This is a genomic window from Cupriavidus sp. SS-3 (assembly GCF_035818815.1).
GTDB lineage: Bacteria > Pseudomonadota > Gammaproteobacteria > Burkholderiales > Burkholderiaceae > Cupriavidus > Cupriavidus taiwanensis_C.
On sequence record NZ_JAYLVT010000007.1, the window covers coordinates 168,920 to 225,885 of the forward strand.

At 68.2% G+C, this 56,966-nt stretch carries 48 protein-coding genes (2 of these 48 running past the window's edge); 28 read left to right on the forward strand and 20 right to left on the reverse strand.

Annotated features, from left to right (window positions below):
- A protein-coding gene (locus U9J39_RS13395) for an efflux RND transporter permease subunit (protein ID WP_115712970.1) crosses the window boundary here: on the forward strand, window positions 1-2,931 show its 3' portion. The gene continues 186 nt to the left of window position 1, outside the view; the window shows 2,931 of its 3,117 coding nt (coding positions 187-3,117); the start codon falls outside the window, past its left edge; the stop codon is at window positions 2,929-2,931.
- Window positions 2,932-3,112: 181 nt separating this feature from the next.
- On the opposite strand, the gene U9J39_RS13400 is transcribed toward U9J39_RS13395, so the two are convergent.
- The 5 genes from U9J39_RS13400 to U9J39_RS13420 all read right to left on the reverse strand — a co-directional run bounded on the left by U9J39_RS13400 (window position 3,113) and on the right by U9J39_RS13420 (window position 9,000).
- Window positions 3,113-3,697 (reverse strand): class I SAM-dependent methyltransferase, encoded by a 585-nt coding sequence (locus tag U9J39_RS13400; RefSeq protein ID WP_326347270.1) that lies wholly within the window; start codon window positions 3,695-3,697, stop codon window positions 3,113-3,115.
- 11 nt (window positions 3,698-3,708) lie between these two features.
- A complete protein-coding gene (locus tag U9J39_RS13405; RefSeq protein WP_115682759.1) occupies window positions 3,709-4,059 on the reverse strand; it encodes a mechanosensitive ion channel protein MscS in 351 nt (116 codons plus the stop codon).
- Window positions 4,060-4,228: 169 nt separating this feature from the next.
- Window positions 4,229-5,347, reverse strand: a complete 1,119-nt coding sequence (locus U9J39_RS13410; protein WP_115712972.1) for an NAD(P)H-dependent flavin oxidoreductase — start codon at window positions 5,345-5,347, stop codon at window positions 4,229-4,231.
- A gap of 56 nt (window positions 5,348-5,403) precedes the next feature.
- Window positions 5,404-6,291 (reverse strand): LysR family transcriptional regulator, encoded by an 888-nt coding sequence (locus U9J39_RS13415; protein ID WP_115712973.1) that lies wholly within the window; start codon window positions 6,289-6,291, stop codon window positions 5,404-5,406.
- A gap of 243 nt (window positions 6,292-6,534) precedes the next feature.
- The gene (locus tag U9J39_RS13420) at window positions 6,535-9,000 is read right to left on the reverse strand and encodes a DUF3772 domain-containing protein (RefSeq protein WP_115712974.1); all 2,466 of its coding nucleotides are present in this window, start codon (window positions 8,998-9,000) and stop codon (window positions 6,535-6,537) included.
- A gap of 459 nt (window positions 9,001-9,459) precedes the next feature.
- On the opposite strand from U9J39_RS13420, the gene U9J39_RS13425 reads away from it, so the two are divergent.
- Window positions 9,460-10,128 (forward strand): alpha/beta hydrolase, encoded by a 669-nt coding sequence (locus U9J39_RS13425; protein ID WP_326347271.1) that lies wholly within the window; start codon window positions 9,460-9,462, stop codon window positions 10,126-10,128.
- A 156-nt stretch (window positions 10,129-10,284) separates the two neighbouring features.
- Window positions 10,285-11,013, forward strand: a complete 729-nt coding sequence (locus U9J39_RS13430; RefSeq protein ID WP_115712976.1) for a BON domain-containing protein — start codon at window positions 10,285-10,287, stop codon at window positions 11,011-11,013.
- Between the two features lie 12 nt (window positions 11,014-11,025).
- Here the strand turns inward: U9J39_RS13430 and U9J39_RS13435 are convergent, their stop codons facing one another.
- The 3 genes from U9J39_RS13435 to U9J39_RS13445 all read right to left on the reverse strand — a co-directional run bounded on the left by U9J39_RS13435 (window position 11,026) and on the right by U9J39_RS13445 (window position 14,933).
- Complete coding sequence (locus U9J39_RS13435; protein WP_018008539.1) at window positions 11,026-11,760, reverse strand: GntR family transcriptional regulator; 735 nt, start codon at window positions 11,758-11,760, stop codon at window positions 11,026-11,028.
- Window positions 11,761-11,837: 77 nt separating this feature from the next.
- Complete coding sequence (locus U9J39_RS13440) at window positions 11,838-13,166, reverse strand: MFS transporter (protein ID WP_115712978.1); 1,329 nt, start codon at window positions 13,164-13,166, stop codon at window positions 11,838-11,840.
- Between the two features lie 111 nt (window positions 13,167-13,277).
- The gene (locus tag U9J39_RS13445) at window positions 13,278-14,933 is read right to left on the reverse strand and encodes a GMC family oxidoreductase (RefSeq protein ID WP_326347272.1); all 1,656 of its coding nucleotides are present in this window, start codon (window positions 14,931-14,933) and stop codon (window positions 13,278-13,280) included.
- A 128-nt stretch (window positions 14,934-15,061) separates the two neighbouring features.
- Between U9J39_RS13445 and U9J39_RS13450 the strand changes: the two genes are divergently transcribed.
- Window positions 15,062-15,886 carry an IclR family transcriptional regulator gene (locus U9J39_RS13450; protein WP_115712980.1) on the forward strand — a complete coding sequence of 275 codons (825 nt, stop codon included), beginning with the start codon at window positions 15,062-15,064 and terminating at the stop codon, window positions 15,884-15,886.
- A 21-nt stretch (window positions 15,887-15,907) separates the two neighbouring features.
- Here the strand turns inward: U9J39_RS13450 and U9J39_RS13455 are convergent, their stop codons facing one another.
- Window positions 15,908-16,915 (reverse strand): LysR family transcriptional regulator, encoded by a 1,008-nt coding sequence (locus U9J39_RS13455; protein WP_115712981.1) that lies wholly within the window; start codon window positions 16,913-16,915, stop codon window positions 15,908-15,910.
- 165 nt (window positions 16,916-17,080) lie between these two features.
- Between U9J39_RS13455 and U9J39_RS13460 the strand changes: the two genes are divergently transcribed.
- The 3 genes from U9J39_RS13460 to U9J39_RS13470 are packed head-to-tail and all read left to right on the forward strand — an operon-like array spanning window position 17,081 to window position 20,629.
- Window positions 17,081-18,070, forward strand: coding sequence for a Bug family tripartite tricarboxylate transporter substrate binding protein (locus U9J39_RS13460; protein WP_326347274.1), 990 nt, complete (start codon window positions 17,081-17,083; stop codon window positions 18,068-18,070).
- Between the two features lie 26 nt (window positions 18,071-18,096).
- Window positions 18,097-19,596 carry a M81 family metallopeptidase gene (locus U9J39_RS13465; protein WP_326347275.1) on the forward strand — a complete coding sequence of 500 codons (1,500 nt, stop codon included), beginning with the start codon at window positions 18,097-18,099 and terminating at the stop codon, window positions 19,594-19,596.
- A 34-nt stretch (window positions 19,597-19,630) separates the two neighbouring features.
- On the forward strand, window positions 19,631-20,629 hold the full coding sequence (locus U9J39_RS13470) for a tripartite tricarboxylate transporter substrate-binding protein (RefSeq protein WP_115712983.1): 999 nt from the start codon (window positions 19,631-19,633) through the stop codon (window positions 20,627-20,629).
- 42 nt (window positions 20,630-20,671) lie between these two features.
- On the opposite strand, the gene U9J39_RS13475 is transcribed toward U9J39_RS13470, so the two are convergent.
- The 3 genes from U9J39_RS13475 to U9J39_RS13485 are packed head-to-tail and all read right to left on the reverse strand — an operon-like array spanning window position 20,672 to window position 22,741.
- Window positions 20,672-21,307: a uracil-DNA glycosylase family protein gene (locus U9J39_RS13475; RefSeq protein WP_326347276.1), complete on the reverse strand. Its 636-nt coding sequence runs from the start codon at window positions 21,305-21,307 to the stop codon at window positions 20,672-20,674.
- Window positions 21,308-21,359: 52 nt separating this feature from the next.
- The gene (locus tag U9J39_RS13480; protein WP_326347277.1) at window positions 21,360-22,061 is read right to left on the reverse strand and encodes a hypothetical protein; all 702 of its coding nucleotides are present in this window, start codon (window positions 22,059-22,061) and stop codon (window positions 21,360-21,362) included.
- 2 nt (window positions 22,062-22,063) lie between these two features.
- Window positions 22,064-22,741, reverse strand: a complete 678-nt coding sequence (locus tag U9J39_RS13485) for a hypothetical protein (protein WP_116314598.1) — start codon at window positions 22,739-22,741, stop codon at window positions 22,064-22,066.
- Between the two features lie 396 nt (window positions 22,742-23,137).
- Between U9J39_RS13485 and U9J39_RS13490 the strand changes: the two genes are divergently transcribed.
- Window positions 23,138-24,655, forward strand: coding sequence for a PQQ-dependent sugar dehydrogenase (locus U9J39_RS13490; RefSeq protein ID WP_326347278.1), 1,518 nt, complete (start codon window positions 23,138-23,140; stop codon window positions 24,653-24,655).
- Between the two features lie 27 nt (window positions 24,656-24,682).
- Here U9J39_RS13490 and U9J39_RS13495 read toward each other — a convergent pair whose 3' ends face one another.
- On the reverse strand, window positions 24,683-25,693 hold the full coding sequence (locus U9J39_RS13495) for a tripartite tricarboxylate transporter substrate binding protein (RefSeq protein ID WP_326347279.1): 1,011 nt from the start codon (window positions 25,691-25,693) through the stop codon (window positions 24,683-24,685).
- 25 nt (window positions 25,694-25,718) lie between these two features.
- On the reverse strand, window positions 25,719-26,900 hold the full coding sequence (locus tag U9J39_RS13500; RefSeq protein WP_116314596.1) for a M20 aminoacylase family protein: 1,182 nt from the start codon (window positions 26,898-26,900) through the stop codon (window positions 25,719-25,721).
- A 161-nt stretch (window positions 26,901-27,061) separates the two neighbouring features.
- Here U9J39_RS13500 and U9J39_RS13505 point away from each other — a divergent pair, with 161 nt between their 5' ends.
- The 3 genes from U9J39_RS13505 (at window position 27,062) to U9J39_RS13515 (ending at window position 29,655) form a co-directional block, all read left to right on the forward strand.
- On the forward strand, window positions 27,062-27,970 hold the full coding sequence (locus U9J39_RS13505) for a LysR family transcriptional regulator (protein ID WP_115712989.1): 909 nt from the start codon (window positions 27,062-27,064) through the stop codon (window positions 27,968-27,970).
- 135 nt (window positions 27,971-28,105) lie between these two features.
- Window positions 28,106-28,678 carry an AraC family transcriptional regulator gene (locus U9J39_RS13510; RefSeq protein ID WP_326347280.1) on the forward strand — a complete coding sequence of 191 codons (573 nt, stop codon included), beginning with the start codon at window positions 28,106-28,108 and terminating at the stop codon, window positions 28,676-28,678.
- A 74-nt stretch (window positions 28,679-28,752) separates the two neighbouring features.
- A complete protein-coding gene (locus tag U9J39_RS13515) occupies window positions 28,753-29,655 on the forward strand; it encodes a LysR family transcriptional regulator (protein ID WP_326347281.1) in 903 nt (300 codons plus the stop codon).
- A 25-nt stretch (window positions 29,656-29,680) separates the two neighbouring features.
- Here the strand turns inward: U9J39_RS13515 and U9J39_RS13520 are convergent, their stop codons facing one another.
- The 3 genes from U9J39_RS13520 to U9J39_RS13530 all read right to left on the reverse strand — a co-directional run bounded on the left by U9J39_RS13520 (window position 29,681) and on the right by U9J39_RS13530 (window position 33,845).
- The gene (locus U9J39_RS13520; protein WP_326347282.1) at window positions 29,681-31,213 is read right to left on the reverse strand and encodes a class I adenylate-forming enzyme family protein; all 1,533 of its coding nucleotides are present in this window, start codon (window positions 31,211-31,213) and stop codon (window positions 29,681-29,683) included.
- Window positions 31,214-31,291: 78 nt separating this feature from the next.
- A complete protein-coding gene (locus U9J39_RS13525; protein WP_115712991.1) occupies window positions 31,292-32,500 on the reverse strand; it encodes an acetyl-CoA C-acetyltransferase in 1,209 nt (402 codons plus the stop codon).
- A 40-nt stretch (window positions 32,501-32,540) separates the two neighbouring features.
- A complete protein-coding gene (locus U9J39_RS13530) occupies window positions 32,541-33,845 on the reverse strand; it encodes an acetyl-CoA hydrolase/transferase family protein (RefSeq protein WP_116314594.1) in 1,305 nt (434 codons plus the stop codon).
- Between the two features lie 326 nt (window positions 33,846-34,171).
- On the opposite strand from U9J39_RS13530, the gene U9J39_RS13535 reads away from it, so the two are divergent.
- The 10 genes from U9J39_RS13535 (at window position 34,172) to U9J39_RS13580 (ending at window position 44,878) form a co-directional block, all read left to right on the forward strand.
- Complete coding sequence (locus U9J39_RS13535; RefSeq protein WP_092310014.1) at window positions 34,172-35,338, forward strand: acyl-CoA dehydrogenase family protein; 1,167 nt, start codon at window positions 34,172-34,174, stop codon at window positions 35,336-35,338.
- A 172-nt stretch (window positions 35,339-35,510) separates the two neighbouring features.
- A complete protein-coding gene (locus tag U9J39_RS13540; RefSeq protein WP_240070881.1) occupies window positions 35,511-35,855 on the forward strand; it encodes a hypothetical protein in 345 nt (114 codons plus the stop codon).
- A gap of 98 nt (window positions 35,856-35,953) precedes the next feature.
- The gene (locus U9J39_RS13545; RefSeq protein ID WP_326347284.1) at window positions 35,954-37,171 is read left to right on the forward strand and encodes a TolC family protein; all 1,218 of its coding nucleotides are present in this window, start codon (window positions 35,954-35,956) and stop codon (window positions 37,169-37,171) included.
- Window positions 37,168-37,740: a hypothetical protein gene (locus U9J39_RS13550; protein WP_326347285.1), complete on the forward strand. Its 573-nt coding sequence runs from the start codon at window positions 37,168-37,170 to the stop codon at window positions 37,738-37,740. Before U9J39_RS13545 ends, U9J39_RS13550 begins: the two co-directional genes overlap by 4 nt.
- Window positions 37,740-38,897 carry an efflux RND transporter periplasmic adaptor subunit gene (locus tag U9J39_RS13555; RefSeq protein WP_326347317.1) on the forward strand — a complete coding sequence of 386 codons (1,158 nt, stop codon included), beginning with the start codon at window positions 37,740-37,742 and terminating at the stop codon, window positions 38,895-38,897. Before U9J39_RS13550 ends, U9J39_RS13555 begins: the two co-directional genes overlap by 1 nt.
- A 9-nt stretch (window positions 38,898-38,906) precedes the next feature.
- Entirely contained in the window at window positions 38,907-42,011 is a 3,105-nt protein-coding gene (locus tag U9J39_RS13560) for an efflux RND transporter permease subunit (RefSeq protein WP_326347286.1), read from the forward strand.
- 53 nt (window positions 42,012-42,064) lie between these two features.
- A complete protein-coding gene (locus U9J39_RS13565) occupies window positions 42,065-42,451 on the forward strand; it encodes a hypothetical protein (protein WP_326347287.1) in 387 nt (128 codons plus the stop codon).
- An 88-nt stretch (window positions 42,452-42,539) separates the two neighbouring features.
- Window positions 42,540-43,424, forward strand: coding sequence for an SDR family NAD(P)-dependent oxidoreductase (locus U9J39_RS13570; protein ID WP_326347288.1), 885 nt, complete (start codon window positions 42,540-42,542; stop codon window positions 43,422-43,424).
- A 179-nt stretch (window positions 43,425-43,603) separates the two neighbouring features.
- A complete protein-coding gene (locus tag U9J39_RS13575; protein ID WP_115713014.1) occupies window positions 43,604-43,789 on the forward strand; it encodes a hypothetical protein in 186 nt (61 codons plus the stop codon).
- A gap of 213 nt (window positions 43,790-44,002) precedes the next feature.
- Window positions 44,003-44,878 (forward strand): EamA family transporter, encoded by an 876-nt coding sequence (locus U9J39_RS13580; protein WP_326347290.1) that lies wholly within the window; start codon window positions 44,003-44,005, stop codon window positions 44,876-44,878.
- Window positions 44,879-44,915: 37 nt separating this feature from the next.
- Here U9J39_RS13580 and U9J39_RS13585 read toward each other — a convergent pair whose 3' ends face one another.
- The 3 genes from U9J39_RS13585 to U9J39_RS13595 form a co-directional block, all read right to left on the reverse strand.
- Complete coding sequence (locus U9J39_RS13585) at window positions 44,916-45,608, reverse strand: GntR family transcriptional regulator (protein WP_115682711.1); 693 nt, start codon at window positions 45,606-45,608, stop codon at window positions 44,916-44,918.
- Between the two features lie 128 nt (window positions 45,609-45,736).
- Window positions 45,737-47,350, reverse strand: a complete 1,614-nt coding sequence (locus U9J39_RS13590; protein ID WP_326347291.1) for a glucan biosynthesis protein — start codon at window positions 47,348-47,350, stop codon at window positions 45,737-45,739.
- Window positions 47,351-47,457: 107 nt separating this feature from the next.
- Window positions 47,458-48,222 carry a TerC family protein gene (locus tag U9J39_RS13595; RefSeq protein ID WP_115713017.1) on the reverse strand — a complete coding sequence of 255 codons (765 nt, stop codon included), beginning with the start codon at window positions 48,220-48,222 and terminating at the stop codon, window positions 47,458-47,460.
- A gap of 173 nt (window positions 48,223-48,395) precedes the next feature.
- On the opposite strand from U9J39_RS13595, the gene U9J39_RS13600 reads away from it, so the two are divergent.
- From U9J39_RS13600 to oxc, 7 genes are all read left to right on the forward strand, one after another.
- Window positions 48,396-49,373, forward strand: a complete 978-nt coding sequence (locus U9J39_RS13600) for a 2-dehydropantoate 2-reductase (RefSeq protein ID WP_116314584.1) — start codon at window positions 48,396-48,398, stop codon at window positions 49,371-49,373.
- 268 nt (window positions 49,374-49,641) lie between these two features.
- The gene (locus U9J39_RS13605; RefSeq protein WP_115713019.1) at window positions 49,642-50,361 is read left to right on the forward strand and encodes a GntR family transcriptional regulator; all 720 of its coding nucleotides are present in this window, start codon (window positions 49,642-49,644) and stop codon (window positions 50,359-50,361) included.
- Between the two features lie 314 nt (window positions 50,362-50,675).
- Window positions 50,676-51,908, forward strand: coding sequence for a formyl-CoA transferase (gene frc, locus U9J39_RS13610; protein ID WP_115682707.1), 1,233 nt, complete (start codon window positions 50,676-50,678; stop codon window positions 51,906-51,908).
- A gap of 156 nt (window positions 51,909-52,064) precedes the next feature.
- On the forward strand, window positions 52,065-52,847 hold the full coding sequence (locus tag U9J39_RS13615; protein WP_115713020.1) for a fumarylacetoacetate hydrolase family protein: 783 nt from the start codon (window positions 52,065-52,067) through the stop codon (window positions 52,845-52,847).
- Between the two features lie 36 nt (window positions 52,848-52,883).
- The gene (locus U9J39_RS13620) at window positions 52,884-54,443 is read left to right on the forward strand and encodes a Re/Si-specific NAD(P)(+) transhydrogenase subunit alpha (RefSeq protein WP_115713021.1); all 1,560 of its coding nucleotides are present in this window, start codon (window positions 52,884-52,886) and stop codon (window positions 54,441-54,443) included.
- A gap of 16 nt (window positions 54,444-54,459) precedes the next feature.
- A complete protein-coding gene (gene pntB / locus U9J39_RS13625) occupies window positions 54,460-55,857 on the forward strand; it encodes a Re/Si-specific NAD(P)(+) transhydrogenase subunit beta (protein ID WP_326347292.1) in 1,398 nt (465 codons plus the stop codon).
- Between the two features lie 438 nt (window positions 55,858-56,295).
- A protein-coding gene (gene oxc / locus U9J39_RS13630) for an oxalyl-CoA decarboxylase (protein ID WP_115713023.1) crosses the window boundary here: on the forward strand, window positions 56,296-56,966 show its start. 1,069 nt of this gene lie beyond the right edge of the window; only the first 671 of its 1,740 coding nucleotides appear in the window; its start codon is at window positions 56,296-56,298; its stop codon lies off the right edge, out of view.

The following is a 56,966-nucleotide window of genomic DNA, read 5'->3' on the forward strand; positions in this document are numbered from 1 at the left end:
CGCTTTGTCACCGTGCCGGTGGAAATGGCCATGACCGGCCTGCCCGGGCTGGAAGAAATGCGCTCGCTGAACAAGGCCGGCCTGTCGCTGATCACGCTGGTGTTCACCGATGCCACCGACGTGTACTTCGCGCGCCAGCTGGTGATGGAGCGCCTGATCGAAGTGGGCGGGCGCATGCCCGAGGGCGTCACGCCCGTGCTGGGGCCGGTCTCGACCGGCCTGGGCGAGGTCTACCAGTACACGCTGGACCGCGCCGACGACGGCAACCGCGAACTGACCCAGGAAGAGCTGGCCGAGCGCCGCATCGCCCAGGACTGGGTGGTGCGCCCGCTGCTGCGCTCGATTCCCGGCGTGGCCGAGATCAACTCGCAGGGCGGCTACGTGCGCCAGTACCAGGCGCTGGTCAACCCGGAGCGCATGCGCCACTACGGCGTGTCGATCCAGCAGGTCTACGAGGCGCTGGCGCGCAACAACGCCAACTCCGGCGGCGGCGTGCTGCCGCACTACGCCGAGCAGTACCTGATCCGCGGCGTCGGCCTGGCCAAGGGTGTCGAGGACCTCGGCAGCATCGTGCTGAAGGAAGTCAACGGTACGCCGGTCTACCTGCGCGACGTGGCCAACGTCACCATCGGCCATGAGGTGCGCCAGGGCGCGCTGGTCAAGAATGGCCAGACCGAGGCGGTCGGCGGCATCGTCATGATGATGCGCGGCGGCAATGCCAAGGAAGTGGTCAGCCGCGTCAAGGCCCGCGTGGCCGAGATCAACGAGCGCGGCATGCTGCCGGGCAAGCTGCAGATCGTGCCGTACTACGACCGCAGCGAGCTGGTCGACGCGGCGCTGTGGACCGTGACCAAGGTGCTGCTCGAAGGCGTGGTGCTGGTGGTGATCGTGCTGTTCCTGTTCCTGGGCGACGTGCGCTCGTCGGTGATCGTGCTGGCCACGCTGGTGCTGACGCCCTTGCTGACCTTCATGGTGATGAACGAGGCAGGGCTGTCGGCCAACCTGATGTCACTCGGGGGGCTGGCGATCGCCATCGGCCTGATGGTCGACGGCTCGGTGGTGGTGGTCGAGAACGCGTTCGAGCGGCTCGGCCACAAGGAGCCGGGGCTGTCCAAGACCGAGATCCTGGTCAAGGCGGTGCAGGAAGTGGCCACGCCGGTGATCGTCGGCGTCGGCATCATCATCCTGGTGTTCCTGCCGCTGATGACGCTGTCGGGCATGGAAGGCAAGATGTTCGCGCCGCTGGCGTTCACCATCTCGATCGCGCTGGCGATCTCGCTGTTCCTGTCGCTGACGCTGTCGCCGGTGCTGTCGTCGTACCTGCTCAAGGGCGGTGCCGAGCATGACACCTTCCTGATCGCCTTCATGAAGCGCCATTACCTGCGCCTGCTGCACTGGGCGCTGGGCAACAGCCGCAAGACCGTGCTCAGCGCGGTCGGCGCCTTTGTCGCCACGCTGCTGATCGTGCCGCTGCTTGGTACCTCGTTCATCCCCGAGATGAAGGAAGGCTCGATCGTGCCCGCGATCGACCGCGTGCCCAACATCTCGCTGGAAGAGTCGATCAAGCTGGAGAAGGAAGCCAACAAGCTGGTGCTGGGCGTGCCGGGCGTGAAATCGGTGGTGTCGGGCGTGGGCCGCGGCGAAAGCCCGGCGGACCCGCAGGGCCAGAACGAATCGACCCCGATCGCCAGCCTGAAGGACCGCGACGAGTGGCCCGACGGCTGGACCCAGGACGATATCGCCAACGCCATCCGCGAAAAGCTCAAGGCCATTCCGGGCGTGCAGATCGTGATGGCGCAGCCGATCTCGGACCGCGTCGACGAGATGGTCAGCGGCGTGCGCTCCGACGTGGCGGTGAAGGTGTTCGGCGATGACCTGGACAAGCTGCGCGAGCTGGCGGGCGAGATCGCCCGCGTCGCCGGCGGCATCCAGGGCTCGCAGGATATCCGCATCGAGCGCGTGTCGGGCCAGCAGTACCTGTCGATCGAGATCGACCGCCAGGCGATTGCGCGCTACGGGCTGAACGTCTCCGACATCCACGACGTGATCGAGATCGCCATCGGCGGCAAGCGCGCCACGGATATCTTCGAAGGCGAGCGCCGCTTTGCCGCGGCGGTGCGCCTGCCGGACGAGTTCCGCAACAACGTGCAGTCGATCCGCCAGCTGCTGGTGAACACGCCGGACGGCACGCAGGTGCCGCTGCAGAGCGTGGCCAGGATCGAAGTCAATGACGGCCCGGCGCAGATCAGCCGCGAAATGGCCAAGCGCCGCGTCGTGGTGATGATCAACGTGAAGGACCGCGACCTCGGCGGCTTCGTCGCCGAGCTGCAGCAGGCCGCCGACGCCAAGGTCAAGCTGCCGGAAGGCTACTACCTGGAGTGGGGCGGCCAGTTCCAGAACATGGAACGCGCCATGGGCCACCTGAAGATCATCGTGCCGGTCACCATCGCCGCGATCTTCTTCCTGCTGTTCCTGCTGTTCAACTCGCTGCGCTTCGCCACGCTGATCATCACGGTGCTGCCGTTCGCATCGATCGGCGGCATCATCGGGCTGTTCGTCACCGGCGAATACCTGTCGGTGCCGGCGTCGGTGGGCTTTATCGCGCTGTGGGGCATGGCGGTGCTGAACGGGGTGGTGCTGGTGTCGTACATCCGCACGCTGCGCGATTCGGGCCTGTCGCTCGACGAGGCGGTGGTGCAGGGCGCGACCCAGCGTTTCCGTCCGGTGATGATGACCGCGACCATCGCCATGCTGGGCCTGGTGCCGTTCCTGTTCTCGACCGGCCCCGGCTCCGAAGTGCAGCGCCCGCTGGCGGTGGTGGTGATCGGCGGGCTGATCACGTCGACGCTGCTGACGCTGGTGATGGTGCCGACGCTGTACCGCTGGTTCGATGATCGCAAGCCGGATCCGACGCGGGATGTGCCGGTGTAAGGCTAGTCGGTTGCCTTGACGGGCCTGCAGGTTTGCTCCCCTCTCCCGCTTGCGGGAGAGGGAGTACCCCGGCGGTAATTCATGAACCGGTGGACTGGGCCGGCCGATTCGTCTAAAGACAACGCCCCATGCAAGTGGCAACTTGCATGGGGCGTTATTCTTTGCCGATCAACACAGGCACCTACGCCAGCCGCATCTCCAGCTGCCGCGTCCACAGTTCCAGCACGAAATCCGGTTCCTCGTGGCGGATATGCCGGTACAGCCCCCGCTGCGCGCCGATCGCGTCATGCACCGCCTGCGCGGTGATCTGCTGCTCGGCGAACGGATGCCGGAAATGGCAGGCGACGATGACGCCGTCGTCGGCCAGCGCGCGCGCGGCCATGGCCGCGACTTCGTGCCAGTCCGGCTTGGGAAAGTAGTAACCCAGTTCGGAAAACACCATCAGGTCAAAGCTGCCGTCGGGCCACTGCTGCGGCAATTCGCCGGTCAGCACGCGTGCCTGCGGGAACGGCGCCAGCCGTTGCCGCGCCTGCTCGGCAGCGCTTTCGGCCAGTTCCATCGCTATCAGCGCGTCGCAGCGCGGCGCCAGCGCCACGCTCAGGTGGCCGCCGCCGCAGCCGGGCTCGAAGGCGCGGGCGAAGCGCTCGCGCGGCAGCGTGGCCAGCAGCAGGGCGCGCTTGCGCGCTTCGTACCAGCGCGTGCCGATGCCCCATGGGTCCTGGTTGCGGCCGTACAGGCCGGCGAAATAGTCGCGGTCGACCGGCATGGCGGCAGGCCTCAGTAGCCGTAGTACGGCGCTTCGCGGTAGTAGCCCGAAGGCTGCGGGGCGCACGGCACGTAGGCGCGGTCGTAGTCGCGGTAGCAATAGCCCGGCGGCACCGCCGGCGCCGCGTATGAGACCGGCGCGGGGGCGTAGGTGACGGGTGGCGGCGCCACCGGTGCCGCCACCACCGGCCCCGAGGCCAGCATGGCGCCCAGGGCCAGGCCGGCCAGCGCGCCGACCGCCAGCACCGCGCCGGCATTGGAGCCGCCATGGTGGTGGTGCCGGCCGCGCGCCGAGGCGGAACCGGCGGCTACCAGGGTCGCGGCCAGGACCGCCGCGGCGACGATGCGGGTGGAGGGGCGCATTTCGGACTCCTTGTCATGCACAGCTTGTGTTCCTGAATGATGGACGCAAAGCGGCGATCAAGGTGTTTCGGGCCCCGGGTCGACTTGTTAGCTTTGTAACCGCGGCTTTTAGGACCTGGCTTTTTTAATGCGGTGTAAGACGCGGTAAAACGGCCGTGTCCGAAAGCGCCTATCCGAGCGTTTCGGCCAGCGCCCCCAGCCCGCGCGCGCTGGCGGCAAGCTCCCCGGCCAGCGCCGAGACCAGCTCCGCCGCCGGCAGTGCCCGGGCCAGCGGCACCGCCTGGCCGGCCCACTGCGCGGCAAAGTCGGCGCTGCTCTGCGCCTTGGCGGCGGCGTGCAGGGCCTTGCCGGCATCGTAGGCGGTGGGGTAGTCGGGCGCGGCGGGCGCGCCGGCTGCCGCACCCAGCTCGGTGAAGCGGTTGGCCAGGCCACGGGCATGGCGGCCGGAAATGGCCCGCGTCAGCACGGTCGGACGCTTGTGCGGCTGCAGCAGCGCCTCGCGGTAAGGGCCGTCGGCCACGGTCTCGGGGCAGGCGATAAACGCGGTGCCAAGCTGCGCGGCCTGCGCGCCGAGCGCCAGCGCCGCGGCAATGCCGGCACCGTCCATGATGCCGCCCGCGGCGATCACCGGCAGGCGGGTCTGCGTCGCCAGCACGCGTACCAGCGCGAAAGTGCCCAGGCCTTCGTCGACGGCGGCCGGGTCGAACACGCCGCGATGGCCGCCGGCCTCGATGCCCTGCGCGACGATCGCGTCGAGGCCGGCCGCCTCGATGGCGCGCGCCTCATCGAGCGAGGTGGCGCTGGCCAGCAGCACGATGCCGGCGTCGCGCAGCGCGCGGATGCGGCCCGCATCGGGCAGCCCGAAATGGAAGCTGACCACGGCCGGGCGTTCTTCCAGCAGCATCGCGTGCATGGCTTCGTCGGTGACGTAGCTGCGATAGATCTCGCGCAGCGCCGCCGGCGGAGTCGCGCCGAATTCGGCGAAGCGCGGTGCAAGATAGGCCAGCCAGGCCTGCTCGCGCGCGGCATCGGCGACGGCCGGCGCATGGCAGAACACATTGATGTTGAACGGTCCGCTGGTCAGCGCGCGGGTCTCGCGGATGGCCTTGCGCGCGGCCTCGGCATCCATCGCGCCCACGCCGAGCGAACCGAGCCCGCCGGCATTGGTGACGGCCGCGGCGAGCGCGGGCGTGCTGACACCGGCCATGGGTGCCTGGATGATCGGGGTGCGTATGCCGAGCCGGCGCAACAGCGGCAGCCGGTCAGCGATTGGGGTTGTCTGGGTCAATTTGCGCTCCTGGTAAGGGTTCGATGGCGATGGTGCGGCGACGGGGAACGGCAGGGTCAGCCGTCGCGCAGTTCGCGCACGAAGGCGTCGCAGGCGTGCGTGGCATAGCCGGCACGCTTGACGATATAGGTGTGCACAGCGCGTACCGGCACGGTCTGCACGTCGACCGCGTCGCGGTGCAGCGCCAGCAGCGAGCGGGGCAGGATCGCCATTGCCGTGCCGGCGCTGACGCAGGCCAGCATGGCGTGGTAAGAGGGCATCTCGGTGATGGCCAGGCGCTGGCGCATGTCGTCGCTGCCCTGCGCCAGCCAGGCTTCTGCGCACTGGCGGTAGGTGCAGCCCTTCGGGAAGGCGGCCAGGCGGCGCAATGCCACGTCGCCGGGGCCGCGCACCTTGGGATGGCTGCCCGGCAGCACCAGCTGCAGGTGTTCGGTGAACAGGTAGGTGCCTTCCAGGCCGGGGGCCAGTTCATCCAGATCGGCCGCGCGCGCCGGCCCTTCGCCTGGATGCGCGACCACGGCGCAATCGAGCCGGTGGTCGAGCACGGCATCGACCAGCGCGCGCGTGGTGCCGGTGCGGATCTCGATTTCCACGCCCGGCCAGGCCGCGTGGAAGCGCGCCAGCGGCATCGGCAGGCGGTTGGCGGCGGCGCTTTCCATGGTGCCGATGCGCAGGCGGCCCGACGGCGCGGCGCCCCGCACCGACTGCCGCGCTTCTTCGGCCAGCGCCAGCATCTGGTTGGCATAGGCGAGCAGCCGGTGACCCTCGGGCGTCAGCAGCATGCGCTTGCTGTCGCGCTGGAACAGCGCCACGCCAAGCGCCTCTTCCAGTTGCTTGACGCGCGTGGTGACGTTGGACTGCACCCGGTCCAGCAGGCGCGCGGCGCGGGTGATGCTCTGCTCGGTGGCTACCGCGCGGAAGATTTCGAGTTCAGCCAGTTCCATCGGCGGTCGGGCGCGGCAGGCGCAAGAGGGGTCGTCTGGATATTCTCTTTATGAGAATATAGCAAAACGAACAATCTTTCTATGAGAATATCCAACGCGGCAACGCCGTACCGTGTGCGCCTGGCGACGCACGACCAGCAGGTGATTCGCCGCTGGCTGGCGGCGCTGGCGGTGGAAAACGCCACCGCGAGGGTGGCCGCGTTCTTGCGCCGATGCGGGGCGGGCCGGCGCTGCCGCCGGCCATCAGCCGGTCGCCAGCGCGCGCTCCGGTTCCGGCCCGAACGGCGGCATGTTCTCCAGCCGCAGCGACTGCGGCACCGACAGCGAGATGCCGGCGCCGCGCAGCCGCTTGAGGATCTCGAACAGCAGGTCGCTGCGCGTGTTCGCGGCGATGCGCGGGCTGCCGACATAGCCGGTCACCGACAGCGTGATGCCGTTGGGCGCGAGCTGGCTGAACATGACCGACGGGGCGGGCACGTCGAGGATGCTCTCGTTCTCGCGGTAGACGTCGAGCAGCAGGTCGCGCAGCTGTTCGGGGTCGGTGTTCAGCGGGAAGGTGAGCTGCAGCGAGGCCACCCCCTGGGTGCTGTTGCTCATGGTGACGTTGCGCAGGTTCTGCGAGATCAGCTGCGAGTTGGGCACGATCACCGTGGAGCGGTCGCCGAGCTGGATCTCGGTGGCGCGCACGTTGATGCGGCGGATGTCGCCCTCGACGCCGGCGATGCTGACCATGTCGCCCACCTTGACCGGGCGCTCGGTCAGCAGGATCAGCCCCGAGACGAAGTTCTTCACGATCTCCTGCAGGCCGAAGCCGATGCCGACCGACAGCGCGCTGACGATCCACGCCAGGTTGTCCCAGCGCACGCCCAGCAGCGACAGCGTCAGCAGCACCAGCAGCACGTAGCCGACATTGCTGAACAGCGTGATCAGCGACGCGCGCAGCCCGGGCTCCATGCACAGCTTGGGCAGCAGTTCCGCATCGAGCCAGCGCCGCACCGTGCGCAGCAGCCAGATGCCCACGCCCAGCGCGACCAGCGCATTCAGGATGCGCTCGGGCATGATGTTCAGGCTGCGCAGCTTTTCTCCGCCCAGCACGGTGACCAGGCTGTTGACCAGGTCCGCGGGGGTGGTGCCGAAGCCGCCGGTCAGCAGCGCCACCACCGCCAGCAGCAGCAACAGGCTGGCGCCGATGCCGGACAGGATGGTGGCGGCCTGCTCCAGGCGCGCATCGTCGACGCCGAACAGCTGCTTGATCACCTGGCCGCTGGCGTGCTGGGTCGAGAACAGGCTTTCGAACAGGTCGCGCGTGACCTGGGTCAGCAGGTACAGGCTGCACAGCACGATGTCGAACCAGACCAGCTCATAGGTCAGGAAGCGCGCAAAGCTGATATAGCCCGCCAGCAGCGCCACCATCGACACGATCACGATCAGCGTGACGCCGGCGTGGATCATGCCCGCCAGCGTGGCGCGCGCCTCGGGCTGCTCGCCGGCGGCGGCCAGCTCGTTGCGCACGCGGTTGGCGCGCAGCAGCGCCGCGCCGATGGTCAGCACGACCACCAGCGAGACCAGCCCGCGCCCCAGCAGCGTGACCTGCACGCTGGTATCGGCAATGCGGTTGAGCTGTTCCAGCGTGCCGGCCAGCAGCAACAGCCCGGCCAGCGCCGCGGGGAACGGCTTCATCGCCCGCGCCACGGGATCGGCCAGCGCGGGCAGGCGCCAGGACGGGTGGCGCGTGCACAGCAGCGCGCGCCCGAGACCCGCGATCAGGGCGCTGGTCAGGGTCAGCTTGACCAGCCCGCCGTACAGCGTCATCAGGTCCGGCGGCAGTTCATAGTTGCGGGTGAAGGCGTTGTAGACGATCTGCACCGCAAGGCCGGTGGTGGCCACGGTGGCGAGCGTGGTGGCCAGCGCCAGCGCGCTGCGCCGCAGCCGCGTTGGCGGCAGCTTGTTCAGGCAGAACCAGGCCAGCGCGCGTTCGGCCAGGCGCTTGCCCAGCAGCCACACGCCCAGCGCAAGCAGTAGCAGGGCGATGGTGGCGGCGCGCTGCGACGGCTGCCACGCCAGCTGCACCATCGGCTCTACCTGGTCCATAAACGCGGCCATGCGCGCGCGGTCCTCGGCGGCGGGGCTGACCATCGGCTTCCAGAACTGCGGGTTCAGGATGCTGTCGGAGCGCAGCGCCAGCTGGTCTTTCAGCTGGCTGCGCTGCAGCCGGGCAATCTGGCCGCTCAGGTTGGCGATGTTCTCCTTGCTCTCGGCCGCCTGCTTGACCTGCGCATCGAGCTGCAGGCGCCGCGCGTTCAGTTCGGCGCGCTGCCGCACCACCGCCGGGGCTTCCTTGGTGATGCCGTCCGACGGCGGCGGGCCCAGCACGTCGAGCTGCGCCTGCAGCTGGGCGCGCTGCGGCGCCAGCGCGGCGGACAGCTTGTCGACATCGGCATCGAGCTTGTGCAGGTCATGGTCAAGCTCATCCAGCTTGGTGGTGCCGTCGGGATCGGAGGCCTGCTGCTTGATGCGGTCCTGCTCGGTCTGCAGGCGCTTGAGTTCGGTACTGGCTTCGGTGTGGGTGAGGGCGGGCGGCTGCTGTGCCTCGGTGGCGGAGGCGGCCTCGGACGCCGGCGCCGCGCTCGCGGCGGGCAGGGTGGCTGGCATCAGGTGGCATAGCGCAGCGAGCGCAAGGCCCAGTGCGAGCCGTGAAACGTTGCTCATGGCGGAATCTCGTCGGCAGGTGACGGCTTGCGGCAGTCCGGCATCGACCTAAGGGATCGCCTGTCGCGCCGGCATCAGGCAGGATGCGGCGCGGCGATCGATGCGGGAACGGCCGGGACACCGGCAATGAACAGGCGAGGGGACGCCGCTCGCTGGCGATCCTCTCGGCGCAGGGTTCGGCCAGGCCCCATGCGCCCAAACGAGGGCACCGGCAGCTGGCCGCGGAGGGCTGGGCCGGATGCAACCGGCCCCGCCGCGATTCGCGAAATTATAGAAAAGCGCATCCGCCACACCGCCGCATGCTGCGGCGGATCGGGCACACTGTGACAAATTGATACGCATCCATATGCGCGCCGCCGCGCGACCGCCATCGGCATGCTCGCCGTCATCGCAGTAACATCACGGGCTTCGGGCCATGCGCGGCCCGCACTCAGTCACTCAACATCTTCTGGAGAACGCATGGCGGTTGCGTCAGGCACCGAAAAGACCAGGCTCGACGGCGACGTCGGGCCGATTGAAATGCTGGTCGACCGACCGCAAGGCGATCCGCTCGGCATTGCCGTGGTGTGCCATCCGCATCCGTTGCTGGGCGGCGCGGCCACGCACAAGGTGCCGCACCAGCTGGCCAAGGCGCTGGTGGCGCGCGGCTACCTGACCGTGCGGCCGAATTTTCGCGGCGTGGAGGGTTCCGGCGGCGCCCATGACCAGGGCCGCGGCGAGGCGCAGGACATGCTGGCGGTGGTGGCCCACCTGCGCGACGCGCATCCCGGCTTGCCGCTGGCGCTGGCCGGGTTTTCCTTCGGTGCCTTCGTCATGACCCATGTTGCGGCGGCCCTGGCGGCGCAGTCCGTGCCGATCCGCCACCTGGTGCTGACAGGCACCCCCTACGGCGTGGTGAAAGGCCATCGCAGCTATGACACGCCGGCGGTGCCGGCCGATTGCCTGGTGGTCCATGGCGAGCGCGACGAGCGCGCGGCACTGGCCGCGCTGTTCGACTGGGCCAGGCCGCAGGCGTTGCCGGTGGTGGTGGTGCCGGGCGCGGATCACTTCTTCACCGGCAAGCTGCCGCTGCTGGTGCGTATCGTCGGGGGCTACCTCGACCGGCCCGCGCCCGGCGCCACCGTGTAAAAACTTCGATCGTTGCCGTGCTTGCGCGGTACACGCCGGCGGGGCCGTCCGGCGCGCGCGAGCCGCTGCGCGCTGCGGTGGGCGGTCGCGAGGCATGGATGATGCTACCGATAGCAGACACGGCGCACGAACACGCGTCCAGATCGGAGGCAATCCATGAAAGACTATCCCCCCTCGGAAATCAGGGAAACGTGGCGCAACCGGGGCTATGCCGAGCCCGGCGATACCCGCCAGGCACACCACTGGCGCAGCGGCAATCCGGGCGGCGCGGGCTTTGGCTACGGACAGGCGCGCTATGGCACGGAAGGCGGCGAGGGTCCGGAAGACCAGTACCGTCCCGGCATCCCGGCGCGGACCGCGTCGCGCCGGCTGCCCAAGAATTACCAGCGCACCGACACGCGCATCCGCGACGACCTGTGCGAAAGGCTGGCGCATGCCGACGACGACGTCTCTGACGTGACCGTCGACGTCGGCTCGGGCATCGTCACGCTGACCGGCACCGTGGCCGACCGCGGCATCAAGTACCGCATTGAAGAGCTGGCGGAAGACGTGCTGGGCGTCAGTGAGGTGCGCAACAACCTGCAAGTGGCGCGCCGCGCAGGCGGCACGGACGACGGGCAGCAGCAGGCCGGCGCCGGCAGCGTGCCCGGACAAAGGCGCCTGGGCCAGTCTGCCGGCTGGCGCCAGCCGGTGGGAGAGGTTGAGGCGGACGTGCTGTATATCGTCCAGTCGCGCGACGGGCGCTTCCTCGGCGCTGAATCCGGCGAGGCCGTGCTAGTGCCGGGAATTGCCCAGGCCGGCCTGTTCGACGATCCGGATGAAGCCCGCGCCGCGGCGCAGGAGCATTGCAGCCGCGGCTACCGCATCCTGGCGACGCGGCGCTGACGGCGCGCCGCGCTAGGCGTTGGGGACGGCAGGCGCGCTGGCCGGATCCGGGTGGATCTGCATCACCGCCGCGCGCTTCTCCAGCAGGTGCTGGCGCAGGATGGACGCCAGGCGCTTGCCGTCGCGGGCTTCCAGCGCGCGGATCATTTCCTCGTGGTCGTGCACCGCGCGGTCCCACTTGTCGGTCTGGTGGTTGGAGCGGAAGCGCATCGCCTTGAGCCGCCGGTTCAGCGTCAGGTAGGTCTGCAGCAGGGTCTGGTTGCGCGCCGCCGCGGCGATGCGGTCGTGGATTTCCTGGTTGCGGCTGTAGTAGCCAGGAAGGTCGTTGCGGGCATGGCAGGCCAGCATGGCGTAATGCAGCGCCTTGATCTCGGCCAGTTCCGGCGCGGTGATGCGCTCGCACGCCAGCTCGCCGGCAAAGGCTTCCAGCCCGCTCATCAGCTCGAACGCCTCCCACGCCTCGGCTTCGCTCATGCGCGAGACGCTGGCGCCGCGGTTGGGCGAGATCTCGATCAGCCCCTCGGCGGCTAGCACCTTGAGCGCCTCGCGCAGCGGCGTGCGCGAGATCCCCAGCGTTTCGCACAGTTCGCGCTCGTTCAGCTTCATGCCGGGCGCCAGCACCCCTTCGACGATGAAGTTGCGCAGGTGGTCGACCACGGTGTCGTGCAGCCGCTGGCGCACCACCTTGGGCAGAAGCGGGGCGGCGGTGGTGCCGGTTCCGGTGCCGGTGCCGTCCGAAGGTTGCATGCAATGTCCCTGTCATTAGCGTGGTGCCATTCTAAGACATTGCCGGCCTGCCGCAACGGCGGCCGCGACCCTTGCGCTCAGCGCGCGGGGCCGCGCAGCGGCACGCCGTTTTCGCGCGGCGCCCCGGCGCCCGCGCCCCGCCCGATCAGCGCCACCGACAGCGCCGACACCAGTCCCGCGAACGCCACGTAGGCGCAGATCTGCCAGGGCTGGCCGCCGCCCGACTTGAGCAGCGCCGTGGCGATGATGGGCGTGATGCCGGAAGCGAAGATGCCCGAGAACTGGTAGACGAACGAGATCCCGGTGTAGCGCACCCTTGCATCGAACAGCTCGCAGAACAGCGCCGCCTCCGGCCCGTACACCGCGGCGTAGAGGATGCCGAACGGCACCACGATCGCCAGCCACAGCAGCATGGTGTTGCCGCCGCTGTTCAGCATCAGCCAGAACGCCGGGAAGGCCGACAGCGCGGTGATCAGCGCACCCCAGAAATACACCCGCGTGCGGCCGATGCGGTCGGACAGGTGGCCGAAGAACGGGATGAAGAAGCACATCGCGATCGCCGCCGCCATCACCCCGACCAGCGCCTGCGTGCGGCTGATATTGACGGTCTGGGTCAGGTAGGTGATGGAGAACACGCCGAAGATGTTGAAGAAGACGCCGTCGATATAGCGCGCGCCCATGCCCTTGACGATATTGCCGGGGTAGCGCCGCATCATGTCGACAAATGGAATCTGCGTTTCGGCATTGCGCTGCTTGATCACGGCGAATTCCGGCGTTTCCTTGACGTTGAGCCGTATGTACATGCCGACGAACACCATCGCCGCCGAGATCAGGAACGCGACACGCCAGCCCCAGGCCAGGAACTGCGCATCCGACAGCGTCAGCGACAGCAGCGCCACCACGCCCGAGGCCAGGCACAGCCCGATCGCCAGCCCGATCTGCGGCAGCGACGCGTAGAAGCCCTTGCGGTGCGGCGGCGCGTACTCGTACGCCATCAGCACCGCGCCGCCCCATTCGCCGCCCAGGCCGATGCCCTGCAGCACGCGCAGCAGCAGCAACAGCACCGGCGCCAGGATGCCGATGCTGTCATAGGTCGGCACCAGCCCGATCAGGAAGGTGGAAACGCCCATGATCATCAGCGTCATCACCAGCATGCTCTTGCGCCCGACCTTGTCGCCGAAGTGCCCGAAAATCACGCCGCCGAGCGGGCGCGTGACAAAGCCCACCGCGAAGGTGGTGTAGGCCAGCATGGTGGCCACCAGCGGGTCGTCGCCGGGAAAGTACAGCTTGTTGAAGACCAGGCCGGCGACCACGCCGTACAAAAAGAAGTCATACCACTCGATGGTGGCGCCGATCACGGACGCCAGCGCGACCTTGCGGATCGCCTGTTCGTTGGGGCTAGTCATGCTTGTCTCCTCTGGTGGTGGGCGGCGTCCTCTGGAAGGATGGTTATGGACGCCGATGCGCTGCAGGGCTGGCCTGGTGGTTATGGATGCCCGGCCCGCCGGTTTGCCGCTTCAGGCCGCGGCGGCCATCGGCGCGACCACGTCGGCGTGGTGGATCTCGCGCCGCGCGTCTTCGCGGATCAGGTCTGCCGCGCGCTCGGCCATCATCACCACCGGCACGTTGGTGTTGCCCGAGACCAGCGTGGGCATCACCGAGCAGTCCACCACGCGCAGCCCGCCAATGCCGTGCACGCGCAGGCGCGCGTCGACCACCGCCAGCGGGTCGGCGGCCGGCCCCATTTTTGCGGTGCCCGACGGATGGAAGATGGTGGCGCCGTACTCGCGGCAGAAGTGCAGGATCTCGTCGTCGCTGCGCACATCGTCGCCTGGCCGGAACTCGCGCCGCATCAGGCCGCGCATCGGTTCGGTCTGCGCCACGCGCCGCGCGTAGCGCACCGCCGCGATGGTGCAGCGCCGGTCCAGTTCGGCCGACAGGTAGTTGGGCTGCATCGACGGCGGCTCGAACGGGTCGGTCGAACGGATCCTCACGGTGCCGCGCGACGCGGGCCGCAGCTGGCACACGGAATAAGTGCAGCCCGAGAACGGATGCACCGTGCCGCCGGCCATGTCGGCCGACAGTGTGGAGAAATGGAACTGCGTGTCCGGCGTCGCGCTTTCCTGCGGCAGGGCGCGGCAGAACATCGCGCCCTGGTTGATGCCGATCGCCAGCGGGCCCTTGCGCAGCAGCAGCCATTCCAGGCCCATGCGCGCCTTGCCGGCCAGCGTGCGCAGCTGGTCGTTGGTGGTGATGGGTTTGGCCACCTCGTAGATCAGCCGGATCTGCAGGTGGTCCTGCAGGTTTTCGCCGACGCCCGGCAGCGCATGCACCACCGGCACGCCCAGCTCCTGCAGCAGCGGCGCCGGGCCGATGCCGGACAGCTGCAGCAGCTGCGGCGACTGCAGCGCCCCGGCGCACAGGATCACCTCGCGCCGCGCCCGCAGGATATAGGGCTGGCCATGCTGGGTGTAGCGCACGCCCACGGCGCGCTTGCCTTCAAACAGGATGCCGGTGGTGTGCGCATCGGTCTCGACGCGCAGGTTGGCGCGCCCGCGCGCCGGGCGCAGGTAGGCCACCGCGGTGGAGCAGCGCCAGCCGTTGCGCGTGGTGAGCTGGTAATAGCCCACGCCTTCCTGGTCGCCGCTGTTGAAGTCGGTCTGGCGCGGCAGGCCCAGCGCCTGCCCGGCGGCGACGAAGGCATCGACCAGCGGATGGCGCCGGTCGATCGAGGTGGCATTGAGCGGGCCCCCGGTGCCACGCGTCGGCCCGGCGCCGAGGTCGTTGTTCTCGAGCTTGCGGAAGTAGGGCAGGCAGTCGTCCCAGCCCCAGCCCGGATTGCCCAGCGCGGCCCAGTGGTCGTAGTCCTCGCGCTGGCCGCGCACGTAGATCAGGCCGTTGATGGCGCTGCTGCCGCCCAGCGTGCGCCCGCGCGGCCAGTAGATGCGGCGGTTCAGCATGTTGGGATCGGGATCGGTATAGAAGCCCCAGTTCACCTGCTTGTGGAACATGGTCTTGCCGTAGCCGATCGGGATATGGATCCACGGGTAGCGGTCGGGCGGGCCCGCCTCGAGCAGGCAGACCGAATAGCGGCCGTCTTCGCTGAGCCGGTTGGCCAGCACGCACCCGGCCGAGCCCGCGCCCACCACGATGTAGTCAACGGTTTGCGACATCGTCGCTGTCTCCTGTTTCTGGCCTGGGCACGTAGCCCGCGGCCTGGATTTATAATCTGAAACGTTCTGTTCCGGATTTTATTTTTCAAGGCCGGAATGGAAAGCCCAATCGCGAGGAGACGCCGGTTGTGAAACAGAACATGACAATGCCGTTTCAGAATCGCACTGCAGCAGAGGACGCGGTGCCGGAGGAGGACGCCCGCAGCCTGCGCGTGCTGGCGGTGCTGTCCAGCCTGGCGCGGGCGCAGCAGCCCCAGACGCTGTCGCAGCTGTCGCAGCGGCTGCATGTGCCGAAGGCGACGCTAATGCGCCTGCTGGCGGCGATGGAGCGCAGCGGCTTCGTGGTGCGGATGCCGGCCGAGCGCGGCTATGTGCCCGGTCCGGCCGCGGCGGCGTTGTCGCTGCAGACGTTGCGCAGCCCGCCGCTGCTGCGCGAATGCCGCGGCATCCTGGCCCGGCTGGTGGCGCGGCTGGGCGAGACCTGCAACCTGACCGCGCTCGACGGCGACCGCGTGCTTTACGTCGAGCGCGTGGAAACGCACGAGCCGCTGCGCCTGCAGTTGTCGCCCGGCATCCATGTGCCGCTGCATTGCACCGCCAGCGGCAAGCTGTTCCTGTCAGCGATGAACCGGCTGGAACGCCAGCAGACACTGCGGCGCCTGGACCTCGCCGCGCACACGCCGCGCACGCTGTCCGACCTGCCGGCACTCAATGCCGAGCTGGACCGGCTGGCTGCGCGCGGCATCGGCGTCGATCACGAGGAATTCGTGCGCGGCATGTGCGCGGTGGCGGTGCCGGTGCGCGAACCGGACAGCGCCGGGCCTGGCCGGGTGGTCGCGGCGATTGCCTGTCATGCGCCGACCGCGCGGGCCTCGCTCGAAGCGTTGCTGCAGGCGGTGCCGACGCTGCAGGGTGCGGCGAAGGAGATGGCGGCGGTGTTGTGCACGCACTGAGCCTGGCCGCAAGCTTCCCGCTCAGCGCTTGCTAACGCCAGCTGCCGCCACCGCGCGCGCGGCCAGCAACGGTACCGGCTGGGCCATGAAGGATCCGCCGGCCCGGTGCATGACTAGCTCGCGAAACAGGCGAGCCGGCGTGCGCGGCGTGAGTTCGTCGTTCCACACCGCGACCACCGGCTCGACGCGGCTGCCGAGTTCGAAGCGAAGCACTCTTCCCACCTTGGCCAGGGTGAGCTGCGCGGCGATGCGCTCCGGGAACACCGCCAGGAAATGACCGGCCTGCAACAGGCTGGCGGTGGCGGCGACATCGCTGGTGCGGATACCAAGCGTGGGTGCTGGCGCGTCCAGCGCCTGGAACGCCGAGTGCAGCAAGTGAAGCATGCGCGAGCCGGCCACCGGAATACACCATTGCTGCCCGGACAATTCACGCGCCGTCAGCTTGCGGCGGGCGAGCAGCGGATGGTCGTGGCTGGCGACGATCACCACCTTCTGTGCCGGGACCACCGGCGCCGCGCGCAGCGCCGGTAGCGACAGGCGCGGATCGTCATAGGCGAACAGCAGATCCAGCGAGCCATCCACAAGCTGATCCGCCAGTTCGCCGATGCCGCCTTCGATCACGCTGATCTCCACGCGCGGATGATCCCGGTAGAAGTCGCTCATCGCCCGTGCCAGGAAGGGCTGCACCGACATCGTCCGGAACGCAATGCGCAACGCCCCCTGGCTGCCGGCGCGTACCGCCTCCAGCGATTCGGCGAGCCGTTCCAGCTGCGCTAGCAAGACCGCAGCATGCGCCGCCATTTCCCTGCCGGGATCGGTCAGCCGCAGGCCGCGGCGGCTGCGCTCGAATAGCGGCATGCCCACGATGTCTTCGATCTCGGCGAGTGTCTTGGACACTGCCGCGGGGCTGACATGGAAGCGCACGGCGACGGCGGCGGCGGTCTGCATCTCGCTCAGCGCCAGCATGATGCGCAGATGCCGCAGCTTGAGGCGGCCAAGCAGGGTATGGATGAAGGTTTCGGCAGGCATGGCAGGCGAGTGCAGGGCTGACTGGCTTCTTTTGTGGATTAACCATTTGCTCAATAAACAGCGAGTTTAATTCGCTTTTGGTATCGAGACCAATCCCATATAGTCGGCGCATCACCTGATTCATTCCAAGCCATCACGAGGCAATCAGACCTCAGGAGGAGACCAATGGAAGCAGTATGCCGATTGCGCTCGACCATGCGCTGCATGCTTGCCGGCGCAGCCTTGCTGGCGGCCACTTGCGCAAGTGCCGCGACCGCGTGGCCTGACCGGCCGCTGCGCCTGGTCGTGCCGTTCCCGGCCGGCGGTTCCTACGACATCATCGGCCGGACGCTCGCGCGCAAGCTGGAGCAGCGGCTGGGGCAGCCGGTGGTGGTGGAGAACATCGCCGGCGGCGCGACCGTGCCGGGCGTGTCGTCAGTGCTCAAGGAAAAGGCCGACGGCAACACGCTGCTGCTGGCTAGCGACGGCACGCTCAGTATCAATCCGTACACGATCAAGGGCCTGCGCTATCGGCCCGATACCGACCTGACGCCGGTGACCATCGTCAGCACCGTACCGCACTGGATCATCACGCGCGCCGACCGCAAGCAGATGACGCTGAGTGAACTGAAAGCGCATATCCAGCGCAATCCCGGCAAGGTGTCGATCAGCATCAACGTTGTGGCCGGGGCCGCTCACCTCGGCCTGGCCGACTGGAAGCGCCGCAATGGCCTGGACTTCACTATCGTTCCGTACCGCGGCTCGCCGCCGGCCATGGCGGATCTGATTGGTGGCCAGACCTATGCCCATGTCGATGTGATCGGCTCTTCGGTCAACTACGTCCAGGATGGCAAGGCCAAGCCGCTGGCCGTGCTGCAGGTGGAACCGGTTGCGCAGTTTCCTGCCCTCGAAACGCAGAGGCCGGGTGGTGCCGACGCACTGCAGGTGCGCGGCAACCTGGCGCTGATGGTCAAGGCGGGTACGCCGGCCCCGGTCATCGACCGGCTCTACCAGGAAGTGAAGGCCAGCGTGCATGAAGCGGACTTCGCCGCACGCCTGAAGACGCTTGCCTACGAGCCGGTCCTGTCCACCCCCGAGCAGGCCCGCCGCTTCCTGCAGACCGAATCGATCCGCTATGGCGCCATTGCGCGCGCGGTCGATCTCGAATCCAACTGAACCCTTGACGTTGTCGGAGCCAGTCCATGCGCTTTGTCATTGCCCTGATGCGGCATGAAACCAATACCTTTTCGCCGATCACCACGCCACTGAGCGCGTTCAACCGCGGCAGCACTGACGGCCCGCTTTACGGTGACGACGCGGTGCGGGCCTGCCAGGGCACCAACAGCGCCGCGGCCGCATTCATCGATATCGCCCGGCGCCAGGGCGACGAGTTCGTGATGCCGTTGATGGCGAACGCAGTGCCCAGCGGCATGGTCACTGCCGAAGCCTTTGAGTCGATGGCGGCCACCATCGTGGAGGCGGTACGCGCCGGCTGCGATGCCGTGATGCTGGACTTGCACGGCGCCATGGTGGCCGAGGGTTATCCGGATGCGGAAGGCGAGTTGCTGGCCCGCATCCGTGCCGTCGCACCGGAGACGCCGATCGCGGTTGCGCTCGATTTCCACGCCAACTTCAGCGCTGCACTGGTCGACAATGCGACCGTGATCGCCGGCTATTGCACCTATCCCCACGTGGATGTGTACGAGACCGGCGTGCGCGCCGCCCGTACCCTGATGGCGGCGCTGCAAGGGGAAGCCCGCCCGGTGTTGCTGTGGCGCACGCTGCCGATGCTGACTCACATGCTGCGCCAGACCCCGCGCGCGCAACCCATGAAGGACATCATGGAGCGTGCGATCACGGCCGAGCGCGATGGCGAGGTGCTCAACGCGTCAGTGTTCGGTGGCTTTCCGCTTGCCGATATCCCGCATACGGGCCTGGCAGTGGTGATCGTGGCTGAGACCACCAGAATCGAAGCGGGCCGGCGCTTGCTCGATGAGCTCTGCGGCATGGCGTGGGAACGCCGGGCTGATTTCGTCTTCCCGATCGAGCCGATGGCAGCATCCATCGCGCGCGCCAAGACGCTCGCGCAAGGTCCGGTGGTGCTGGTGGATCATGGCGACAACTGTGGTGCAGGCGGGCCAACAGACGAAATGACGGTGTTGGGCGAAGTCCTGCGCCAGGGGCTCGAAGGCGTGGTCGCCGGGCCGTTCTGGGATCCGGGCGCCGTGGTGGAATTGATTGCCGCCGGCGTAGGGCAGTCCGTCACGCTCGATGTGGGCGGCAAGACCGACATGCCGGCGCTGGACCTGAAGGGCCGCCCGCTGCGGCTGACCGGCCGGGTGCAGTGCATTACCGACGGCAACTATCAGGTCACCGGCCCGATGTTCACGGGCATGAAGCTGAGCCTGGGCCGCACCGTGGTGCTGGATGTCGCGGGCACGTTGGTGGTGATCTGCGAAAAGCCGCAGGAGCCGTTCGATACCGGCGTGTTCACGCACGCGGGCATCGACCTGTCGCGCCGCAAGTACATCCTGATCAAGTCGCGCCAGCATTTCCGCGCCGGGTTCGAGCCGATCGCCAGCGAGATCGTGCTGGTGGCCGGCCCCGGCGTCTGCAGCTCCGACTACAGCCAGTTTCCGTTCCGCAACCTGCGCCGCCCCATCTATCCGCTGGAAGCGCACACTGAGCTGGATGCTGCCTGACCGCAGCCGCCGCCCGTCAATCGGAGTGACCCGCATGCTATTTCTGAATTCCCTGCAACGGCTGGCCCCCGCGCTGGCATTGGCCCTGGCCCTGGGCATCAGTGCCGCTCCCGCCATGGCCCGCGCCGCCAGCGGCGAAGCGCCCGTGCGCATCGTCGTCGGCTTTGCGGCCGGTGGCGCGCTCGACATTTTCGCGCGAACGCTTGCTGAAAAATTGCGTGTTTCGCTCGACACGCCTGTGCTGGTGGAGAACCGCCCCGGCGCATCGGCGCGGCTGGCACTGGAAAACGTCAAACGCGCGCCACCGGACGGCAAGACGGTGCTGATTTCCCCCGCGCCGCCATTCACCATCTTTCCGCTGACCTACAAGCGCCTGGCCTATGACCCCGACAAGGACCTGGTTCCAGTCGCCTACCTGGCCGACGTGCCGCTGGTGGCATCTGCCAGCATCAACCAGCCCTATCGGACCATGCCGGAATACCTGGCATGGGTGAAGCGCCACCCGGACAAGGGCGGCGTTGGTCTGGTCACCCTCGGCGGCAGTATTCATTTCGGGGTGCTGTCGCTCGGCAAATCGATTGGCGTGCCATTGCTGCCCACTGCCTATCGCGGCGCCGTCATGATGCTGGCCGATGAGATCGGCGGCACGCTGCCGCTGGGGATCGATGCGGTGGGCGGGCAGATGGAACTGTACCGGGCTGGCAGGATACGTTTCCTCGGCGTCACCGGGACGCGCCGGTCGTCACTGCTGCCTGACGTGCCAACGCTGGCGGAGGCGGGCGCGCCGGGGTTCGAGACGGCATCCGGCTGGTACTCGGCCTTTGTGCCAGCGGGGACGCCGCCGGCTGCGGTGGCGAGGATTGAGAAGGCGCTGCTCGACGCCGTCAAGGACCCCGCGGTGCGCGACAAGATGGCGGCGCTGGGCATGGAAATGAACGGCAAGCCGGGAGATGCCTTGCGCAAGCTCATCCAGGCGCAGCGCGCGCAGTGGGAGCCGGTGGTCGCGGCCTCGGGCTTTACGGCCAGCGAATGAGGCGCCTCGACAGGCTACGGCGCGGCAGGTATCGCGTGCTGCCTAGCCTGGCGGCATATCGCCAGGCCGCAGCAGCAGCCTGACGCGCTCCCGCAGCATCGGCAGCACCTCCGCCTCGAACCACGGATGCTGCTTGAACCACGGCTGGTTGCGCGGCGACGGGTGCGGCAGCGGTATGAAGGCCGGCGCGTAGTCCTGCCATGCCCGGACGGTTTCGGTCAGCGTGGGCTTGCGGCGCGCCCCGAGGAAATGCCGTTGCGCGTACTGGCCGACCAGCAGGGTCAGGGCGATAGACGGCAATTGTGCCAGCAGGCGGTCCATCCACAAGGGCGCGCATTCGGGGCGCGGCGGGTTGTCGCCGCCCTTGCCACGGCCCGGATAGCACAAGCCCATCGGGATGATGGCGAATTGCGAGGCGTCGCAGAAGGTGGCGTCGTCGACCCCGAGCCACTGCCGCAGCCGCTCGCCGCTGGCGTCGTTCCATGGAATGCCGGTCTCGTGCACGCGCGTTCCCGGCGCCTGGCCGACGATCAGGATGCGCGCGCCGGCGCCGGCGCGCACCACCGGGCGCGGGCCGAGCGGCAAGTGCTGCGCGCAGGCGCGGCAGGCGCGGACCTCGGCCAGCAGGGCCTCGAGCGCGGCGGGTTGGTGAAGCTGGGTGTTGCGCTTCAGGTCCATTCCCGCACCCCGGAAAAACCGTCCCCGGTTTCGCGCATCGCCCCGGGCCGCGTCAGAAGCTCAGCGCGACCGAGACCACGGCGATCTGGTCGTGCGCGGCCGGGTTGAACCAGTAGACCGCACCGGAGACATGCTTGCCTTTCACTTGCGCAAACACGCCGCGCTGCAGATTGCGGCCATTGTCGGGCACACGCGTGCGCTGGGCTGCCAGGCCAAGCCGCAGCCAGTCCCGGGGGCGCCAGGCTAGCTCGCTCCATGCGTAGGCGTACCCGGACGGTTCGGCGTCCGGCACGTATTCGAACTCGATATAGGCATCGGCATAGCGGCCGGTCAGGGTGGCCTCGAACCCGCCCACGACGCTGTGCGTGCTGCCGGTGACCACGCCGAGGATCGGCGTGAAATCCAGCCGCAACGCATCGCCCCAGCCAAGGTTGTAGCCGACGAAGAACGAGTACGCATCCATGCCTTCGTAGTTGCTGCGTGCCTCCAGGTGCAAGACGCCGCGCTTGGCGATGGCGATGCCCGTGACATAGGCTTCGCTGCCGCGCGGCAGGTTGAGGTAAGCCGAGATCCCGCCGCTCCACGCCGGCGCCTCCGCGCTCGCGGGCGTGCCGCTGTCTTCGGCGGCATGCAAGGGCAGCGGCGCGATGGCCGCGGCCAGCACCAGACCGCGTGCGGCCAGTCGCGGAGCCAGTTGCGCGGCCCGCGTGGGCGGCCGTGCCGCCGGACGTGCAGCCCTGCCTCCGGCCTGCATGGTCAGCCTCCGAGAGCGATGATGGCCATGGTCAGTGCAACCCCGACCAGCGTCATCGCCGCACCGGCGATCCATCCGCCGAAGCCGGCATGCCGCCCAAGTGCGATGCCGGCGCCGAACAGCATCAGGATGGTCAGCACGCGCGATACCAGCAGCGCCGTGGAGACGTCAGTGAACACGATAAACGGCAGCGCCACCGGGAACGTCGCCAGCACCACCAGCAGGAAGATCCCGACCGCTGCCAGCAAATCCTGCGCGCTCAGCGCCGGGCGCGCGGGCAGGTCGGCGGTGCGGGCGAGGCGGCCTCGCAGTGCTTCCAGCTCGGCATCGTCGACCAGCGTGCGCAAGGCCGGCGAAAGCGCATCACGCAGGCGCGCGATGGCGTCGCCCGGGTCGCCGGCATTGCGAACCGCCTTGACCAGGGACAGCCTGCGTCCGCGCTCGGTCAGCGTGCGCACCAGGTACATCACGGCGTCGGCCAGCCCCCAGGCCAGGTTGCAGCCCAGCGCCGTGAAGAACATCGTGCGCGGGGCATCCGCCGGCGCGCCGACGGCCGACACCGCGCCCACGAAGGTCAGCGCCATGAACAGGCCGAAGCACGTCTCGCATACGCGGTCGACGGTATCGAGCAGTCGCGGCCGTGCTTCGGCCGCGTGGGGGTCTAGGGAAGTAGTCAGCACTGGCTTGCACCCGGCAGCAACTGCCCATGGCGAAGGTCTGCGACGAAGCCCTCGCACCCGTGCCGGGGGCGACAGCATCGGGCCTGCGGCGCCCGGGCGGGCAGTATTCCGGGGGCGCGACCAGACGGCGAAGGCGGCGCCGCCGGCACTCGCCAACCGCCGCCGCATTTACTGTAGGCAAAGATTCACACCGATGATAGCGGCGCTGGTGCGGGAAGCTACGCCTGTACGGAATGCGCGCGTTCAAGCGCATCTGCAGTGGTTGGCCGATGCCGCGCGCATGACATACTTTACAAGGGCAAGGCGCCCCTGCCGCCGGACACGCCGGCGCAAGTGCGCGGCCGCGCAGCGGCTGCTGCATGCAGGCGGTGCCCCGGCCGTCACAGGAGCCACGCCATGCCCGACGCACTACGCCACGCGCTTCGCCGATTCGCCATCGCCTGCTGCCTGGGCCTTGCAGCCTGCGGAGGTGGTGGCGGGGGCGACAGCGCCGGTGCGGGCGACGCTGGCGGTACAGGCGGTACAGGTGGGGGAGGTGGCGGTGGTGGCGGTGGTGGCGGCGCCGGCGGCAACGGCTCGCTGACGCTGGCCATCTCGGGCCTGCCGTCCGGGACCCCCGCGGCCATCACGGTAGTGGGGCCGGGCCAGTTCCGCCAAGCCGTGGCCCAGTCGACCACGCTGTCCAACCTCGCGCCCGGCAGTTACACCGTCACCGCAGACAGCGTGCTGACGGGCAGTGCGCTGCGCAAGCCGCAGCTGCCGTCGCAGGTGGTCGCAGTGGCCGCTGGCACGGGTGTGACCGCCAGCGTGGCCTACGGTGCGCCGGAATCGATGCAGTTGTCGCTGGCGCAGGTGCCCGGCGAGTACTCGGCGCCGATCTTCCTGACCGCGCCCGCCGGCGATTTGCGCCTGTTCGTGGTGGAACGCGCCGGCCGTATCCGTGTCGTGCGCGACGGCGCGCTGCTGGCCACGCCGTTTCTCGATATTGCCGCGCTGACCACTACCGATGGCGAGCGCGGGCTGCTGTCGATGGCGTTCGATCCTGACTATGCGGCCAACGGCCGCTTCTACGTCTATTACACCGACACCGCTGGCGCCATCACCATCGCCCGCTACCATGTCTCGGCCGCCAACCCGGACCTTGCCGACGCCGCCGGCACGGTGCTGCTGGCGATCCCGCACGGCACCTTCTCCAACCATAACGGCGGCCAGCTCGCGTTCGGCCCCGACCGCATGCTCTATATCGGCACGGGCGACGGCGGCGGTGGCGGCGATCCGGCGGGCAACGCGCAGAACGCGGCGACGCTGCTCGGCAAGATGCTGCGCATCGATGTCAGCGGCGCGGCGGGCTACGGCGTGCCTGCCGGCAACCCGCTGCTGGGCCAGTCCGGCAGCCGCGGCGAGATCTGGGCGCTCGGGCTGCGCAACCCGTGGCGGTTCTCGTTCGACGCCGGGTCGCTGTATATCGCCGATGTCGGCCAGAACCTCCTCGAGGAAGTCGACGTCGCGCCGTCCACCAGCGCGGGCCTGAACTACGGCTGGAACCGGACTGAAGGCAGCGTGTGCGTGGGCGCCGCCACTTGCGACAAGAGCGGACTGACCATGCCCGTGTTCGAGTACGGCCACGACGACGGCGGCTGTGCCATCGTCGGCGGCTACGTGTACCGCGGCAGCGCCAGCCCGGCGCTGCGGGGGCGCTACTTCTATTCCGATCTGTGCACCGGCAAGCTGCAGAGCTTCGTGTACCGCGATGGCGCCGCGACCGAACCGGTCGACTGGAATGTCACGGTGCCGGGCAGCGTGTTCTCGTTCGGCGTGGATGGCGCGCAGGCGCTCTATGTGATGGCCGATCCGGGCACGTCCGCAAACAGCGGGCGGGTCTACCGGATCGATGCCTCGGACGGCACGCCTTGATGCCTTGCCGCCGCAACTCGCCGCGCCTCAGGCCGCGTTGGTCTTGCGGCCGACGCCCTGGATCAGCTTGTTGACGCGGGCCAGGTACTGTTCGAACATCCGGTTCGCCTGCTCCTGGCTGTCGATTGGCTGCAGCACGGTGCGGCCCTCGGCTTCAAGCTTGACGCGGATCTCCGGCTTGGCCAGCGCTTCGCCGATGGCCTTGCGCAGCACCGCCACGCGGTCCGCCGGCGTGCCTTGCCTGACGAAATAGCCGCCGCCGATGGTGTATTCGAAATCCGGCACCAGCTTGCTCTGCGAAATCAGCGGGACCGACTTGAGCGCCGGTGGCAAGGCGCGCGAGAAGCTGGTCAGTATCTTCAGCCGGCCCTGCTGCTGCATGCTGTCGAAGCTGGACTGGTAGGGCAGGATGGCAAAGTCGACTTCGCCGCCGGCAAGGCCCTGCAGCGCCGGCGCGCCGCCCTTGTAGGGCACGTGCAGGAACGGCACGCCCAGCCGCGCGGCCAGCGCATCGCCCATCAGGTGATAGATCGAGTCGATGCCGACGCTGGCGTAGGTCAGCGACTTGCCCTTGCCCTGCCGCGCGAACTCGATGAACTTGTCCAGGCTGTCCACGGCGATGCCGTTGCGCACCATCAGCACGATATTGGCGTCGCTGATCGGCGCGGCCAGCACGAAGTCCTGCGGCTTGTAACGCGCCGCGGGGTTCAGCAGCGGCGCCAGGAACACCTCGTTGATCGAGCCATGGAAGAAGGTGTAGCCGTCGGCCGGCGCGGCCAGCACCTTGTTGGCGCCGATCAGTCCGGTGCCGCCGCCGTAGTTCTCCACCACCACCTGCTGGCGCACGCTCTTGCTGATCGATTCGCCGAAGATGCGCGCCGACGCATCGCTGGCGCCGCCGGCGGGGTAGGGCACCACCAGCGAGAGGGCCTTGGCGGGAAAGGCATCGGCCGCAAACGCCGGCAGGCCGGACAGTACGGAAGCTCCGGCAGCAAGGCCGGCGTGTTGCAGGAAGCGGCGGCGGTTCAGGGTAGCCATGGGGGTTGTCTCCTCAGATTCTTGTTCAGGCCAGATAGCTTTGCGCCAGGTGCGCCCAGAATGCGGCGCCGACCGGCAGGGCCCTGTCGTTGAAGTCGTACAGCGGGTTGTGCACCATGCAGCCGCCGTCTTCGCCCAGGCCGTTGCCCAGCCGGATATAGGCGCCGGGGCGATGCTCGAGCATGTAGGCGAAGTCTTCGCTGCCCATCACCGGCGGGCGCTCCACCACGTTGTCCGCGCCCACCAGCCGGATCGCCGCCTGGCGCGCGAATTCGGTCTGCGCGGCGTGGTTGACCAGCACCGGATACTTGCGCTCGTAGACCACCTCGGCCTGCAGGCGGAAGCTCTGCGCCTGCGCCGTGACGAAGGCCTGGATGCGCTCTTCGACCAGCGTGCGCACGCGCGGGTCCAGCGTGCGCACGCCGATCTTGATGGTGGCGGTGTCGGGGACCACGTTGTAGGTGCTGCCGGCCTGCAGCGCGCCCACCGTGATGACCGCCGACTTGAGCGCGTCGATCTCGCGGCTGACGATGGATTGCAGCCCCAGCACCATGCTGGCCGCGCCCTGCATCACGTCGATGCCATGGTGCGGCATGGCGCCGTGGGCACCGCGCCCGCGCAGCGTGACCGTGGCGCGGTCGAACGAGGCCATGGCGGGGCCGGCGATCACGCCGATCTGTCCCACCGGCATCCCCGGCGAGTTGTGCAGCGCGTAGACCTCGTCGCACGGGAAGCGCTCGAATAGCCCGTCCTCCAGCATGCGCAGCGCGCCGCCTTCGTTTTCTTCGGCCGGCTGGAAGATCAGGTTCAGCGTGCCGTTGAAGTCGGCGCACTCGGCCAGGTAGCGCGCGGCGCACAGCAGGATCGCGGTGTGGCCGTCATGGCCGCACGCATGCATCTTGCCCGCGATGGTGCTGGCATAGTCCAGTCCGGTCCGTTCCTGGATCGGCAGCGCGTCCATGTCGGCGCGGATCCCCAGCGCCTTGCTGCCGTGGCCCTTGCGCAGCGTGCCCACCACGCCGGTGGTGCCCAGGCCGCGATGCACCGTGTAGCCCCATGCCGCCAGCTGTTCGGCGACGAGGTTGCTGGTCTGGCGCTCTTCGAAGGCCAGTTCGGGATGCGCGTGGATCCTGCGCCGGATGGCAACGAATTCCGGCGCGAGGGTCTCGATCGATGACTGCAGGTCGGCGGGCAGGGCGAGGGTCATGGGACATCGGGATGGTGGTGGTTCATCGCATTCTCACCGCAGGGGCCCGCCGAAACCATGACAACGGTAGCGACAAATCGTTGTATAAAATGCAACGATAAGAAATCGCGCGGCGCGGCCAGGAACGACAACGTTGCGCCGGCGCCGGAGGAGGCCGAGACATGGAAGACGTGCTGGACCGCAAGCGGGCGCTGTGCCTGCTGCAGATCATCGAGACCGGCTCGGTGCGCGGCGCCGCCGAAGTGCTGGAGCTGGACCCCTCGGTGGTCAGCCGCGCCGTGGCCAAGCTGGAGCAGGACACCGGCCTGGCGCTGCTGGAGCGGCGCGGGCGCGGCGTGGTCGCCACCGACGCGGGACGGCTGCTGGCGCTGTTCGCGCGGCGCCAGCAGGACCTGAACGACACCTTCCTGGCCGAGGTGAACAACCTGAAGAACGCCCAGCGCGGCCATGTCGAACTGTCCTTCGGCGAAGGCTTTGTCGACCTGGTGCTGGAACCGGTGCTGCAGGGCTTCCTGCGCAAGCACCCCGACGTCACCTGCAGCATCCAGGTGGCGGGCACGGACGAGACCGTGCGGCTGCTGCTGGAAGACCTGGCCCATATCGGCTTCGTGTTCCAGCCGCCCGACGATGCGCGGCTGCACTCGCACTATTCGCGGCTGTCGCCGATCCGCGCGCACGTGCACAAGGACCATCCGCTGGCGCGGCGCCGCCGCGCGCTGACGCTGGCAGACCTGGCGCAGCACCAGGGCGCGTTCCTGGCCGGTTCGTTCGGCGTGCGCAAGCATGTGCAGGCAGCGGAGCTGGACGAGCACATCACGCTCAAGCCGATGCTGGTCACCAACTCATTCAAGGTGCTGTGGGAATACGCCGCGATGGGGCTGGGCTATATCCTGACGGCGCGCTCGGTGCCGCTGAAGGAGCCGCAACTGCGGCAGCTGGTATCGCTGCCGCTGGCCAATCCCATCCTGAACAACAGCCGCATCCACATCCTGACGCGCGCCGGCCGGCATTTGTCGCCGGTGGCGGACGGTTTGCTGCGGCACCTGGTGAAGGCGTTTCCGGCCGCCTGACACGGCGCGGCATGCGGCGGCGGCGAACGGAGTGTTCGGGAATGGCAGAGGCGCGCGCGCCGGATTGCGGCGATCATGCAGCTTGATCCTGTCCGCCATTCGCGCTCCGCCATGCATGTCCATCTGCAGTCTTCCATGCACGCCAGCCTGCAACAGTTGCTGCTGGCCTTTCCGCTGTCGGTCGGCGCCGAGCGCGGCAGGGTGGTGGTCCGGCGGCGCGGCTACGAACGGGTGCTGCTGGCCGGCCAGCAGGCCACCCTCGAGCCGTTCGAGGCGTTTGCGCTGCGCCTGGATGGCAGCAGTGCCCAGCCGGCCGCATGCACGCTGGAGCTGCTGGGGCTGACCCCGGCGCAACCCTCCGAATGCCTGCATCACCGCATTGCCAAGCGGGTGTTCCTGCAGCCGCAGTACGCCTGGAACGCAGCCTTTATCGCGGAACGGCTCGGCATGTCGGCGGCGCAGTTGCGCCGCGCGCTGTTCGCGCAGGGGACCGCGCTGACCGACCTGTGCCGCACGCAACGGCTGATGCGGCTGCTGTTCGACGTCATGGCGGGCGAAGCGGGCCTTGCCGAGGCCAGGCGCCGGGTCGGCTGGCCGGCCGGCGGTGACCTGGACAGCGCATTCTATGATCGCTTCGGCGTCTCGCTGGAAGCGGCGCGAAGGCTGGCCGGCTGGCGCGCCATGCCGCGGCAGCGCTCGGTCGCGTGAATCGCGGCGCGGCTCAGGGGTGTTCCATGACGCGGTTTGCGCGATAATCCGTCGTTACGCCCGGGAAGGATGTCATGCGCTTTGATCTGGTCGACCTGAAACTGTTCACGCATATCGCGGAGGCCCAGAGCCTGACCGGCGGCGCGCAGCGCTCGCACCTGTCGCTGGCCGCGGCCAGCACGCGCATCAAGAACCTGGAGGAACACGTCGGCGTCAAGCTGCTGAGCCGCAGCAGCCAGGGCGTGAAGGTGACCGGTGCGGGCGAGACCTTGCTGGCCCATGCGCGCCGCGTGCTGCGCCAGCTGGAGCAGCTCAGCGGCGACCTGCAGGAATACGCGGCGGGCGTCAAAGGCCATGTGCGCGTGTTCGCCAATACCACCGCCATGAGCGAGTTCCTGCCGGCCGTGCTGCGCAGCTACCTGGTCAGCCATCCGGACGTGACCATCGACATGCACGAACGGCTCAGCCCGGACATCGTGCGGGCGGTGCAAGAGGGCATCGTCGATATCGGCATCATCGCCGGCAATGTGCGTACCGATGGGCTGGAAGTCATGCCATACCGGCGCGACCGGCTGGTGCTGGCCACCGCGCTGAGCCATCCGCTGGCCGAGCGCGGCCGCTTGGATTTCCTCGATACGCTCGACTACGACTTCATCGGCCTGCCCGAGGACAGCGCCATCCACAACTTTCTGAAGCGGGCCGCGGCGGACCTGCAGCGCAACCTGCGCTGGCGCGTGCAGGTCAGCAATTTCGAGACCGCGTGCCGCATGGTCGAGGCCAATGTCGGCCTGGCCGTGCTGCCCGAGACCACCGCGCGCCGCCATGCCAGGGCCATGGCGCTGCGCATCGTCCAGCTCGACGACGAGTGGGCCGAGCGCCAGCTGCAGATCTGCGTGGCCGACCTCGACGCCTTGCCGCTGTTCGCGCGCAAGCTGGTGGACCTGCTGGTGGAAGACGGGCAGGGACGCCAGGACTGAAGCAGCACCGCGGCACGCCTGCGTGCTACGCCTGGCCCGCGAGCGTCTGCCGCAACTGGTGCTTGAGCAGCTTGCCGCTGGCAGTGGTCGGCATCGCCGCCACGCGCACGATGCGCTCGGGGCGCTTGTAGGGCGACAGGCGCCCGACCAGGTAGTCATGCAACGCCGGCGCGTCGAAGCGCTCGCCCTCGCGGATCTCGACGAAGGCGACCACTTCCTCGTTGCCGTCCGCGGCGGGCTGGCCGATCACGGCCGACACCCGCACCGACGGATGCGTGTTGAGCACCGATTCGACTTCGATCGGGTAGACGGTGAAGCCCGAACGGATGATCAGGTCCTTGGTGCGTCCGACGATAAACAAGGCACCGTCGGCATCCAGGCGGCCGATATCGCCGGTGTTGAGCCAGCCGCCGGGGCGCAGCGCTGCGGCGGTCAGTTCGGGCGCGCGGTAGTAGCCGCGCATCACGCCCGGCCCGCGGATCCACAGTTCGCCGGGCTGCCCCGGCGGCACCGGCTTGCCGTCAGCGCCGACCACCAGCAGGTCCGCCCCCGCGACGATCTCGCCCGCGGCGCAATCGGTGCGCGGCCGGTCCAGGCGCGTCACGAACATCGATCCCGCGTACTCCGTCATGCCGTAGCCGTGGTGCAGCGGCTGGCCGAATGCCGCCTCGACATCGCGCTTGAGGGTAGGGTCGAGCGGGCCGCCGCCGGTGTAGAGATAGCGCAGTCGCGGCGAGGGCTGCAATGGCACACCGGTGGCCCGCACGTGGGCCAGGATGCGGCTGAACATGGCCGGCACGCCCTGCAGCAGCGTGATCGCGCCATCGCGGATCGCCGCGGCCAGGTCCGCGGCGTTGAAGCGCGCGCACAGGTACAGGCTGGCGCCGGCGTGCAAGGTCGATACCAGCAACGTGCCCAGCCCGAACACATGCGACATCGGCATCACCGCGTAGGCGCAGTCGTCCGGCTGCATGCGGCGCGAGGCCACGGTTACGTCGGCAAAGTGCAGCAGGCCGCGGTGCGTGACCATCACCCCTTTGGGCTGTCCGGTGGTGCCCGAGGTGTAGATCAGCGCGGCCACCTCGCGCGCCAGCGCTTCGGGTTCGCGCGTGGCGGTCTCGTCGACGGCGCCGGCCATCAGCGGGCCCAGGCCGGCCGGGGCAATTTCGCGGGCGCGATAGCGCACGCCGTGACGCAGCGCATCCGGCGAGGCCGCGTGGGTGAACAGCATCAGCCGCGGGTGGCAGTGGGCGCGGATCACCTCGATCTCGCGCTCGGACAGGCGCGCGTTGACGACCACCGGCCATGCGCCCAGCTCCGCCAGTGCGAACACCAGCGTGACCACCGCCAGGCAGTTCTCGGCCACCACCAGCACCCGGTCGCCGGTGCCGACACCCTGCGACTGCAGGTAGCGCTGCGCGTCGCCGATGCCTGCCCACAGCTGCGCATAGGTGGTGCTTCGGTCTTCCTCGAACACGGCGACATGGCCGGGCGTGTGCGCGGCCCAGTGGCGCGGGATGTCGCTGATGCGGGTGAGGGGGGCTCGGTCCGGTGGCATGATTCAGGCGTCCTGGTGCGGGGCAAAGCATGCGGCGGGCGTGCGGCAAGCACAGGGCCCCACGCCGCCGCTGCGGCATCAATAGCGTTCAAAGACCGCGGCAATGCCCTGGCCGCCGCCGATGCACATGGTTTCCAGGCCGTAGCGGCCGCCGCGGCGCTGCAGTTCGTGCAGCAGCGTGGCCAGGATGCGCACGCCGGTGGCGCCGATCGGATGGCCCAGCGAGATGCCCGAACCGTTGACGTTGAGCTTCTGCTCGATCGCGTCCTGGTCCTGCCAGTCCCAGCCCTTGAGCACGGCCAGCACCTGGCAGGCAAAGGCCTCGTTCAGCTCGACCAGGTCCATCTGGTCCAGCGTCAGGTTCAGGCGCGCCAGCAGCTTCTTCACCGCCGGCACCGGGCCGATGCCCATGTGCGACGGCTCGCAGCCGGCAGCCGCCCAGCCCACCAGCGAGGCCATCGGGGTCAGGCCGAGTTCGGCGAGCTTGTCCTCGGCGACGATCAGGCAGGCGGCCGACGCATCGTTCTGCTGGCTTGCGTTGCCCGCGGTGACCGTGCCGTTCGGCATCAGCACGCGCAGCTTGGCCAGGCTTTCGGCCGTGGTCTGCGGGCGGAAGCCCTCATCGCGCGTAAATGCGACCGGCTCGCCCTTGCGCTGCGGCACCTGCACCGGGACGATCTCGGCGTCGAAGCGCCCGGCATCCCAGGCGGCCGCGGCGCGCTGGTGGCTGCGCACGGCGAAGGCATCGGCGGCTTCGCGGCTGATGCCGTAGTCGCGCGCGAGGTTCTCGGCGGTTTCGATCATGCCCGAGATCTTGCCGAAGCGCTCCACCGGCTGCGAGCGCTCGCGGCCACGGTCGAGCCGGTCGAAGAAGCGCACGTTGCCGGAGCGCGCGCCCCAGCGCATATCGGTGGTGTAGTACTCGATATTGCTCATGCTTTCGACGCCGCCGGCGATCACCACGTCGGCCGCGCCGCTCTGCACCATCATCGCCGCGGTAACGATGGCCTGCAGGCCGCCGCCGCAGCGGCGATCCAGCTGCATGCCCGGCACCTCAACCGGCAGGCCGGCCTGCAGCGCGGCCCAGCGGCCCACGCACGGCACTTCGCTGTTGGCATACGACTGGGCAAAGACGACGTCGTCGATGCGCGCCGGGTCGATGCCGCTGCGTTCCACCACCGCGCGCACGGCGGTCGCGGCCAGTTCCTCGACCGGCACCGGGCGCAGGCTGCCGCCAAAGGTGCCGACGGGGGTGCGAAGGGGGGTGACGATTGCAGCTCTGCGCATGGAAGTCTCCTTGGTATTCGGTATCGGGTGAATCATCAAATTAGTCGGTGTGCGTCGTCCCCGGAAGGGCGACGAAGGCCGCGCCGCACTGGCGCAGCAGCGCATGGGCCTGGCGCTCCAGGTCGGCGCGGTGTTCGGGGGCAGCGATGTCCAGCATGCGGCGCACGCGCTGCGACAGGGGCTGGCCGCGCAGGTCGGCCACGCCATGCTCGGTGACGATCAGGCCGGCGTCGGCACGCGGCGTGCTGACCGGGCCGGACAATTGCGCGACGATACGGCTCGCACCTTTGGCGGTGGCCGGCAGCGCCACGATCGGCAGGCCGCCGCGGCTGCGCGCGGCGCCGCGCAGGAAATCCACCGCGCCGCCGACGGCGCCGACATAGACGCCGGCGGCAACTTCCGCATTGACCTGTCCGGTCAGGTCGACCTCGATCGCCGAATTGATCGCGGTCAGCTTGTCCACGCTGGCGAGCACTTCGGGATGGTGGGTGTAGGCGGTTTCGCGCAGCTGCAGCTGCGGATTGCGATGGGCCCAGCGCCGCAACCGCTCGCTGCCCATCAGGATGCCGCCAATGCCGATGCCCGTATCGATGCGCTTGCGTGCGTTGGTCAGCACGCCGGCCTCGGCCAGCGCGGCAATGCCGTCGCCGACCGCGCCGCTGTGCAGCCCCAGGTCGCGGCGGTCATGCAGCGCGGCAACCACTGCTTCAGGAAGGTTGCCGATGCCCATCTGCAGGGTCGCGCCATCCTCCACCCAGCCGGCGATATGGCCGGCAATGGCCTGTTCGGCGGGGCCGGCAGCGCTGCGCTCCAGGCTGATGGGCGGGTACAGCGCCTCGACCTGCAGGTCGATCTGGTCAGCGGTAAGATAACGGCTGCCGTGGGTCCACGGCACCTCCGGGTTCACTTCGGCAATGATCACGCGGGCGCGGTCGAGCGCGGCGGGAAGGTACTCGTGCACCAGGCCCAGGCTGTGACGCCCCTGTTCGTCGGCGGGCGAGACCTGCGCCAGCACCACATCCGCGCGCAGCGTGCCGTGCCGGATCAGCCCCGGCAGGTGCGAATAATGGCTCGGCACGATGTCGAGCACGCCCGCGCTGGCCAGCCGGCGGTGCGGCCCGCTGGCGGCATAGCCGAAGAAATCGATGACATCGGCTTGCTCCGGCTGCAGCGTGTCCGACTGGCCGATGCCGACGAAGACGCTGAAGCGCCCGCCGCGCGCGATGGCATGGCGATGCGCCACCAGCGCGCGCGTCAGCGTCAGCGGCTCGGCGGTGGCTTGTCCCCACCAGAGGTGGTCGCCGGGGCGGATCAGGGTTTGCAGTCGGGAAGCCAGGTCGTGCATGTCCACGGGGAATACGTTGGGTCGGCACACGGCCGGAAGTCAGCCGGCCCGCGCCGGGATAGCCCGAAGCATGTCGCCAATGTCGCGTTTGCGCTATTCGACAATGCCAATGGCCGGCTTCGGCGATGGCGAAAATGCCGGCCGGGCGCTGGCTGCCCCGGGACTTAAGCCGCGTGGAAGGAGCGCTTTCGGAAAGGCTGATTGTCCCGCCGGCCGAACGCCGCGACCATGGCGGCTATCACGCGGCGTCGGCCATCCGCCACGCCGGCGCATAGATCGCCACGTACCCGACCGCCACAGACACAGACCCACCGCAAGGCAGCGCCATGATCGAACAGACCCTATCGAATAATTTCCACGAAATCCGCGATGCCATCCGTGCGCTGTGCGCCGAGTTTCCCGACGAGTATTTCCGCAAGGTCGATGAACAGCGCGCCTATCCCGAGGCCTTCGTCAATGCGCTGACCGCGGCGGGCTGGCTGGCAGCGCTGATTCCGCAGGAATACGGCGGCTCCGGCCTGGGCCTGACCGAAGCCTCGGTCATCATGGAAGAGATCAACCGTTGCGGCGGCAATTCCGGTGCCTGCCATGGCCAGATGTACAACATGGGCACGCTGCTGCGGCACGGCTCAACCGCGCAGAAGGAAAAGTACCTGCCCAAGATCGCCTCCGGCGAATGGCGCCTGCAGTCGATGGGCGTGACCGAGCCCACCACCGGCACCGACACCACCAAGATCAAGACTTCGGCGGTGAAGAAGGACGGCCGCTACGTCGTCAACGGCCAGAAGGTATGGATCAGCCGCGTGCAGCACAGCGATTTCATGATCCTGCTGGCGCGCACCACGCCGCTGGCCGAGGTCAGGAAGAAGAGCGAGGGCATGTCGATCTTCATGGTGGACCTGCACGAGGCGCAGAAGAAGGGCCTGACGGTGCGCCCCATCCCCAACATGGTCAACCACGAGACCAACGAACTGTTCTTCGAGGACCTGGAGATTCCCGAGGAAAACCTGATCGGCGAGGAGGGCAAGGGCTTCAAGTACATCCTCGATGGCCTGAATGCCGAGCGCACGCTGATCGCCGCCGAGTGCATCGGCGACGGCTACTGGTTCATGGATCGGGTGACGAAGTACGTGAAGGAGCGCGAAGTCTTCGGCCGCCCCATCGGCCAGAACCAGGGCGTGCAGTTCCCGATCGCCGAGTCGTTCATCGAACTCGAGGCGGCCAACCTGATGCGCTGGAAAGCGTGCGAGCTGTTCGACAAGCACGAGTCCATGGGCGCCCAGGCCAACATGGCCAAGTACCTGGCCGCCAAGGCCAGTTGGGAGGCCGGCAACGCCTGCCTGCAGTTCCACGGCGGCTTCGGCTTTGCCTGCGAATACGATGTCGAGCGCAAGTTCCGCGAGACGCGCCTGTACCAGGTGGCGCCGATCTCGACCAACCTGATCTACTCCTTCGTCGCCGAACACGTGCTGGGCCTGCCGCGCTCGTTCTGAGCGGCAGTGCATCAGGGCCGGCCGGCTTGCCTTCGCGCCTGTCCGGTGCGAACGGCGTCCCGGCCTACCTTGCTCATGCCGGCAATCCGTTTCGGGCGACGCTTACGGCATTCGGCGCCCCGGTCTCACTCGGTTGCCGGCAGCTCGGGTAGAATCCCGCCCTATGTCGCGCATGATTGCCTTGCTCCTGATGCTGATCCTGCCGCTGCAGGCGTTGGCCGCAGCGCAGCGGCAGCTCGCGCACGCGGCCGGCTTCCCGCCGGACCACATGGCCGCGCACGCCGAGCACGTTCCGCATCACCATGATGAGGATGGCGAAATCGCCTTCGACGATTCCGCGGCTTCCGCGTCGCACCAGCTCGACTTCGACTACGGCACCCACTTCCAGGCGCCATTGCCAGCCGGCATGGTGCCGCCGCTGACGCTGCAGACGCAGCGCGAGCCGTCGTTCCTCGGCAGTCGCATCCCCGACCCGGGCTCCAGTCCCCCGTTACGCCCCCCTCACGCGCCCGCCTGACGGCGGGGCACTGATCTGCTGATTGCCTGCCGTGGCGCAATGCCTTGCGCCGCGCCCCGCCGCATTGCCTGCTTGTCGCAATCTGCGTTGGGGATTCCATGCATAAATTCTTCATCTCCGTGGTGGCGTCGGCGTTGCTGATGCCGGCGGCCCATGGCCAGCCCGCGCCGGCCGACCTGCGCGCGCTGTTCGATGCCGCCTGGGAGCGCTCCGTCGCCTTCCAGGCCACCGAGGGGCGGCGCCTGGAGGCGGCGGCCAGCCGGGTCCAGGCTGATTCGCTGATCGCGGGGCCGCCCACGCTCGGCCTGCTGCACCGTGACGACCGCTGGACGGAGCAGCGCGGCGTGCGCGAGAGCGAGGTCCAGCTGGGCGTGCCGGTGTGGCTGCCAGGCCAGCGCGCGGCACGCGGCGAGCTGGCCGACGCCCAGGCGGCCGAGGCCGAGGCCGGCGTCGCGCTGGCGCGGCTGAATCTTGCCGCGGAAGTCCGCGAGCGCGTCTGGCAACTGGCCGCCGCGGAAGGCGAGCGCGAGGTGATGCGTCGACGCGCAGGGATCGCCGCGTCGCTGCGCGACGATGTGCGCCGGCGCGTCAATGCGGGCGACCTGGCGCGCACCGACCTGCTGCTGGCGCAGCAGGACCACCTGGCGGCACAGGGGCTGCTCGCCGACAGCGAGGCGCGCGTGGTCGAGGCCAGCGCGCGGCTGCTGCAAGCCACCGGCGTTGCCGCGCTGCCGTCGCGGTACGACGAAGCGGCGGCGCCGCCGGGAGACCCGGGCGGCCTGGCCGCGAGCCATCCACGCCTGGAAGCGGTGCAACAGGCCGTGCTGCGCAGCGAACGCCAGCTGGGCTACCTGCGCAAATCGCGCCGCGACCCGCCGGAAGTCGGCGTGATGTACCGCAACGACCGGGCCGGCGGCGGCATGCCCGGCGACCAGACCGTCGGCCTGTTCGTCAGGATCCCGTTCGCCACGGATGCGCGCAACCTGCCGCGCGAAGCCGCCGCGCAGACCGAGCTGATGACAGCCCGGGCCGAACTTGCGCGCACCGAACGCATGGTGCGCGCCGAGATCGACGCGGCGCAGGCCGCGCTGCGGCTGGCCGGGCAGCAGCTCAGCCTGACGCAAGAGCGCAGCGCCACGCTGTCCGAACGGTCAGCGCTGCTGCGCAAGACCTTCGATGCCGGCGAGATCGGCCTGCCGGAAGTGCTGCGCGCACAAAACCAGGCGCTGGAAGCCGAGGCCGACCTCGTGCGCCAGCGTGCCCGGCACGGCATCGCCATTGCCACCCTGAACCAGGCGCTCGGAGTCCTGCCATGATCCGCCAGTTGTTTCTTTCCCTGTTCCTGTCGCTCGCGCTCGCGGCGCCGGCGGCGCATGCCGGCCCCGGCGCGCACGGCCCCAATGGCGAGCACCTGGACGCGCCCGCCGGCACCGGCGCGGCGGCACACGCCCAGCCGACCATCGAAGCCCATACGGAAGCATTCGAACTGGTGGGCACCCTCTCCACGGACGAACTCTCGGTCATGGTCGACCGCTACGTCACCAACGAGCCGGTGCTCGACGGCACGCTCGAGGTCGAGTTCAACGGCATCAAGGCCCAGGGCAAGCTGCATGCCGATGCCGGCGACTATGCCTTTACCGACGAGAAGCTGCTGCTGGCGCTGCGCCAGCCCGGCCAGCATGCGCTGGTGTTTACGCTCGTCACCGGCAATGAGTCGGACCTGATCGAGGGCACCCTGAACGTTGCCGCGGACGGACACGACCACGGCCTGGCGTGGTGGCAGGCGCGCTGGCCGTGGCTGGTCCTGCTTGCGGCGCTGCTTGCGGCAGCCGCGGCCTGGGGCGTGAAGCGCCGCGCTGGCAAGAGGAACGGAGGCATGGCGTGATGAAGACGACCCATATCGCGACCCATATCGCGACCCATATCGCGACCCATATCGCAACCCTGGTGATTGCGCTGACCGCCTGGTCAACCTTGCCGGCGCTGGCCGGACCCGGCGCGCACGGCCCGAATGGCGAACACCTCGATGCACCGGCCGCGGTGCCGGTCGGCGGCGGCCTCGTCCGGCTGGCGGACGGCAGTGTCCAGGTGCCCAAGCTGGCACAGCGCCGCATGGGCATACGGACTGCGATGCCGCAGCAGGCCGTACACCCCGTGACGGTGGAGCTGAACGCCGTCGTGGCGATCGATCCGAACGCGGGCGGGCGCCTGCAGGCGGGCCACCCGGGCTGGATCGAACCGCCGCCGGGCGGCTTTCCCGTGCTGGGGCAGCGTGTCGCCAAGGGCCAGGTGCTGGCCGTGCTGCGCCACAAGAGCGAGCCCTTCGACATCGGCAACCAGCAGGCACAGTTCGCCAACCTGGGCGCCAGCCTGAAGCTGGCACGGCAGCGGCTGCAGCGGCTGGAGTCGCTGCCGGACAGCATTCCGCGCAAGGAAATCGAAGCCGCCCGCGCCGAGGTCCAGAGCCTGTCCGGCCAGCGCGATGCGGTCGGCAAGAGCCTGCACCAGACCGATACGCTGACCGCGCCGGCCAGCGGCGTGATCGCCAGCGCCAATGTGCTGGCAGGGCAGGTGGTTGCCGCCGGGGACGTGCTGTACGAGGTGGTCGATCCCGCCCGCCTGCTGATCGAGGCCAGCAGCGCGGACAGTTCGCTGGCCAGCCATATCCAGGGCGGTGCCCTGGCCAGCGGCACCGGCGCCAAGCTGGAATTCGTTGGCGCCGGCCGCAGCCTGAAGAAAGGCGCGGTGCCGCTGACGTTCCGGCTGACCGGCAACGACGTGCCGCTGGCCGTCGGCCAGCCCGTGACCGTGGTCGCGACGCTGAGCGATACCGTCCGCGGCATCGCGCTGCCGAGCGAGGCGCTGGTGCGCAATGCCAGCAACCTGCCGGTGGTGTGGATCAAGTCCGGCGCGCAGCGCTTTATCGCGCAGCCGGTCGAGGCGCGCGTGCTCGATGCGCGCACCGTGGTCGTGGTCGGCGGACTGTCGCCGGAGAACCGGGTGGTGGTGTCCGGCGCGGCGCTGATCAACCAGATCCGCTGAGGGGCGCGCATGTTTAACTGGACCGTTCGCGCCAGCCTGGGCAACCGGCTGCTGGTACTGGCCTTCGCGCTGATCCTGATGGTCTACGGCGGCCTCACCGCATGGCGCACGCCGGTCGATGTGTTCCCGGACCTGAACAAGCCGCTGGTGACCGTGATCACCGAAGCGGGCGGCATGGCGCCGCAGGAAGTCGAGCTGCTGGTGTCGTTCCCGATCGAGACCGCGCTCAACGGCATGCCCGGCGTCACGCGGGTGCGCTCGGTGTCCGGCGTCGGCCTGTCCATTGTCTATGCGGAGTTCGACTGGGGCAGCGATATCTACCGCAACCGCCAGCTCGTGTCGGAACGGCTGGCGCTGGTGAAGGAGCAGTTGCCGGGCGGGCTCACGCCCGTCCTTGGTCCGGTCTCGTCGATCATGGGCGAGATCATGCTGATCGCCTTGCCGATCGATCCGGCGCGCGCCAGCCCGATGCAGGCGCGCGAGTATGCCGACTTCGTGCTGCGGCCGCGGCTGCTGTCGGTGCCCGGCGTGTCGCAGGTGATCCCGATCGGCGGCGAGGTGCGGCAATTGCGGGTCGAGCCCGATACCGCGCGCATGGCGCAATTCGGCGTGGCGCTGGCACAGGTGCAGGGTGCCTTGCGCGACTTCGCCGCCAATACCAGTGGCGGCTTCATCGACCTCAACGGCCGCGAATACCTGATCCGCAATCTCGGCCGCACCAACCGGCTCGACGACCTCAAGGGCCTGGCGGTTGCTTACAAGGACGGCGTGCCGGTGCTGCTGGAGCAGGTAGCCCAGGTACGCTACGCCGCTGCGCTCAAGCGCGGCGACGCCGGCTTCAACGGCAAGCCCGCGGTGATCGTCAGCGTGCAGAAGCAGCCCGCCGCCGACACGGTGCGCCTGACGCGCGACCTGGAAGCCGCGCTGGGTGAACTGAAGCAGGGGTTGCCGCAGGGGCTGTCCACGCCGCAGGTGCTGTTCCGCCAGGCCGACTTTATCGAGGCCTCGATCGGCAACGTGGTCGAGGCGCTGCGCGATGGCGCCATCATGGTGACGGTGATCCTGTTCGCGTTCCTGCTGAGCGCGCGCACGACCGCGATCTCCCTGGTGGCGATCCCGCTGTCGCTGGCCGTCTCCGCGCTGGCCTTCCACCTGCTGGGCCAGTCGATCAACGTGATGACGCTGGGGGGCCTGGCCATCGCCATCGGCGAACTGGTCGACGACGCCATCGTCGACGTGGAGAATATCCAGCGCCGGCTGCGGCAGCGTGCCGGCATGGACAGCCCGCCGCCGGTGCTGGAGACCATCTGGCGCGCCTCGGTCGAAGTGCGCTCCGGCATCGTCTATGCCACGCTGGTGGTGGTGCTGGTGTTCGTGCCGCTGTTTGCGCTGCCGGGGATCGAAGGGCGCCTGTTCGCGCCGCTGGGGATCGCCTACATCGTGTCGATCCTGGCGTCGATGCTGGTGTCGATGACGGTGACGCCGGTGCTGTCGTACTACCTGCTGCCGCGGATGAAGCGGCTCGACCATCCGGACAGTCCGCTGGTGGCATGGCTCAAGCGCACCGATGCCCGCATCCTGGACTGGTCGTTCCCGCGCGCGCGTGCGTTGCTCGCCGTGGCCGCCGTCGCGGTCGTGCTGGCGGCCGCCACCGTGCCGTGGATGCCGCGGGCCTTCCTGCCGGGCTTCAACGAGGGCTCGATGGTGATGTCGCTGATGCTCAATCCCGGCACCTCGCTGGCCGAAGCCAACCGCATCGGCGCGCTCGCGGAAACGCTGATCCGGCAAGTGCCGGAAGTGACGCGCGTCGGGCGCCGCACCGGCCGCGCCGAACTGGACGAACACGCGGAAGGCGTGCATGCCTCGGAGATCGACATCGACCTGAAGCCCTCCGGCCGCAGCCGGGAACAGGTCATGGCCGCGATCCGCGCGCAACTGGCCGGGCTGCCTGCGTCGGTGGCGATCGGCCAGCCGATTTCGCATCGGCTGGATCACCTGCTGTCCGGCGTGCGGGCGCAGATCGCGCTGAAGATCTATGGCGACGACCTCGATACGCTGCGCGGCCTGGCGGAGAACGTGCGTGGGCGCCTGGCGGCGATACCCGGCTTGGTCGACATCACGGTCGAGCGCCAGGTGCTGATTCCGCAGGTCAATGTGCGGCTCGACTATCGCAAGGCCGCGCAGTACGGCATCCCTGCCGGCGAGGCGCTGAAGGCGCTGCAGACCTTGTCCGACGGCACGCGCGTCACGCAGCTGATCGACGGCGTGCGCCGCCACGACCTGGTGGTGCGCCTGCCCGATAGCGGCCGTACGCCGCAGGACCTGTCCCGGGTCATGCTGGACTCGCCGCGCGGCGCGGTGCCGTTGTCGGCCATCGCCAGCGTGGAGGAGGGCGATGGCCCCAACCAGATCGGGCGCGAGAACGGCCGGCGGCGCATCGTGGTCTATGCCAATACCGACGGCTCCGATATGTCGCAGATCGTCGGCGCGGTGCGCGAAGCGGCGGCGCGTGCCGGATTGCCCGGTGGCTATTTCGTCAGCATCGAGGGCCAGTTCCAGGCGCAGGAGCAGGCCACGCGCCGCATCGTGCTGCTGTCCCTGGTGTCGCTGGCGCTGATCTATCTGGTGCTCTACTCGCGCTATCGCTCCGCCACCCTGACGCTGGTCATCATGGCCAATATACCGTTCGCCCTGATCGGCAGCGTGATCGCGATGTGGCTGGCGGGGCTGAGCCTGTCGGTGGCGTCGATGGTCGGCTTTATCACGCTGACCGGCATTGCCACGCGCAACGGCATCCTGAAGGTCAGCCACTACATCAACCTGTGCCGCTTCGAAGGCGAGACCTTCGGCATGCCGATGATCGTGCGCGGTTCGCTGGAGCGGCTGACGCCGGTGCTGATGACCGCGCTGGTGGCGGCGTTCGCACTGGTGCCCTTGCTGGTATCGGCCGACGCGCCGGGCAAGGAGATCCTGCATCCGGTCGCGGTGGTTATCTTTGGGGGGCTGGTCAGTTCGACCCTGCTCGATTCCATGCTGACGCCGCTGGCGTTCTGGCTGTTCGGGCGCCGCCCGCTGCAGCGCATCCTGTCGCAGCAGCCGGAGGACACTTACTGATTCACGGGCTTTGGCAGCGGCGCCCGCAAGCCGCTGCAGCAACGGAGTAGACGATGAAGAAACAGATCTCGGCCATGGTGTTTGCCGGCAGTCTCGCACTGTCCGGGTTTTCCGGCGTGGCCCTGGCGCACGGCGCTAAGCCCGCGCAATACGGCGGCATCGTGCAGGTCGCCAGCGACCTGCAGTTCGAACTGGTGAACCGGGATGGCGCGGTCACGATTTATGTCGACGACCATGACAAGAAGCTGCCCGTGGCCGGCGCCAGCGGCAAGCTGACGGTGTTGACCGGCACCCGCAAGACGGAAACGGCGCTGAACCCGAGTGCGGACAATGCGCTGGTTGCGGTCGACAAGCTGCAACTCACGGCCGGCTCCAAGCTGGTGGCGACGATCCGGTTTGCGGACGGCAAGACTGTCACGGCGCGCTTTGTGGCGAAATGACGGGCGCTCCCTTGACTCGCTGCGTTACTTGGTAACATTTGAAAGAATCGCCTGTTTCAAAAAAACTTCATGCTGAGCAGGAGGCGCCATGGACCGCCGCAAACTCATTCTGAATGGTGCGTATCTGGGTGTGGGCCTGGTCATGGCGCCGTTGCTGACCGTCGCTGCTGCATTGGCGCAACCCGCATCCAGTCCCGCGGCAAGGTCCGCCGCGACACCCGTTCAACGCAGCCGCGGACGTAAGGCCCGCATCTTCATCACTGGTTCGTCCGACGGTCTCGGTCATGCGGCGGCGCGGACGCTGCTCGGCGACGGGCATGAGGTCGTGGTGCACGTTCGCTCCCAGGCGCGGCTGCCCGCCGTCAGGGAGCTCGTGGAGCAGGGTGCCATCGCGACCATCGGCGACCTTTCCGACTTGGAGCAGACACGGGACCTGGCCCGGCAGGTCAACGCCATTGGCACGATGGACGCGGTGATCCACAACGCGGGGATCCTGTCAGGGCCCCAGGTCCTGATGGTCAACGTCGTCGCGCCGTACCTGCTCACGGCGCTGATCCGGCGCCCCAGGCGGCTGATCTACCTGAGCAGCAGCATGCACAAAGGTGGCCGGGTAAGTCTTGACCGCATCGACTGGTCCGGGCGTACCGGCACAGCTGGCTATTCGGAGAGCAAGCTTTTCATCACGACCCTGGCGGCAGCCGTGGCGCGGTTGTGGCCCGACGTCTACAGCAACGCAGTCGATCCGGGCTGGGTTCCCACCAAGATGGGTGGTGCGAATGCGCCAGACGACCTTCGGCTGGGACATCTGACCCAGGAGTGGCTGGCGACCAGCAACGATCCGCGGGCGCTAACCAGCGGAGGGTATTGGTACCACCAGCGGCTGCAGGAGCCGCACGCCCTCGTCCGCAACACGAAATTCCAGGATCGGTTGTTGGGCGAACTGGCCCGCGTGACAGGAACAAGACTGGTTTGATGCCAGATCCGGTGATCGAGCGTTCGCCTTACCCGTCACACAATCCACGGAGAAGTATTTCATCCGGCACAGCTTGTGGTGTCCCAGCATACGTACTTTCACCTAATGCTGCATTGCGTCAATTCTTTTGCTACAATCAGGGAAAACCCCATAAGGGTAATCCCGAAAGGAAGGACGCCATGAACACCCAATCCGATATCAAGCTGACCGATCAACTGGAACGCCACCTCATCGAGCGCGAGCTCGGCACGCAAAGCCTGGGCTTCGCCCATGACGTGAAGCGCGCCATCGCCACCGTGCAGTCGGTGATCGAGCGCCTGCAAAGCCAGGCCCGCAAGGCCAAGGTGGTCTACGCCAACGGCTGAGCCCTGGCGGCAGTACGGTAGTTGCGGCCCTTCCGGGCTGCGTTGAAGAACCGGCCATACGTGCGCCCGCCCGGGTGAACGCGGCCGGTTTTGCTTTGCCTGCGGCGTTGGAGTGCTTTGTGAGCAACTCTCACAAGGCTTGCCAGTGCTTTTCGTTTTGCCGCCGCGGCGGACAGGGCTATCTTGGATGCCTTTCCGGAGTCCCGTGCGCCCATGTCCCCGCTTGTGCTGCTGTGCCTGCTGATCACCTATGTGGTCTGGGGCACGACCTATCTGGCGATCCGCTTTACGCTGGAGAGCTTTCCGCCGCTGTTCATGATGGGCACGCGCTTCCTGTGCGCGGGCCTGTTGCTGGGCGCGTGGCTGGCATGGCGCGGCACGCCGATGCCGTCGGTGCGGCAGTTGCGACATTGCGCGGTGCCGGCTTTGTTCCTGCTGGTGGGCGGCATGGGACTCACTGCCATCGCCGAGCAGACGATTTCTTCGGGCGCCACCACGGTGATGATCGGGTCGATGCCGATCTTCGCGCTGATCTGGGGGGCGTGCTTCGGCAACCGGCCGAAGTGGTTCGAGTATGTGGCGATCGCCATTGGCAGCGCCGGCATCCTGGTGCTGACCGCGGGCGCGGAATTCCAGGTCAGTAGCGGCGGCGTGGTGGCGCTGTTGCTGGCGGTGGCGAGCTGGTCCTTCGGCTCGCAGCTGGCGCGCCGGCTCGACCTGCCGCCGGGGGCGGCGGCGTTTGCCGCGGAGATGGTGATCGGCGGCGCGGTGCTGATGGCGCTGTCGCTGCTGCGGCAGGAGCCGTGGCCGTCTGCCGTCAGCGCGCAGGCCGGCTGGGCCTGGGTCTACCTGGTGGTGGCGGGGTCCCTGGTAGCCTTCTCCGCGTACATGTACCTGGTCTCGACGGTCAGCCAGACCCTGGCAGCAAGCTATGTCTACGTGAACCCGCCGGTGGCGCTGGCCATGGGCGCATGGCTGGGCGGCGAGCAGATCGCGCCGCAGACGCTGGGCGCGGTGGTGCTGATCCTGGTGGCGCTGACGGTGCTGAGCCTGGGCACGCTGCGCGCGGCGCGAACCCAGGCAGCCTGAGCGCGCCACGCCGCCGCGGGCGCTTGCGCTATCCCGCCTAGCGGCCCGACTGCTCCTGGATCCACAGCGACAGCCGGACCTTGTAGGCCTGCTGGATATGCCGGCGCGCGATCTGCTCGGCCAGCGTCGGATCACGCTGTTCCAGCGCTTCCACCAGCGAGATGTGTTCTTCGTACGAGCTGCGCGCACGCCCCGGCACCGCCAGCGTGGTGCGCCCGAGCAGTGCCATGGACTCGTGCAGCGAGCGCAGCGTCTTCAGCAGGTAGCGGTTGTGGGCGCAGCGGTGCAGGGTCTCATGGAACAGCCGGTTGTTCAGTGCAAGCCGGTCGGGATCGTCGGCGATGGCGAGGTCGCGCTCGACGATATCGCGCAGCAGCGAGATCTCGACGTCGGTGGCGTGGCGCGCGGCCAGCGCGGCGGCGGTGCCCTCCAGCACTTCGCGCATCACGTACAGCTCGCTGACCATGCTGGCATCGAGCTGCGTCACCATCATGCCGCGGTTGGGCTCGTTGACGACCAGGCCCTCGGATTCCAGCCTGGACAGCGCTTCACGCACCGGCGTGCGCGACAACCCCAGCGATTCGGCCAGTTCCACCTCGCGCAGCCGGGTGCCGGGGGAAAGCTGGCCGGCCTGGATGGCGGCGCGCAACTGCTGGTAGGCGCGCTCCGAGCGCGGGAGCGATGCAGCCTGGCCGCTGTCGGCGGCGCCGTTGAACTCTTGAGCAATCATGTGAGGCTGGCGGATGCGGTGTAACTGTCGTAGCCAGCCATCATACCCGCTCGCGCCCGCCTGACATCACGGTGTCGCAATACGGGGTAAAGGGCTGGCCCGGCGCCAGCCCCGCGCCGCCGGGGGCGTCAGCCCGCCGGCGACTGGAACGGGTGGTACTGGTACAGCCAGGTTTCCGACAGCGGCTTGCCGTTCAGGCGCAGGAACAGCCGCAGGTCGACCGGCTGGGCGCCCTCGGTGGTCAGGTCGAACTGGGCCCGCCAGTGCCCGGCCACGCCATTGGGCACGGCTTCGGTGAAGACATAGGAAAAACTGCCGCGCGAGGCGGTCAGCACGGCTTCGGGCTTGACGCCGAAGGGCAGTTTCTCCAGCGGCGCACCCTTGAACTCGACCATGAACTTGCGCACGCCCTTGGGCCGCGGCTGGCCTGGCTGGCCGCCGTTGCCCAGGCGCGTGGCCACGCAGCGCGCCAGCGGCGACGGGTAGGGCTCGTCGGCCGCCCAGTGCAGCCGGTAGCGCAGGCGGTAGGTATTGCCGGCCTTGGCCGGCGCCTTCGGCACCCACATGGCGACGATATTGTCGTGGATCTCGTCGTCGGTGCGCAGCTCCACCAGCTGCACCGAGCCGGCGCCCCAGCCGTCGCGCGGCTCCACCCACAGGCTGGGGCGGCGGTCGTAATTGACGCCGTCCTGGTAGTGGTCGAACAGCCGGTCGCGCTGCAGCAGCCCGAAGCCCTTCGGGTTGTCGTCGGAGAAGGCCGAGGCGGTGGTCTGCGGCGGGTTGTTGAGCGGGCGCCAGATATGCTCGCCGGCGCCGTTCCACAGCGCCAGGCCGTCGGAGTCGTGCACTTCGGGGCGCCAGTCGACGGCGGTGCCCTTGATGCTTTCCGAGAACCAGTACATCGAGGTCAGCGGCGCCAGCCCAAGCCGCGCCACGTCCTTGCGCAGGAACAGCACGCACTCGACATCCATGATCACGGCCTTGGCGCGCTGCATGACGAAGCGGTAGGCGCCGGAAATGCTGGGCCCGTCCAGCAGCGCGTAGACCGTGACGGTGTCGCTGTTGCCCTCGGGGGTCTCGAACCAGAAGTGGGTGAAGGCCGGGAATTCTTCCTGCTTGCCCGCTTCGGCGACGTCGATGGCGATGCCGCGCGCGGACAGGCCATACTGGTACAGCTCGCCGATGGCGCGGAAATACGAGGCGCCGAGGAAGGCCACCCAGTCGTTCTTGCGCCAGTCGCGCGTTTTCTGCTCGCCCAGGCGGCTTTCCTGGAATCGGAAGCCGGCAAAGCCACTGCCCGGCGGCAGCTTGTGCGCGGGGCTGTCGGCCGGCATGTCGAAGTAGGCATCGTCATAGACGATCTCGCGCGCCTTGCCGGTGCCGCCCTTGGCGCGCTCGATCACATGCATGCGCACCGGGCTGCGGAAGTAGGTGCCGAGGTGGAAGAACGTGACCGGGAACTGGCCCGGGCCGCTGGCAAAGAGCGCGTCCTCGGTGCGGAAGCGGATCTTGCCGTGGGCGTCGTAGTCGATGCGGGACAGCACGTCTGCCGGTGGCGCGGGCGGCGGCGCGTAAGGCTTGCCGGCCAGCGCGCGGGCGCGCTCGATCAGGGCGTCGAAGCCAAACGGCTGGGCCTCGCCTAGCTTGATCCGGCTGGCCGCCAGTACCGATGGGGTAATGCCGAGGGCGGCAAGCGCCGCAGAGGCGGTGGCAGAGACCAGCAGGGTTCGGCGATTCATCATGTGGCGAAAGCGTCCTTTTATTGTCCGGGTTTGTGCAGAACTGTAAAAGACGCCGCCGCCGCGGAAAAGTTCGGACACCCTCTGTTACAGCGGGTGGCGCCAGCGCCTCACGGCACCTCGCGCACCTCGCTCGCGGCGCGGCGCTGGCGGCGCCGCTGCCGCGCCAGCATGTTCAGCCCCTCGACCGCCGCCGAGAACGCCATCGCCGTATAGATATAGCCCTTCGGCACGTGCGTGCCGAGGCCTTCGGCGATCAGCGTCATGCCGATCATCATCAGAAACGCCAGCGCCAGCATCACGATGGTGGGATTGCGGTTGATGAAGTTGGCCAGCGGCGTCGCCGCGAACAGCATCGCCATCACCGCCGCGATGACGGCCACGAACATGATCTGCACGTGTTCGGTCATGCCCACCGCGGTGATGATGCTGTCGATCGAAAACACCAGGTCCAGCACCAGGATCTGGCCGATGGCCGAGGCAAAGCTATGCACTGCCGTGGCCGTGCCGCCTTCCGCGGCTTCTTCGGCGGCGTTGACGTGCTGGTGGATTTCGCGCGTGGCCTTCCATACCAGGAAGCCGCCGCCCCCGATCAGGATCAGGTCGCGCCAGGACAGGCCATGGCCCAGCACGCTGAAGACCGGTTGGGTCAGCGTGACGATGAAGGCAATGGTAGCCAGCAGGCCCAGGCGCATCAGCAGCGCCAGGCTGATGCCGATCTTGCGGGCCTTCTCCCGCATCTCCAGCGGCAGCTTGTTGGTCAGGATCGAGATGAAGATCAGGTTGTCGATCCCAAGCACGATTTCCATGGCCACCAGCGTGGCCAGTGCCGCCCAGGCGGCGGGATCCTGCAGCAATGCCAACGTCGCTTCCATGAAGGCTCCGGAGTGATGGGAGGGCGCATGCAGGCTTCATGTTAGCGCAGCGTCGCTTGGCCGCGCAGCCTGTCACATAAAGATAAAGCGTACCTGCGCAGGTTGCCATGTGCTGCCATGGAATATAGTATGTGATATATCAAAAGATCCAATCGAGCCATCAAGGAGGCAGCATGAAAATCTGTATCTACGGCGCCGGAGCGATCGGCGGCTATGTCGGCGCGCAAATGGCGCGCGCTGGGGCAGAAGTCAGCTTCGTCGCGCGCGGACCCCACCTCGCGGCGATGCAGGAGCACGGCGTCAAGCTGCTGATCGACGGCGAGGAGCGCGTCGCTCGGGTGCGCTGCACCAGCGATCCGCATGAACTCGGGCACCAGGATTATGTGTTCATCACCCTCAAGGCGCATTCGGTGCCCGGGGTCGTAGACCAGATGCAGCCGCTGCTGGGTCCCGAAACGGCGATCGTGACCGGCGTCAACGGCATTCCTTACTGGTACTTTTACAAGCACGGCGGCGACCTGGCCGGGCGCACGCTGGAAAGCGTCGATCCGGGCGGGCGCCAGTGGCAACGCCTGGGCCCGGAGCGGGCCATCGGCTGCGTGGTCTATCCGGCCGCGGAAATCATCGCGCCGGGCGTGATCAAGCATGTCTACGGCAAGAAATTTCCGCTCGGTGAGCCGGATGGCAGCCGCTCCGCGCGCGTGACCCGGCTCAGCGAAATGATGATGGCCGCCGACCTGGAAGCTCCCGTGCGCGACAATATCCGCGACGAGATCTGGCTCAAGCTGTGGGGCAACCTGTGCTTCAACCCGATCAGCGCGCTGACCCACGCCACGCTGGATGTCATTACCGCCGATCCGGCCACGCGCGCGCTGTCGCGCCAGATGATGGTGGAGGCGCAGGGCATCGCCGAGCGCTTCGGGGTGAAGTTCCGCGTCGACGTGGAGCGGCGCATCAACGGCGCCGGCGCCGTCGGCGCGCACAAGACCTCGATGCTGCAGGACCTGGAGGCGGGGCGGGCCATGGAAATCGACCCGCTGCTGACGGTGGTGCAGGAAATGGGGCGGCTGGTGGGTGCGCCGACTCCGATGTGCGACGCCGTGCTGGGGCTGATCAAGCAGCGCGATGCGATGGCGAAGCTCGCCGCCTGAGCAGTACGGGACGCCGCCGGGTCGGGCGTTCCCCCGCAGCGCGAGCCGGGCGGCAACGTGACGCACGCCCGGCTTGCAAAGTCCGAAGGCAGGGCGATTGTGATATACCATATACGACAGGCCGCGCACCGCTTCTGTGCCGATGCATAGGAACCGCGCATCGTTTGATGCGCTTTCATAATGGATCCGGCGTTTTTGCTAAGCTGTGCAGCAATGCGGCGGGCAGCCATTCCGGCCGCCCGGCCGCCGGTCTCACACGAGCACATCCATGTCTGCGCAAAGCCAATCCATCGTCCAGCCCAACGGGCTGTCCCTGTCGGTACAACCGATCAACGCCGGCGCCAGCCTGCGCGACCAGGCCTATGCCATGTTGCGGCAGGCCATTGCCGACGCCGACATCTACCAGTCGCGCGACGAGATCCGGCTGGACGAGCGCGTGCTGAGCGAGGCCATGGGCGTCAGCCGCACGCCGATCCGCGAGGCCATGACGTTGCTGGAGCAGGAGGGCTTCCTGCGCACGGTACCGCGACGTGGCATCTACATCATGCGCAAGACCAAGCGCGAGATCGTCGAGATGATCCAGATGTGGGCCGCGCTGGAAAGCATGGCGGCGCGCCTGGCCACCGAGAACGCCACCGACGCCGAGATCGCGCAACTGCGCAGCATGTTCGACAGCTTCCGCGACTCCACGCCGGCCGAGCATATCGAAGAGTATTCCGACGCCAACATTGTGTTCCACCAGGCGATCGTGCAGTTGTCGAAGTCGCAGATCATCATGGACACGATCCGCAATATCTTTATCCACGTTCGCGCGATCCGGAAGATGACCATCTCGCAGAGCGATCGCGCGGCCCGGTCCATCGTCGACCACCTGCGCATCATCGAGGCGCTGGAGAGGCGCGACACCGAACTCGCGGAGCGGTTGGTGCGGCAGCATTCGCTGGACCTCGCGGACTACGTGGAGAAGCACTGCGATTTCCTGGACTGAAGCAGCCAGCAATCCGGTGCAAGAGACGGCGGACTTCGGTCCGCCGTTTTGCTTTCTGGCGAGGATTTGCTTGAACGACGCCATTTCGCTAAATGGTGTGTGATATATCAATGTGAAAAGGCAAGCCGCCTTTATGTCATCGCGCTACTGAAAACGCCGGTCTTTATGCCTTGCGCGCCTGGATGGCGGCTCTCTGCTGCGTCGCATCGTCGATATTTACGCCGGAAGCGCCAAACTCCTCTTGCTCTCTTCTGATATATCACATACCGTATGTCATCAGAGACTACAAATAGCGGAAGAGGAGACCCTTCGCAATGGAAACCAAAGCCCTGCAAGGAGTGCGCATCCTGGACATGACCCACGTCCAGGCGGGCCCGTCGGCGACGCAGTTGATGGCGTGGCTGGGCGCGGACGTGATCAAGGTGGAGATGCCGGGACGCGGCGACATCACGCGCAGCCAGCTGCGCGACGTGCCGAACGCCGACAGCCTGTACTTCACCATGCTGAACTCCAACAAGCGCAGCCTGACGCTGAACATGAAGACGCCCGAAGGCAAGGCGCTGCTCGAAGACCTGATCCAGCGCAGCGACGTGCTGATCGAGAACTTCGGCCCGGGCGTGCTGGCGCGCGCGGGCTTCGACTGGGACCACATGCAGGACCTGAATCCGCGACTGGTCTACGCCTCGATCAAGGGCTTTGGCCCGGGCCCGTACGCGGACTGCAAGGCCTATGAAAACGTGGCGCAGTGCATGGGCGGCTCGGCTTCGACCACGGGCGACGCCGACGGCGTGCCCACGGTGACCGGCGCGCAGATCGGCGACTCCGGCACCGGTGTGCATGCCGTGGTCGGCATCCTGGCCGCGCTGCTGCATCGCGAGCACACCGGCCGCGGCCAGCGCGTGGAAGTGGCGATGCAGGACGCGGTCCTGAACCTGTGCCGGGTCAAGCTGCGCGACCAGCAGCGCCTGGCCAACGGCCCGCTGCGCGAGTATCCCAACCAGGAGTTCGGCGACCACGTGCCGCGCGCGGGCAATGCGTCGGGCGGCGGGCAGCCGGGCGCGGCGCTGCGCTGCGCCCCGGGCGGTCCCAACGACTATGTCTACGTCATCATCCAGCCGCAGGGCTGGGAGCCGCTGATGCGCCTGTGCGGGCGCGAGGATCTGATCACCAACCCGGACTACGCCACGCCGGAAGCGCGCCTCAAGCACCTGGCCGACTGCTTCGCCGTGATCGAGAAATGGACGCGCAGCCTCAGCAAGTTCGAGGTGATGGCGGCGCTGAACGAGGTCGATGTGCCGTGCGGCCCGATCCTGTCGATGAAAGACCTGATCGAGGACGAGTCGCTGTACCAGCGCGGCTACCTGGTGGAACTGGAGCATCCGCAGCGCGGCAACTACGTGCAGCTGGGCTGCCCGATCACGCTGTCGGCCTCGCCGGTGCAGGTGGAACGCTCGCCGCTGCTGGGCGAGCACACCGAGGAGATCCTCGAGTGGCTCGGCCGCACCCCGGCGCAGATCGCCGCGATGAAGCTGGCCGGCGCGGTATGAGCGCATGAGCCCGGCCTGATGTCATTCCCGTCATTCCCGCGCGTGCGGGAATGACCCGCGGCGGCCGCGCGCCGTCATGCCTCTCCCTTTTCCGAAGATCCCTGAACCGACATCGGCGCAGGCGGGGCCTCGCTTTGCCCGCGCAAGGAGCATGCTGTGCAAACCTGGATACGTTTCCGCCGCGCCGACGGCAGCATCGGCCATGGCCGCCTGGATGAGGCCAACCCCAACCGCGTCGTCGAATATGACCGCGACGGCTTTGACAACCCCAGTCCCACCGGCGCCGTGCACGACCGCGCCGCGCTGACGCTGCTGGCACCGTGCGCGCCGGGCAAGGTGGTGGCGCTGTGGAACAACTTCCACGCGCTCGCGCGCAAGCTGGAAAAGCCGGTGCCGACGCACCCGCTGTTCCTGATCAAGCCGGCCTCGTCGCTGGCCGGGCCCAACGACGCCGTGCAGCGCCCCAAGAGCTATGACGGCAAGATCGTCTATGAGGGCGAGCTGGGCATCGTCATCGGCAAGAAGGCGCGCAACGTGACGGTGGCGGAGGCCGGCGCGCATATCTTCGGCTACACCATCGTCAACGACGTGACCGCGGCCGAGCTGATCACGGCCGATCCCAATTTCCCGCAATGGACCCGCGCCAAGGGCTTCGACACCTTCGGCTGCATCGGCCCGGCCATCGTCACCGGCTTCCAGTGGAAGGGCGCCAGCGTGGTCACGCGGCTGGACGGGGTGGAGCGGCAGAACTATCCGCTGTCGGACATGATCTTCTCGCCCGAGGAGCAGGTCAGCCGCATCTCGCAGGACCTGACGCTGATGCCGGGCGATGTGATTGCCGTCGGCACTTCGCTGGGCGTGGGTTCGATGAAGGACGGCGCCGTGGTCGAGGTGTCGATCGCCGGCATCGGCTCGCTGGTCAACCACGTGCGCGGCTGAGCCGGCGCCCATTCCTTTCCTGAAACGGTGAATGCCATGCCAATGACGATCGGTGTGCCGCGCGAGGTCCACCCGGGCGAGCGGCGCGTTGCCGCCACCCCGGACTCGGTCAAGGAACTGCTCAAGCTCGGCTACCAGGTGGTAGTGGAGACCGGCGCCGGGCTGGAAGCGTCGTTCTCGGACGACGACTACCGCGCCGCCGGCGCGGCCATTGTCGATGCGGCCAGCCTGTGGGCCTCGGTCGACGTGGTGGTCAAGGTGCGCCCGCCGCAGGTCCATCCCAGCCTGGGGGTGGAAGAGGCGGCGCTGCTGAAGAAGCATGCCACGCTGATCGGCTTTGTCTGGCCCGCGCAGCAGATGCCGATGCTGGAGCGGCTGGCGCAGCGCGGGGCCACGGTGCTGGCGATGGACTGCGTGCCGCGCATCTCGCGCGCGCAGAAGCTGGATGCGCTCAGCTCGATGGCGAACATGGCCGGCTACCGCGCGGTGATCGAGGCCGCCCATGCCTTCGGCCGGCCCTTTGCCGGGCAGATCACCGCCGCCGGCAAGATCCCGCCGGCGCGGGTGCTGGTGATCGGCGCGGGCGTGGCGGGGCTGGCGGCGATCGGCGCGGCGCGCAGCCTGGGGGCGGTGGTGCGCGCCTTCGATACGCGGCCGGTGGTGCGCCAGCAGATCGAGAGCCTGGGCGCGGAGTTCCTCACGGTCGAGATCGAAGAAGATGGCAGCGGCAGCGGCGGCTATGCCAAGGAAATGAGCCCGGCCTTCATCGAAGCGGAGATGCGCCTCTTTGCCGAGCAGGCGCGCGAGGTCGACATCATCATCACCACCGCGCTGATCCCGGGCAAGCCGGCGCCCAGGCTGCTGGAGGCCGGCACCGTCGGGCTGATGCGCGCCGGCAGCGTGGTGGTCGACCTGGCCGCCGAGCAGGGCGGCAACTGCGTGCTGACCGTGCCGGGCGAAAGCGTGCGCCGCGACGGCGTCACCATCATCGGCTACACCGACCTGCCCAGCCGCATGGCGGCGCAGGCGAGCCAGCTCTATGGCACCAATATCCGCCACCTGCTGAGCGAGCTGACGCCGGGCAAGGACGGCCAGCTGGTGGTGGACATGGACGACGAGATGATCCGCGGCGCGACCGTGCTGCACCAGGGCGCGGTGACCTGGCCGCCACCGCCGCTGACGGTGGCGGTGCCGCAGCAGCAGGCGCCGGCGGAGGTCCCGGCGCCGGCCGAAGCCGCGCCGCCGCGCAGCCGCACCGGCACGACGCTGATTGCCCTGGCACTGGCGGCCGCTGCGCTGCTCGGACTGGGGGCGGTCGCGCCACCGGCCTTCATGGCGCATTTCACGGTGTTCGTGCTGGCTATCTTCGTCGGCTACCAGGTGGTGTGGAACGTGACCGCGGCGCTGCACACGCCGCTGATGAGCGTGACCAATGCCATCAGCGGGATCATCGTGGTGGGGGCGCTGGTGCAGCTGGGCAAGCCGTCGCTGCTGACGGCGGTGATCGCCGGCTGCGCGGTGCTGGTGGCCACCATCAATATCGCCGGGGGCTTCCTGGTGACGCAGCGCATGCTGAAGATGTTCCAGCGCGACTAAGGCCAGGGAGAGAACCATGCCATCCGGAATCAGCAATATTGCTTACCTCGCCGCCAGTGCGCTGTTTATCCTCAGCCTGAGCGGGCTGAGCCATCCTGCCACCGCCCGGCGCGGCAACATGCTCGGCATCGCCGGCATGGTGATCGCGGTCATGACCACGGTGCTGGCGGGCAGTCCCGACGGCATCGCCATCATCATCGTCGCGATGGTGGTGGGGGGCATTGCCGGGGCCATGCTGGCCCGGCGCGTGGAGATGACGCAGATGCCGCAGCTGGTGGCGGTGCTGCACAGCTTCGTCGGCCTGGCCGCGGTGCTGGTCGGCTATGCCAACTACCTGGAACCGACCACGCTGGCCGGCGCCGAAAAGGCGATCCATGAGGTCGAGACTTACCTCGGCATCCTGATCGGCGCGGTCACCTTTACCGGATCGATCATCGCCTTCCTGAAGCTGCAGGGCACCATGGGCGGCAAGCCGATGCTGCTGCCGGGGCGACACGTCTTCAACGCCGGCGCGCTGCTGGTGTGCGTGTGGCTGGGCTATGCCTTCCTCAGCGCGCCGGATCCGCAGCAGGGACTGGTGCCGCTGGCGGCGATGACGGTGATCGCGCTGCTGGTCGGCGCGCACCTGGTGCTGGCGATCGGCGGCGCCGACATGCCGGTGGTGGTGTCGATGCTCAACAGCTACTCCGGCTGGGCGGCGGCGGCGACCGGCTTCATGCTGGGCAACGACCTGCTGATCATTACCGGCGCGCTGGTGGGGTCGAGCGGCGCCATCCTCAGCTACATCATGTGCAAGGCGATGAACCGCAAGTTCCTGTCGGTGATCCTGGGCGGCTTCGGCGCGGTGCAGGCCCAGGGCGCGGCGGCCGAGCAGGGCGAGGTGCTGCCGGTGTCGAGCGAGGAAGTGAGCAGCCTGCTCAAGGACGCCAACGAGGTCATCATCGTGCCGGGCTACGGCATGGCGGTGGCGCAGGCGCAGGGCACCATCAGCGAGATCGCGCGGCGGCTGCGCGCACAGGGGGTCAATGTCCGCTTCGGCATCCACCCAGTCGCCGGCCGCCTGCCGGGGCACATGAACGTGCTGCTGGCCGAGGCGCGGGTGCCATACGACATCGTGCTGGAAATGGAAGAGATCAACGACGACTTCGAGAAGGCCGACGTGGTGCTGGTGGTGGGCGCCAACGACATCGTCAACCCCGGCGCGCTGGAAGACCCCGCCAGCCCGATTGCCGGCATGCCGGTGCTGGAGGTGTGGAAGGCCAAGACCGTGGTGGTGTCCAAGCGCAGCATGGCGGCGGGCTACGCGGGCGTGGACAACCCGCTGTTCTACAAGGACAACACGCGCATGTGGTTTGGCGATGCCAAGGGCAGTGTCGATGCGCTGCTGCGGCAGCTGGAGGAAGTACCGGCCTGAGCGGCGCTGTAGCCGTACCGTCAGCTGGCTGGAAACGGTGTATGTGATATATCTGATGGCTGAAATCGCCTTTTAAGGCAATTTCAAATCGAACGTCTGCATTAGTGAGAAATGGGAATAATTAGCGTGGATTGAGGAATTACGCTGATTTACGCGCAGATCCAGCCTGGTTTGCTGCGGTGCACTGACGAAAGTTGGTCGAAGAGGTGGAAAATAACTTGCCGTTCTCTGATATATCACATACCGTATGTCATCAAGACCGGTCGAACCGAACCGGCACCGACCGCAGCAGGGCACAGCCCCCGCGCACCACGAACACAAGTCCAAAAGGAGACCAAGCATGTCGGAAGTCGTAGCGAAGCGGGCCCCAAGCACTCCCGCGGCAGCCTGAGTCACAAAAATTCCCACCCCAGTCAATTTGCATAGAAGGAAGCAACCATGGCAGAAGTCGGAAACGAGCTGCAGCGTCACGCCGCGGAAGAACATCAGGCACAAACCGATGGTTTTCATCTGGTCATCGACGCGCTGAAGCTGAACGGCATCGAAAACATCTACGGCCTGCCCGGCATTCCGGTCACCGATCTGGCCCGTCTGGCGCAGGCCAACGGCATGCGCGTCATCAGCTTCCGCCACGAGCAGAATGCCGGCAACGCCGCGGCGATTGCGGGCTTTCTGACGCAGAAGCCGGGCGTTTGCCTGACCGTCTCGGCGCCGGGCTTCCTGAACGGGCTGACGGCACTGGCGCATGCCACCACCAACTGCTTCCCGATGATCCTGATCAGCGGCTCGAGCGAGCGCGAGATCGTCGACCTGCAGCAGGGTGACTACGAAGAGATGGACCAGCTGGCCATCGCCCGTCCGCACGCCAAGGCGGCGTTCCGCGTGCTGCACGCGGAGGACATCGGCGTCGGCGTCGCGCGTGCGATTCGCGCCGCCGTGTCGGGCCGCCCGGGCGGCGTGTACCTGGACCTGCCGGCCAAGCTGCTGGGGCAGTCGCTGGAAGCCGAGAAGGGCAAGCAGTCGCTGATCAAGGTGGTGGACCCGGCGCCGCGCCAGCTGCCCGCACCGGACTCGGTCGAGCGTGCGGTCGCGCTGCTGAAGACCGCCAA

Excerpts from the sequence above, each read along its gene's own strand:
- U9J39_RS13510 (WP_326347280.1), top strand. The coding sequence starts at position 28,106 with ATGCACGCCAGCCTGCAACAGTTGCTGCTGGCCTTTCCGCTGTCGGTC.
- U9J39_RS13405 (WP_115682759.1), bottom strand. The coding sequence starts at position 4,059 with ATGCGCCCCTCCACCCGCATCGTCGCCGCGGCGGTCCTGGCCGCGACC.
- U9J39_RS13535 (WP_092310014.1), top strand. The coding sequence starts at position 34,172 with ATGATCGAACAGACCCTATCGAATAATTTCCACGAAATCCGCGATGCC.
- U9J39_RS13420 (WP_115712974.1), bottom strand. The coding sequence starts at position 9,000 with ATGAGCAACGTTTCACGGCTCGCACTGGGCCTTGCGCTCGCTGCGCTA.
- pntB (WP_326347292.1), top strand. The coding sequence starts at position 54,460 with ATGCCATCCGGAATCAGCAATATTGCTTACCTCGCCGCCAGTGCGCTG.
- U9J39_RS13545 (WP_326347284.1), top strand. The coding sequence starts at position 35,954 with ATGCATAAATTCTTCATCTCCGTGGTGGCGTCGGCGTTGCTGATGCCG.
- U9J39_RS13470 (WP_115712983.1), top strand. The coding sequence starts at position 19,631 with ATGCTATTTCTGAATTCCCTGCAACGGCTGGCCCCCGCGCTGGCATTG.
- U9J39_RS13480 (WP_326347277.1), bottom strand. The coding sequence starts at position 22,061 with ATGCAGGCCGGAGGCAGGGCTGCACGTCCGGCGGCACGGCCGCCCACG.
- U9J39_RS13445 (WP_326347272.1), bottom strand. The coding sequence starts at position 14,933 with ATGTCGCAAACCGTTGACTACATCGTGGTGGGCGCGGGCTCGGCCGGG.
- U9J39_RS13550 (WP_326347285.1), top strand. The coding sequence starts at position 37,168 with ATGATCCGCCAGTTGTTTCTTTCCCTGTTCCTGTCGCTCGCGCTCGCG.
- U9J39_RS13530 (WP_116314594.1), bottom strand. The coding sequence starts at position 33,845 with ATGCACGACCTGGCTTCCCGACTGCAAACCCTGATCCGCCCCGGCGAC.
- U9J39_RS13460 (WP_326347274.1), top strand. The coding sequence starts at position 17,081 with ATGGAAGCAGTATGCCGATTGCGCTCGACCATGCGCTGCATGCTTGCC.
- U9J39_RS13415 (WP_115712973.1), bottom strand. The coding sequence starts at position 6,291 with ATGGAACTGGCTGAACTCGAAATCTTCCGCGCGGTAGCCACCGAGCAG.
- U9J39_RS13465 (WP_326347275.1), top strand. The coding sequence starts at position 18,097 with ATGCGCTTTGTCATTGCCCTGATGCGGCATGAAACCAATACCTTTTCG.
- U9J39_RS13440 (WP_115712978.1), bottom strand. The coding sequence starts at position 13,166 with ATGACTAGCCCCAACGAACAGGCGATCCGCAAGGTCGCGCTGGCGTCC.
- U9J39_RS13435 (WP_018008539.1), bottom strand. The coding sequence starts at position 11,760 with ATGCAACCTTCGGACGGCACCGGCACCGGAACCGGCACCACCGCCGCC.
- U9J39_RS13565 (WP_326347287.1), top strand. The coding sequence starts at position 42,065 with ATGAAGAAACAGATCTCGGCCATGGTGTTTGCCGGCAGTCTCGCACTG.
- U9J39_RS13555 (WP_326347317.1), top strand. The coding sequence starts at position 37,740 with ATGAAGACGACCCATATCGCGACCCATATCGCGACCCATATCGCGACC.
- U9J39_RS13525 (WP_115712991.1), bottom strand. The coding sequence starts at position 32,500 with ATGCGCAGAGCTGCAATCGTCACCCCCCTTCGCACCCCCGTCGGCACC.
- U9J39_RS13595 (WP_115713017.1), bottom strand. The coding sequence starts at position 48,222 with ATGGAAGCGACGTTGGCATTGCTGCAGGATCCCGCCGCCTGGGCGGCA.
- U9J39_RS13495 (WP_326347279.1), bottom strand. The coding sequence starts at position 25,693 with ATGGCTACCCTGAACCGCCGCCGCTTCCTGCAACACGCCGGCCTTGCT.
- U9J39_RS13455 (WP_115712981.1), bottom strand. The coding sequence starts at position 16,915 with ATGCCTGCCGAAACCTTCATCCATACCCTGCTTGGCCGCCTCAAGCTG.
- U9J39_RS13560 (WP_326347286.1), top strand. The coding sequence starts at position 38,907 with ATGTTTAACTGGACCGTTCGCGCCAGCCTGGGCAACCGGCTGCTGGTA.
- U9J39_RS13515 (WP_326347281.1), top strand. The coding sequence starts at position 28,753 with ATGCGCTTTGATCTGGTCGACCTGAAACTGTTCACGCATATCGCGGAG.
- U9J39_RS13540 (WP_240070881.1), top strand. The coding sequence starts at position 35,511 with ATGATTGCCTTGCTCCTGATGCTGATCCTGCCGCTGCAGGCGTTGGCC.
- frc (WP_115682707.1), top strand. The coding sequence starts at position 50,676 with ATGGAAACCAAAGCCCTGCAAGGAGTGCGCATCCTGGACATGACCCAC.
- U9J39_RS13425 (WP_326347271.1), top strand. The coding sequence starts at position 9,460 with ATGGCGGTTGCGTCAGGCACCGAAAAGACCAGGCTCGACGGCGACGTC.
- U9J39_RS13500 (WP_116314596.1), bottom strand. The coding sequence starts at position 26,900 with ATGACCCTCGCCCTGCCCGCCGACCTGCAGTCATCGATCGAGACCCTC.
- U9J39_RS13590 (WP_326347291.1), bottom strand. The coding sequence starts at position 47,350 with ATGATGAATCGCCGAACCCTGCTGGTCTCTGCCACCGCCTCTGCGGCG.
- U9J39_RS13605 (WP_115713019.1), top strand. The coding sequence starts at position 49,642 with ATGTCTGCGCAAAGCCAATCCATCGTCCAGCCCAACGGGCTGTCCCTG.
- U9J39_RS13520 (WP_326347282.1), bottom strand. The coding sequence starts at position 31,213 with ATGCCACCGGACCGAGCCCCCCTCACCCGCATCAGCGACATCCCGCGC.
- U9J39_RS13620 (WP_115713021.1), top strand. The coding sequence starts at position 52,884 with ATGCCAATGACGATCGGTGTGCCGCGCGAGGTCCACCCGGGCGAGCGG.
- U9J39_RS13490 (WP_326347278.1), top strand. The coding sequence starts at position 23,138 with ATGCCCGACGCACTACGCCACGCGCTTCGCCGATTCGCCATCGCCTGC.
- U9J39_RS13400 (WP_326347270.1), bottom strand. The coding sequence starts at position 3,697 with ATGCCGGTCGACCGCGACTATTTCGCCGGCCTGTACGGCCGCAACCAG.
- U9J39_RS13570 (WP_326347288.1), top strand. The coding sequence starts at position 42,540 with ATGGACCGCCGCAAACTCATTCTGAATGGTGCGTATCTGGGTGTGGGC.
- U9J39_RS13580 (WP_326347290.1), top strand. The coding sequence starts at position 44,003 with ATGTCCCCGCTTGTGCTGCTGTGCCTGCTGATCACCTATGTGGTCTGG.
- U9J39_RS13585 (WP_115682711.1), bottom strand. The coding sequence starts at position 45,608 with ATGATTGCTCAAGAGTTCAACGGCGCCGCCGACAGCGGCCAGGCTGCA.
- U9J39_RS13430 (WP_115712976.1), top strand. The coding sequence starts at position 10,285 with ATGAAAGACTATCCCCCCTCGGAAATCAGGGAAACGTGGCGCAACCGG.
- U9J39_RS13505 (WP_115712989.1), top strand. The coding sequence starts at position 27,062 with ATGGAAGACGTGCTGGACCGCAAGCGGGCGCTGTGCCTGCTGCAGATC.
- U9J39_RS13575 (WP_115713014.1), top strand. The coding sequence starts at position 43,604 with ATGAACACCCAATCCGATATCAAGCTGACCGATCAACTGGAACGCCAC.
- U9J39_RS13600 (WP_116314584.1), top strand. The coding sequence starts at position 48,396 with ATGAAAATCTGTATCTACGGCGCCGGAGCGATCGGCGGCTATGTCGGC.
- U9J39_RS13475 (WP_326347276.1), bottom strand. The coding sequence starts at position 21,307 with ATGGACCTGAAGCGCAACACCCAGCTTCACCAACCCGCCGCGCTCGAG.